The sequence below is a fragment of the Aequorivita sp. IT1183 genome (genome assembly GCF_058068265.1).
On sequence record NZ_JBYRHS010000002.1, the window covers coordinates 93,524 to 151,194 of the forward strand.

The 57,671-nt window shown below is 37.0% G+C and carries 45 protein-coding genes and 1 pseudogene (1 of these 46 cut by a window edge); 27 read left to right on the plus strand and 19 right to left on the minus strand.

Annotated elements, in window-relative coordinates:
• Positions 1-335: 335 nt before the first annotated feature.
• Together AC3RVF_RS03280 and AC3RVF_RS03285 are read right to left on the minus strand one after the other, a co-directional pair.
• Positions 336-4,049, minus strand: coding sequence for a metallophosphoesterase (locus tag AC3RVF_RS03280; protein ID WP_489692755.1), 3,714 nt, complete (start codon positions 4,047-4,049; stop codon positions 336-338).
• A 6-nt stretch (positions 4,050-4,055) separates the two neighbouring features.
• A complete protein-coding gene (locus AC3RVF_RS03285; protein ID WP_489692756.1) occupies positions 4,056-7,733 on the minus strand; it encodes a phosphoesterase in 3,678 nt (1,225 codons plus the stop codon).
• Positions 7,734-7,785: 52 nt separating this feature from the next.
• On the opposite strand from AC3RVF_RS03285, the gene AC3RVF_RS03290 reads away from it, so the two are divergent.
• Positions 7,786-8,970: a Pycsar system effector family protein gene (locus AC3RVF_RS03290; protein ID WP_489691136.1), complete on the plus strand. Its 1,185-nt coding sequence runs from the start codon at positions 7,786-7,788 to the stop codon at positions 8,968-8,970.
• 1,746 nt (positions 8,971-10,716) lie between these two features.
• Here AC3RVF_RS03290 and AC3RVF_RS03295 read toward each other — a convergent pair.
• Positions 10,717-13,056, minus strand: a complete 2,340-nt coding sequence (locus tag AC3RVF_RS03295) for a GAF domain-containing protein (protein WP_489691135.1) — start codon at positions 13,054-13,056, stop codon at positions 10,717-10,719.
• A 163-nt stretch (positions 13,057-13,219) separates the two neighbouring features.
• Between AC3RVF_RS03295 and AC3RVF_RS03300 the strand changes: the two genes are divergently transcribed.
• Positions 13,220-14,332, plus strand: a complete 1,113-nt coding sequence (locus tag AC3RVF_RS03300) for a redoxin domain-containing protein (protein WP_489691134.1) — start codon at positions 13,220-13,222, stop codon at positions 14,330-14,332.
• Positions 14,333-14,496: 164 nt separating this feature from the next.
• Here AC3RVF_RS03300 and AC3RVF_RS03305 read toward each other — a convergent pair whose 3' ends face one another.
• From AC3RVF_RS03305 to AC3RVF_RS03315, 3 genes are all read right to left on the minus strand, one after another.
• Positions 14,497-15,183: an SIMPL domain-containing protein gene (locus AC3RVF_RS03305; RefSeq protein WP_489691133.1), complete on the minus strand. Its 687-nt coding sequence runs from the start codon at positions 15,181-15,183 to the stop codon at positions 14,497-14,499.
• A 230-nt stretch (positions 15,184-15,413) separates the two neighbouring features.
• A complete protein-coding gene (locus AC3RVF_RS03310) occupies positions 15,414-16,064 on the minus strand; it encodes a rhomboid family intramembrane serine protease (RefSeq protein ID WP_489691132.1) in 651 nt (216 codons plus the stop codon).
• A gap of 125 nt (positions 16,065-16,189) precedes the next feature.
• The gene (locus AC3RVF_RS03315; RefSeq protein ID WP_489692757.1) at positions 16,190-16,546 is read right to left on the minus strand and encodes a four helix bundle protein; all 357 of its coding nucleotides are present in this window, start codon (positions 16,544-16,546) and stop codon (positions 16,190-16,192) included.
• Between the two features lie 175 nt (positions 16,547-16,721).
• On the opposite strand from AC3RVF_RS03315, the gene AC3RVF_RS03320 reads away from it, so the two are divergent.
• The 3 genes from AC3RVF_RS03320 (at position 16,722) to AC3RVF_RS03330 (ending at position 19,109) form a co-directional block, all read left to right on the plus strand.
• Positions 16,722-17,600 carry a lysophospholipid acyltransferase family protein gene (locus AC3RVF_RS03320; protein WP_489692758.1) on the plus strand — a complete coding sequence of 293 codons (879 nt, stop codon included), beginning with the start codon at positions 16,722-16,724 and terminating at the stop codon, positions 17,598-17,600.
• A 401-nt stretch (positions 17,601-18,001) separates the two neighbouring features.
• A complete protein-coding gene (locus AC3RVF_RS03325) occupies positions 18,002-18,562 on the plus strand; it encodes a YIP1 family protein (RefSeq protein WP_489692759.1) in 561 nt (186 codons plus the stop codon).
• A gap of 79 nt (positions 18,563-18,641) precedes the next feature.
• A complete protein-coding gene (locus AC3RVF_RS03330; protein ID WP_489692760.1) occupies positions 18,642-19,109 on the plus strand; it encodes a GNAT family N-acetyltransferase in 468 nt (155 codons plus the stop codon).
• A 126-nt stretch (positions 19,110-19,235) separates the two neighbouring features.
• Here the strand turns inward: AC3RVF_RS03330 and glmM are convergent, their stop codons facing one another.
• Complete coding sequence (glmM, locus tag AC3RVF_RS03335; RefSeq protein WP_489692761.1) at positions 19,236-20,624, minus strand: phosphoglucosamine mutase; 1,389 nt, start codon at positions 20,622-20,624, stop codon at positions 19,236-19,238.
• Positions 20,625-20,743: 119 nt separating this feature from the next.
• Positions 20,744-21,814 (minus strand): acyltransferase family protein, encoded by a 1,071-nt coding sequence (locus AC3RVF_RS03340; protein WP_489691127.1) that lies wholly within the window; start codon positions 21,812-21,814, stop codon positions 20,744-20,746.
• 39 nt (positions 21,815-21,853) lie between these two features.
• Here AC3RVF_RS03340 and AC3RVF_RS03345 point away from each other — a divergent pair, with 39 nt between their 5' ends.
• The 11 genes from AC3RVF_RS03345 to AC3RVF_RS03395 all read left to right on the plus strand — a co-directional run bounded on the left by AC3RVF_RS03345 (position 21,854) and on the right by AC3RVF_RS03395 (position 38,588).
• A complete protein-coding gene (locus AC3RVF_RS03345) occupies positions 21,854-22,438 on the plus strand; it encodes an acyl carrier protein phosphodiesterase (RefSeq protein WP_489691126.1) in 585 nt (194 codons plus the stop codon).
• Positions 22,435-24,147 (plus strand): gamma-glutamyltransferase, encoded by a 1,713-nt coding sequence (ggt, locus tag AC3RVF_RS03350; protein WP_489692762.1) that lies wholly within the window; start codon positions 22,435-22,437, stop codon positions 24,145-24,147. The genes AC3RVF_RS03345 and ggt overlap by 4 nt, the downstream gene beginning before the upstream one ends.
• A 348-nt stretch (positions 24,148-24,495) precedes the next feature.
• A complete protein-coding gene (locus tag AC3RVF_RS03355; RefSeq protein WP_489691124.1) occupies positions 24,496-25,437 on the plus strand; it encodes a hypothetical protein in 942 nt (313 codons plus the stop codon).
• Between the two features lie 93 nt (positions 25,438-25,530).
• Entirely contained in the window at positions 25,531-28,392 is a 2,862-nt protein-coding gene (uvrA, locus tag AC3RVF_RS03360) for an excinuclease ABC subunit UvrA (protein ID WP_489692763.1), read from the plus strand.
• Positions 28,393-28,470: 78 nt separating this feature from the next.
• A complete protein-coding gene (locus tag AC3RVF_RS03365) occupies positions 28,471-29,160 on the plus strand; it encodes an LOG family protein (protein ID WP_489691122.1) in 690 nt (229 codons plus the stop codon).
• A gap of 39 nt (positions 29,161-29,199) precedes the next feature.
• Complete coding sequence (locus tag AC3RVF_RS03370) at positions 29,200-32,013, plus strand: gluzincin family metallopeptidase (protein ID WP_489692764.1); 2,814 nt, start codon at positions 29,200-29,202, stop codon at positions 32,011-32,013.
• Between the two features lie 85 nt (positions 32,014-32,098).
• Positions 32,099-32,323 carry a hypothetical protein gene (locus AC3RVF_RS03375; RefSeq protein ID WP_489691120.1) on the plus strand — a complete coding sequence of 75 codons (225 nt, stop codon included), beginning with the start codon at positions 32,099-32,101 and terminating at the stop codon, positions 32,321-32,323.
• Between the two features lie 99 nt (positions 32,324-32,422).
• The gene (locus AC3RVF_RS03380) at positions 32,423-34,837 is read left to right on the plus strand and encodes an alpha-ketoacid dehydrogenase subunit alpha/beta (protein WP_489692765.1); all 2,415 of its coding nucleotides are present in this window, start codon (positions 32,423-32,425) and stop codon (positions 34,835-34,837) included.
• Between the two features lie 378 nt (positions 34,838-35,215).
• A complete protein-coding gene (asnB, locus tag AC3RVF_RS03385) occupies positions 35,216-36,883 on the plus strand; it encodes an asparagine synthase B (RefSeq protein ID WP_489691118.1) in 1,668 nt (555 codons plus the stop codon).
• A gap of 100 nt (positions 36,884-36,983) precedes the next feature.
• Positions 36,984-37,448, plus strand: a complete 465-nt coding sequence (locus AC3RVF_RS03390) for a GNAT family N-acetyltransferase (protein WP_489692766.1) — start codon at positions 36,984-36,986, stop codon at positions 37,446-37,448.
• 204 nt (positions 37,449-37,652) lie between these two features.
• Positions 37,653-38,588, plus strand: coding sequence for a sterol desaturase family protein (locus tag AC3RVF_RS03395; RefSeq protein ID WP_489692767.1), 936 nt, complete (start codon positions 37,653-37,655; stop codon positions 38,586-38,588).
• 118 nt (positions 38,589-38,706) lie between these two features.
• Here AC3RVF_RS03395 and AC3RVF_RS03400 read toward each other — a convergent pair whose 3' ends face one another.
• On the minus strand, positions 38,707-39,072 hold the full coding sequence (locus tag AC3RVF_RS03400; RefSeq protein WP_489692768.1) for a hypothetical protein: 366 nt from the start codon (positions 39,070-39,072) through the stop codon (positions 38,707-38,709).
• A 411-nt stretch (positions 39,073-39,483) separates the two neighbouring features.
• Between AC3RVF_RS03400 and AC3RVF_RS03405 the strand changes: the two genes are divergently transcribed.
• Positions 39,484-39,873, plus strand: a complete 390-nt coding sequence (locus AC3RVF_RS03405) for a hypothetical protein (RefSeq protein ID WP_489691114.1) — start codon at positions 39,484-39,486, stop codon at positions 39,871-39,873.
• 32 nt (positions 39,874-39,905) lie between these two features.
• Here the strand turns inward: AC3RVF_RS03405 and AC3RVF_RS03410 are convergent.
• From AC3RVF_RS03410 to AC3RVF_RS03425, 4 genes and pseudogenes are all read right to left on the minus strand, one after another.
• Positions 39,906-40,100: pseudogene (locus AC3RVF_RS03410) on the minus strand (enoyl-CoA hydratase-related protein); the annotation flags it as partial.
• The gene (locus AC3RVF_RS03415; RefSeq protein ID WP_489692966.1) at positions 40,072-40,326 is read right to left on the minus strand and encodes a hypothetical protein; all 255 of its coding nucleotides are present in this window, start codon (positions 40,324-40,326) and stop codon (positions 40,072-40,074) included. The gene AC3RVF_RS03415 and the pseudogene AC3RVF_RS03410, both read right to left, overlap by 29 nt.
• A gap of 412 nt (positions 40,327-40,738) precedes the next feature.
• Entirely contained in the window at positions 40,739-42,145 is a 1,407-nt protein-coding gene (locus AC3RVF_RS03420) for a leucine-rich repeat domain-containing protein (RefSeq protein WP_489691113.1), read from the minus strand.
• Positions 42,146-42,205: 60 nt separating this feature from the next.
• The gene (locus AC3RVF_RS03425; RefSeq protein WP_489691112.1) at positions 42,206-43,045 is read right to left on the minus strand and encodes a 1,4-dihydroxy-2-naphthoyl-CoA synthase; all 840 of its coding nucleotides are present in this window, start codon (positions 43,043-43,045) and stop codon (positions 42,206-42,208) included.
• 132 nt (positions 43,046-43,177) lie between these two features.
• On the opposite strand from AC3RVF_RS03425, the gene AC3RVF_RS03430 reads away from it, so the two are divergent.
• The 4 genes from AC3RVF_RS03430 (at position 43,178) to AC3RVF_RS03445 (ending at position 45,912) form a co-directional block, all read left to right on the plus strand.
• The gene (locus tag AC3RVF_RS03430) at positions 43,178-44,296 is read left to right on the plus strand and encodes a C1 family peptidase (protein ID WP_489691111.1); all 1,119 of its coding nucleotides are present in this window, start codon (positions 43,178-43,180) and stop codon (positions 44,294-44,296) included.
• A gap of 53 nt (positions 44,297-44,349) precedes the next feature.
• A complete protein-coding gene (locus tag AC3RVF_RS03435; RefSeq protein WP_489691110.1) occupies positions 44,350-44,832 on the plus strand; it encodes a hypothetical protein in 483 nt (160 codons plus the stop codon).
• Positions 44,833-44,996: 164 nt separating this feature from the next.
• Positions 44,997-45,230, plus strand: coding sequence for a thioredoxin family protein (locus tag AC3RVF_RS03440; protein WP_489691109.1), 234 nt, complete (start codon positions 44,997-44,999; stop codon positions 45,228-45,230).
• A gap of 58 nt (positions 45,231-45,288) precedes the next feature.
• A complete protein-coding gene (locus tag AC3RVF_RS03445; protein ID WP_489691108.1) occupies positions 45,289-45,912 on the plus strand; it encodes a MarR family winged helix-turn-helix transcriptional regulator in 624 nt (207 codons plus the stop codon).
• A gap of 6 nt (positions 45,913-45,918) precedes the next feature.
• On the opposite strand, the gene AC3RVF_RS03450 is transcribed toward AC3RVF_RS03445, so the two are convergent.
• Complete coding sequence (locus AC3RVF_RS03450) at positions 45,919-46,776, minus strand: CvfB family protein (RefSeq protein ID WP_489691107.1); 858 nt, start codon at positions 46,774-46,776, stop codon at positions 45,919-45,921.
• Positions 46,777-46,860: 84 nt separating this feature from the next.
• On the opposite strand from AC3RVF_RS03450, the gene AC3RVF_RS03455 reads away from it, so the two are divergent.
• Positions 46,861-47,286, plus strand: a complete 426-nt coding sequence (locus tag AC3RVF_RS03455) for a hypothetical protein (protein WP_489692769.1) — start codon at positions 46,861-46,863, stop codon at positions 47,284-47,286.
• On the opposite strand, the gene menD is transcribed toward AC3RVF_RS03455, so the two are convergent.
• From menD to AC3RVF_RS03470, 3 genes are read right to left on the minus strand one after another with little or no spacing between them, the layout of a single operon-like run.
• Complete coding sequence (menD, locus tag AC3RVF_RS03460; protein WP_489692770.1) at positions 47,260-48,924, minus strand: 2-succinyl-5-enolpyruvyl-6-hydroxy-3-cyclohexene-1-carboxylic-acid synthase; 1,665 nt, start codon at positions 48,922-48,924, stop codon at positions 47,260-47,262. The two genes, AC3RVF_RS03455 and menD, sit on opposite strands and share 27 nt — an antisense overlap.
• 31 nt (positions 48,925-48,955) lie before the next feature.
• A complete protein-coding gene (locus tag AC3RVF_RS03465; RefSeq protein ID WP_489691104.1) occupies positions 48,956-50,023 on the minus strand; it encodes an isochorismate synthase in 1,068 nt (355 codons plus the stop codon).
• Positions 50,023-50,448, minus strand: a complete 426-nt coding sequence (locus tag AC3RVF_RS03470) for a PaaI family thioesterase (protein WP_489691103.1) — start codon at positions 50,446-50,448, stop codon at positions 50,023-50,025. The genes AC3RVF_RS03465 and AC3RVF_RS03470 overlap by 1 nt, the downstream gene beginning before the upstream one ends.
• Before the next feature lie 45 nt (positions 50,449-50,493).
• Between AC3RVF_RS03470 and AC3RVF_RS03475 the strand changes: the two genes are divergently transcribed.
• Positions 50,494-51,141, plus strand: a complete 648-nt coding sequence (locus tag AC3RVF_RS03475) for an alpha/beta hydrolase (RefSeq protein ID WP_489691102.1) — start codon at positions 50,494-50,496, stop codon at positions 51,139-51,141.
• Between the two features lie 87 nt (positions 51,142-51,228).
• On the plus strand, positions 51,229-51,942 hold the full coding sequence (locus tag AC3RVF_RS03480) for a leucine-rich repeat domain-containing protein (protein ID WP_489691101.1): 714 nt from the start codon (positions 51,229-51,231) through the stop codon (positions 51,940-51,942).
• Between the two features lie 131 nt (positions 51,943-52,073).
• Here the strand turns inward: AC3RVF_RS03480 and AC3RVF_RS03485 are convergent, their stop codons facing one another.
• Positions 52,074-52,928, minus strand: a complete 855-nt coding sequence (locus AC3RVF_RS03485; protein ID WP_489691100.1) for a bile acid:sodium symporter family protein — start codon at positions 52,926-52,928, stop codon at positions 52,074-52,076.
• A gap of 188 nt (positions 52,929-53,116) precedes the next feature.
• Between AC3RVF_RS03485 and AC3RVF_RS03490 the strand changes: the two genes are divergently transcribed.
• Positions 53,117-53,773 carry an EndoU domain-containing protein gene (locus AC3RVF_RS03490; protein ID WP_489691099.1) on the plus strand — a complete coding sequence of 219 codons (657 nt, stop codon included), beginning with the start codon at positions 53,117-53,119 and terminating at the stop codon, positions 53,771-53,773.
• 84 nt (positions 53,774-53,857) lie between these two features.
• Here AC3RVF_RS03490 and dnaK read toward each other — a convergent pair whose 3' ends face one another.
• Complete coding sequence (dnaK, locus tag AC3RVF_RS03495; protein ID WP_489691098.1) at positions 53,858-55,768, minus strand: molecular chaperone DnaK; 1,911 nt, start codon at positions 55,766-55,768, stop codon at positions 53,858-53,860.
• A 158-nt stretch (positions 55,769-55,926) separates the two neighbouring features.
• Between dnaK and AC3RVF_RS03500 the strand changes: the two genes are divergently transcribed.
• Together AC3RVF_RS03500 and AC3RVF_RS03505 are read left to right on the plus strand one after the other, a co-directional pair.
• Positions 55,927-57,390: an alkaline phosphatase family protein gene (locus AC3RVF_RS03500; protein ID WP_489691097.1), complete on the plus strand. Its 1,464-nt coding sequence runs from the start codon at positions 55,927-55,929 to the stop codon at positions 57,388-57,390.
• Between the two features lie 109 nt (positions 57,391-57,499).
• Positions 57,500-57,671, plus strand: partial view of an MFS transporter gene (locus AC3RVF_RS03505; RefSeq protein ID WP_489691096.1) — the 5' portion only. It continues 1,094 nt past the right edge of the window; only the first 172 of its 1,266 coding nucleotides appear in the window; the start codon lies at positions 57,500-57,502; its stop codon lies beyond the right edge, outside the window.

Below are 57,671 nucleotides of genomic sequence, written 5' to 3' on the forward strand. Positions count from 1 at the left end.
CGGTAGTGAGTCTGGAGATGTGAGATTTGAGACGTAAGACGTAAGACGTAGGACGGTAAGACTTAGGACGTAGGACAATTGGGAACCACGAAATCGAAATCGAAGACGTTCTGCTACTCCCCTCCCGAAGTAAATTCGGGACAGGCTCTTTGAAGGGGGGTTGGGGGGATGTTTTTGCTAGTCGGTAGTGAGTCTGGAGATGTGAGATTTGAGACGTAAGACGTAAGACGTAGGACGGTAAGACTTAGGACGTAGGACAATTGGGAACCACGAAATCGAAATCGAAGACGTTCTGCTACTCCCCCCTTTGAAGGGGGGTTGGGGGGGATGTTCTGCTAGAAATCAAATCCCAACCCAAACGTCAGCCGCGATCCTTCTTTCGAATTAAAGAGACTTAAATTTGCATTTAGGCCACCGGAGCCGTTGATCCAGAATCCTCCACCGCGGGAGTTGTGCCATTTTAGAGAAGTATCTTCTCTTAGCCATACCCTTCCTAAATCTGCGCCACCATAAATACCTAGTTGAAAAGGAATGAGTCCGATTTTAAATTTTGGGAGGCTATAGCGAATATCGGCGCTACCCACTAAGAACGATTTTCCTGTAAAACGTTGTTCTCTATAGCCACGTAAACCATTATCGCCCCCTAAATTAGCGGCTTGATAAAATTGATATCTATCACCAATATTGAATTGATATTTTAGGTTGGTTTTAAGTACTAAAGTTCTAGCTTTTATTAAAGTGTTGTAAAATCCGAGGCGCGTTTTTATAAAACCGAATAGGTCGTCCATATCTTCCAAATTATCGGTAACCCCAACATTTAAGTCGAATACCATCCCCAGTGTTGGGTTTAGTGGATTATCGAAACTGCGGTAGTTATAGATACCTTCTAGAGTTGCGAAGTAGCTAGTTTCTCCTTTATTTTGAAGATCGACGGTAGAAATATAATTGGTTGGGGAATTGTTTACTTCAAAAGCATCGAAAGTAGCTTGCAATTTGTAAAAACTACCAAAAATACTGTTGCGAAGCAGGCCTAAATTTCCGGTAATATGCTGTACTTCTATCCTATTGAATTCATAACCGTTTTCAGCTTGTAGATTAGCAGTCTCATTTCCGAAGCCGAAAAAATTCATTGTATAATTCGGACTTGTAAAACTCCCACCAAAACTTAGGTTTAGATCGTCTTTTATATTGGCGTATTCTCCTGAATAAGAAATTTCATAACTGTTGATATCTGTAAAGTACGCAGCATTTAGAATGTGTTGCTGCGAAAATGGATTGCGTTGAAAATTATCTACTCTATAAACGTATTGCAGCGCAGCCCGAAAACCATCATCTGGATTAAAACCAATTGCGGAAATAAGACCTTGGGAGCGTTCGATTTGTTTTCTGTAATCGTAAGTATTTAAATTGTATACATCTGTAAGGCGTAGACTGCCGCCATTTTTTGTTTCTACAATACTGGGTGCACTTTGATAATCGTAAACCTTTACCCTCCTACCCTCGTTAATAGCGAAAGTATCTTCATCATGACCCCCGACGATACGCAAGTAAATTAGATTGTCCTCATCGCCCGATACCGTAAAGTTATCTTTACCGCCTAGGCCATAAACCCAAAGTTCTTTGGTGTCTTTTCGTGAATATGTTCGATCTATTAAGGTATCAGATTTTACACCGTTTATGGTAGTAAAACTTCGGACGTTTGTTTTACCGCCTGGCAGTCTGGTTATTTCGAATAAATCGTCATAATCAGTACCCACGATAGTTTGTAAAGTGGAAAGATAGGTGAAGTATTGATCTGCAATATTGACCAAGTTTTCTTTCCTTTTCTTTAGTTTCTCCTTAATATCTTTTAATGATTCGTTTTGAACTTCTGTTGGGATTCTGCTGAAGGCTTTTTCAATAACCGCATCTGTAATACTGTCTTGAATTTGCTTTGCCAAATATTTCCATTGTCCGCGGCCAGAATTTTCTAACAACGCCCTATCCAGAATAACCCCTTCTTTATTAAACCATTCTAAATTGGTTAGATTTTCACCGTAAACGTGTGTTTCTAAGCTACCGCTAAAAAGGGAGCGGGTGATTTCAAAAATATTTCCTTCGAAACTAGAAAAGGCATTATCTCGATTATTAGGAATTGGAACGTACACATTTTTTTTATAGGTGTTGTAATATTCTGCCCATCGCCAGTGTTCCGGTTCGCGATCCCAATCGCCAATAAGCATATCAAAAAGGCGGGATTTTATATAATTTTCTTCATCTACAAAAACATCACCCGTTTTACGAAGTTTGATTAATATATCGTCTGTTGTTTCTACGTCGTCGGGGTATTTAAACAAGCCTTCACCCTCACTTCTTTCTGAAGGGTCTATGGAAATTAAATACAGATCGTTACCGAAATTTTCGTTGTAATCTCCTAGTCGCTTTTGTTTTGGGACGTAATACAATTCGGGGGTGGTATAAAAAACATCAATAGCCTGTGCCATATCTGGAATAGACATAATTGCATAGGGATGGGATGCGGTGTAGAAATTTGCATTCTGACCTTTTACTGTGGGGACATTTATTTTTTCTTCTTCAGAATCTTCGGTAGTATTCTTTTCGAAAACCAGTTTCCTAGAAATTTTTAGCGCCTTTTTACCCATGGTACGCATTCGGTAACGGTTACCGCTATTATCTACTAATAAAAGGGAGTTGTAATCTGCTGTTTTATTTTCTTGAAGTACCCGCAAACCTCCGTACAAGGTGTCTAAGGATGCCACTTGTGCCGTAACGGGTTGCGAATATGCGTCCTTATATTTTGCGCCCCAAACTGTTTTAAAAAATAGAGCTTCGTTGATGCTGTCTTGTTTGAAGATGGGAACGGTATATTGCTGTGGAAATATTTCGGGATATTTTGAAATATCCTTCTTTTTAGGAGCTGGAATTACTTCTTTTTGAAAAAGTAATTTCGGTTTATTGTTTTCACCATCTACGAAGTAGCGCACCCAGGAGGAACCATCTTCAAAAACATCTAAAACAGCGAATCCTTGTGCTCCCGTACTAAAAAATCCATCTTGACCCGTGGCGGCATAAGACTCTTTTGAACCCGCGCCCGAAACTATCTGCCGCAGCCCGTCTTTTTCGATATATTGTAAATTATGGTCGTGACCGGATACAAACACCAATTGCTTGTTATCTTTTACAAGCTCTTTTAGGCGGTCCATTAAATTATTATAAAGCTCATTATACCTATCCTGAACCGAAACACCTCCTTGCGAACGCACTTGCACTATAAGTGACGATAATATGGGCATTGGTATTTTTTTCTGAAATGGATAGAGGTGCTTTTCCAGCGCAAAATAGCCACCGTGGTTTCCATTAGTAAACATGGGGTGGTGCATAGCAAAAACTACTGTTTTGTTTTGGTTCTTTTCTAGTTCGAGTTGAAGTTCTAAGAAGAATTTTTCGCGGGTTTTTATATCGCAGTTTTTGTTGATGGTTGGATTTTTATTCCAGTCTTCTAGGAACCACTGTGTATCTATTGCAATTAATTGAATATGCTCGGAAACAGCTATGCTTTCTAGCGGACAGCCATTGCTGGGTCTAAATGCATCTTGCTCGGGAAATAATGATTCTACATAATTCTCTTCTCGCGCTAAGCCCACTACCCCATTGTTATACCATTCATGATTACCTGGAATAAAAATGGTTTTTCCGTTATAGTCATTGACTGCTTTATATTGGGCATCGATGGCGTTTTCAGATTCTTTTCGGCGTGGATGCCCATCTGGATCCATTCCTGCGGGGTAGATGTTATCGCCAAGATAAATGGTGTAGTTACCTTGGGTTTTTTCAGTTTTAAGATATTCTTTGAAAGTGGCAAGGGCATCGCTCATCCCTCCCATTGGAGACAGGCCTGCGTCGCCAACTAGGTAAAAAGTTTTTTCTATTTTTTTATCTGAAGGGTACAGCGCTTCCGTAGCTACCTTTTTAAACTGTGGCGCATAGGTAGCACAGGATGAAATGAGGAAAACAGCGAAAAATATGAAATAGAACTTCTTTAAAACCATAGGTAGTTACATTGAAAACGCTAAACCAAAAGTGAAGCGCATCCCTTCGTCGCCTGTAAAAACATTAAACGTACCGCTTAATAAATCGGCAGTGTTTACCCAAAAACCACCACCGTAGGAGCTGTGTAATACATCTGAAGTATCATTAGGAACCCATACTCTTCCCACATCGTAACCACCAAATACACCAATCTGTATTGGCAACAAAACAGTTTTAAATTTGTTGAAGCTATATCTAATATCTGCGCCAGCAACTGCGGCACTTTTTCCAGTAAAGCGTTCATCGCGATAGGCACGAAGTCCTGTATCTCCACCTAATTGTGCACCTTGATAGAACTCGAAGTTATTACCAACATTAAATTGCCCACGGAAGTCGGTTTTTAAAACTAACTTTCTATTATGGCTTAAAGCACTGTAGAATACAAGTCTAGGTTTTACATAACCAAACACATTATCGCTCTCGTCTATATTTTGTGTTCCACCCGCCACAAGGCTAAAATCCATTCCTCGGGTTGGGTTTACTTTATTGTCGTAGCTTTCATATTGGTAAGTACCTTCAGCAGTAACAAAATATTTAGTTTCGTCTAGTTCTGTTGGGCTTGGAATTACTTGGGAAATATATCTATCTGAAGTACCTTCTACTTCTATGCCTTGAAAAATGGCTTTAAGCTGAAACATACTGCCGTAAGGGGAATCCTTTTTTATACCGATTGAACCACCGTAACCACCAATGCGTACACGGTTGTATTCTAAACCAAGATCTGATTCATAATCTGGGTTTATAGTTTCGTTGCCGAAGCCAAAGTAGTTTTCAGAGAAATTAGGGTTTTTAAAATGACCACCCAATAGGAAATTCCAACTGCCGAAGATGTTTGCAAATTCACCTTGGTAATTCAGTTCAAAACTATTGGTTGAAGAATAATACCCTAAACCGATGCTGTGTTGTTGTGAAAATGGATTTCTTTTAAAACCATACTGCGTTAGAACATAAGATGGCCCTATTTTAAAACCGTCGTCTGGATTGAACCCTATAGTTGGGAGAAAAAGATTTACAGTTTTGATTTCTTTTTTGTAATCGTAGGTATTGAAGTCATAATTATCGGTAAACCGAATGCTCGCGCCGCCTTTTTCTTCAACTGTATTCTTTTTGCTTTTTTGATCGTAAACCTTCACTTTTAGACCGTTAGCTATTTTATAGGTATCGTTATTTTGCCCTCCGATTAGGCGAATAAAAATAGGTTTGTTTCCTTTGCCTTTTACTTCGAACACATCGTCATCGTCTAGGCCATACACCCAAATTTGTTTAGTTTCTTTTGCATCATAAGTGCGATCCATCATTAAATAACCCTTTTCTCCATTTTTTATGCGGTAGGTTTTAATATTGGTTTTCCCTTCTGGTAAGCGGGTAATTTCGAAGTAATCGTCTTTATCTGTTCCGGTGACGGTCTGCAGTTTGGCGAGATGCTCGTAATATTCTTCGGCAATTTTTACAATATTATCGCGTCTTCCTTTTAGTTTCTTCATTATTTGAGAAGCAGTCTCATCTTGAACTTCAATTGGAAGATCTTTGAAAGCACTTTCTATTACTTCATCGGTTATATTTTTTTGAATAAATTGCGCTTCCTCAAGCCAAGTTTCTTCACCAACACGTTGTATTAAAGCGTGATCTAGTTTTATACCAGCTAAGTTAAGCCCCTTGGTATGTTTTACTTCTTCGTCATAAACTTGAAATTGATGGGCTGTGTTAAATAAAGTTCGTGCAATATCTAAAAGTGCTCCGTCAAAGTTGGAATAAACTTGGTCGCGGTCTCTTGGGATAGGATCGTAGGTTCTTGAACCGTCGTCGTTTTTATGTTCTGTAAAACGCCATTGGTCTGCATGACGGTCCCAGTCGCCCACCAACATATCGAAAACTCTTGCGCGTACAAAAGCTTTCTCATTGAGTGTGTATTTTTCGTCTTCTCTAAGTTTTTCAAGCAGGCCGTCTGAGCTTTCCATATCGTCTGGAAAATCAAAAACTTCTCCTGTGAAGGTTTCATCGGGGCGTTCTACGATCATATAAAGTTCATCACCATATTCTTCATTAAAACTACCTAGTGCCATTTGTTTTGGCACATAATACAGCTTAGGATTTGTGTGAAGAATACCTGCCGCCTCTGCTAATTTAGGTATCGTAAAGGCGCCATAAGGGTGTGCAGCGGTATAGAAATCTAGGATTAATTCTTCTGGGATGGTATTTAAAAAATCGTTTTCTATTTCCTTGTCCTTAATAATTACGGTTTGAAGAAATTGCACGGCACTCTTTTTTAATGCACGCATATTATAAGTTCGTCCATCTTTATCTTCTAACCTAAGTGAGCGTGTTTGATGCCCACCACCGGCGCGCATTACTTTCAAACCGCCGTATAGCGTGTCTAAAAGCACTGTTTTAGCGGTAACTTCGGTACCGTAAATATCTCTATAATGATCTCCCCAAAGGGATTTATAAAAGCCAGATTTGTTGATTAGTTCTTCAGTATAAACTTGTGATTTATAGGTTTCTGGAAAATTTTGGGTAAGCGTTGCATAGTCGTAACCACCTAAAGCGGGATATATTTCTTTTTGAAACATCATTTTATAGGTGCCATCATCTTCAGCTTTAAAAAACTGAACTTGGGAAGCGCCTGCTTTTGTTACATCTAATTTTGCAAAGCCTTGATGGCCATAAGCAAATTGCCCGAATTGCCCAAGGGAAGCAGCCGTAGCGCCAGAGCCAGAACCTGCCACAATTTGTTTTACGGAGCCGTCTTCAATATACTGCATAGATTCATCTTGACCAGAAACGAAAACCAAGCGATCAATATCTTTGGTAAGCACTTTTAGCCTGCCCATTAAATCTTTAATGGCTTCATTATAGCGGTCTTGTTTAGAGATTGCGCCTAATGTTTTTACTGGCTTAATAAAGGTGCTGAAAAAATCTTTGTGTATTAGTGGGTATTTACCGCCGTGTTCGCCGTAGGTAAGTAGTGGATGGTACATTGCAAAAACAATGGTTTTGGTGGCGTTTTTCTTTAGTTCGCCTTCAATTTCTAAAAAGAGTTTTGCGCGGGTTTTAATTTCGCATTTATCGTTCATTTTTGGGTTATCATCCCAATCTTCCAAAAACCACTGTGTATCCAAGGCAATTAAATGCACATCGTTATTTATATCAATACTCTCCAGTGGGCAGCCATTATTGGGTTGCAATACATCGGCATCTTTAAACTTCGATTTAAGAAAATCTTCTTCAAGCTCTAAGCCGTCAACGCCACCTTTCCAATCTCGATTTCCCGGAAGTACCACTACTTTGCCCTTGAAATCTTTAAGGGCATCAATTTGCTGTTGCATTGTTTTTTCGGCCTGTTTGGCTGCCTTTTCATCTTTGGATGGCATACCGGAAGGGTAGAAACTATTTCCTAAAAATAGCACGTAGCTATCTTTTGAATTGTTGTCTGATATATATTTCTGAAGAGATTTTACGGATTTTGAAAGTTCGTCGCCTTTATTTCCAGCATTTCCTATGAGGTAGAAGGTTTTATCTACATTTGCTGTAGCAATACTTTTGGGGGAAGTATTGTCAGCATTTCTATATAGTGGTTGGTAGGTTGCACAAGCCGAGAGGAGTAGGCCAGCGATAAAAGTTATAATGATGTTAATTTTATTCATATCTATTTATGTGGATTGAATTTTTATTACTTTGGATACCTAAATAACTAATATGAGCAATATAGTTGAAGCTACTGATAATTTTATCTTTCAATTGTTTAAAGATAAGCTTCCGAATACTTTCGTTTATCACAATTATACTCATTCAAAACGTGTTTATAAAAGTATAAACGAAATTATTGAAAATTCACAATTTGATGTTAAAGATGCTACCATACTGCGATTGGCGGCTTTGCTCCATGATACAGGCTATATAGTTAAGCGTGAAAACCACGAGGAGGAGGGTGTGCAAATAGCAACTGATTTTTTAAAAGAACAGGGTGTAGAAGCCGATATAATTGAGGGCGTAACCAAGTGTATACGAGCCACAAAATTTAAGAATACTGTACCAGATACTGCGCTAGAAAAAGCAATTCGCGATGCAGATAGTTCACATTTTGGGAAAGACTATTTTACCGAAGCTAGTGAGTTTTTGAGACAAGAATTTCTATTTCAGAAAGTACATAATTACACTTCCAAAGAATGGCAGGATGAAAATATAAAGGTTCTTGTTGAAGACCACCAATTTTATACAGATTATGCTTTAAAAAAGTGGCAACCAGTAAAGGAAGAAAATCTCGCTAAACTTTTAAAATCGCGTAAGAAAAGAAAAGAAAAAGTGCAGAGTGAGCGCGTAAAAGCAAAGTTAAAAGCGCAGTATAAAAATGACAGCCCAGATCGTGGTATTCAAACTTTTTATAGAACAGCCTTGCGGAACCACATGAAACTTAGTGATATTGCCGATACAAAGGCAAACATTATGCTCTCTGTAAATGCAATTATTATTTCGTTAGTACTTTCCAACCTAATCTCTAAGCTAGATAATAACAACTATTTAATAATTCCGACAGCAATTTTTATTCTTTTTAGTGCAATCACAATGATTTTGGCAGTTATTGCTACCCGTCCAAATGTTACCAGAGGTGAATTTACCAGAGAAGATGTAGCTAATCAAGCTGTAAATTTAACGTTCTTCGGAAATTTCCATAAAATGGAACTTAATGAGTATGAGTGGGCAATTGAAGAGCTTTTAAAAGATAGAGATTACGTTTATAAGTCGCTTACAAAGGATTTGTATTTTCTTGGACAAGTACTAGATAGAAAATATAGAATCTTGCGATTAACCTATACCATATTTGTGGCGGGCACTATTATTTCGTTAATTTCTTTCGCAGTTTTCTTTTATCTGGAGATGTGATTTTAGTCTTGAGATGTGAGATATTAGAGGTAGGACGTAGGACGTAGGACGTAAGACGTAAGACGTAAGACGTAAGAAAATTATAAAAATTGAGTTGATCAGAAGTGAAATTCTGACGGCTCAATTTTTTTTTGGGATTCGGGATTGATAAAATGGAATCACGAGCCACGACGATTGGAGATTTTAGATTGAAGGGAACCACGATCCTCCTACGCTGAAATAGCTTTGGAGGACGAAGGGAACCACGAACCACGACTGAAGGGAATCACGACTTGATGGTAACTTCAATTTGAAGTTCGGAACGTATTTTAGCTAGCGAAGCGGAGCTAAAATTTGTATCGAGAAAACCATTTGGGAAAACGAAGACGTACTGCTACCCCCCCCTTTGAAGGGGGGTCGGGGGGGGATGTTGTTGGTGGGAAACGAAATTGAAATCGAAAACCATATGTACATAATTAAATACGTCGCTACTCCCCTTTGGGGTTGGGATTTATTCTATATACTGCTATACGAGGGGGTTCGACTGCGCTCACCCTGACATTGGAAATGTGCTCAGGTCGGGCTGCTCACCCTGACAGTAGTACTGCGCTTAGCCTGACATTTATCTTAATACAACATTCGGGTAAAGAAGGGGGTTCGACTGCCCTTCGTCTACGCTCAGGACGGGCTGCTCACCCTGACATTGGAACTGTGCTCAGGACAGGCTGCTCACCCTGAGATATTGCTGGGATTCGGGATTGATAAAATGGAATCACGAGCCACGACGATTGGAGATTTTAGATTGAAGGGAACCACGATCCTCCTACGCTGAAATAGCTTTGGAGGACGAAGGGAACCACGACTGAAGGGAATCACGACTTGATGGTAACTTCAATTTGAAGTTCGGAACGTATTTTAGCTAGCGAAGCGGAGCTAAAATTTGTATCGAGAGAACCATTTGGGAAAACGAAAAGCTAATATCGAAGACGAATTGCTACTCCCCCCTTTGAAGGGGGGGTCGGGGGGGATGTTTTTGGTTGGGAAAGCGAAATTGAAATCGAAACTGAAAACGAGTTCGAAATCGAAAACCATATGTACATAATTAAATACGGCACTACTCCCCTTTGGGGTTGGGATTTATTCTATATACTGCTATACGAGGGGGTTCGACTGCGCTCACCCTGACATTGGAAATGTGCTCAGGACGGGCTGCTCACCCTGACATTGGAACTGTGCTTCGACTGCCCTTCGTCTACGCTCAGGACGGGCTGCTCACCCTGACATTGGAAATGTGCTCAGGACAGGCTGCTCACCCTGAGATATTGCTGGGATTCGGGATTGATAAAATGGAATCACGAGCCACGACGATTGGAGATTTTAGATTGAAGGGAACCACGATCCTCCTACGCTGAAATAGCTTTGGAGGACGAAGGGAACCACGACTGAAGGGAATCACGACTTGATGGTAACTTCAATTTGAAGTTCGGAACGTATTTTAGCTAGCGAAGCGGAGCTAAAATTTGTATCGAGAGAACCATTTGGGAAAACGAAAAGCTAATATCGAAGACGAATTGCTACTCCCCCCTTTGAAGGGGGGGTCGGGGGGGATGTTTTTGGTTGGGAAAACGAAATTGAAAACGAAATTAAAATCGAAATCGAAAACGATATGTACATAATTAAATACGTCGCTACTCCCCTTTGGGGTTGGGGACTTTAAAGCTGAGGGTAGTTGTATTTAATATTGAAAACTAGTAACGAGCGTTTTATTTAATCTTCCAGTTCCGAAATTAAATCGTCGTAGGTGTAATATTCCTTTACGGTGTCGTTGCTTTTACTATAAAGTATTTTTACACGTAAAGCCTTAAGGCCTGTTACACCTTGCAGATCTTCAAGATCTAAAAGTTCTACATCTTCCCCAAGCATATTTTGGTCCTGTAAAAAGTGAATGTATTTTAGGTATTCTTCTTCGTCTTCTTTTTGGGAATAAACGATTACAATTTTGCCTGGTTCCGTTATTCTTTCTTCGGTGCCTTTTATGTGTGCTTTGTCCACACGTTTTTTCACCACTTCATAACGTGCATTGTAAGTGCCATCTACATCAAAACGTTTTTCGTCCATACGAAAACGAAGCGATAGCGAACCATTAAACGCTAAAATCATTGAGGCAACGTCCAGTTTTATAGGCAAAGAATCTTTGAAACGGTAAAAAGTGTTTTCCATTTCGCACATTACTTGTAGCTGCCACAACTTAAGGTTTTTTAGATATATTAGGTTGAAAGTTCTCTCCTTAGTAATTGCTTCGCCAATGTACATATTGTGTTCTACCCCATCCGTTTTAAAACGTTCAAAATAATGCGGATACATTTTCTGAGCATCTTGTTGTTTTCTGTCTAAAACGGCTGCAAGCCTTTTATTGATATGCATTACAGACTCGTCGTAATCTCTGCGGAATTTATAAACGAAACCGGTGGTAGTGTCAATTAGTTTATAATATTCGTCTACCCATTCTCTATGTGTATCGTTATGTTGCCTAATATATTTAAACAGCGGAATGATTTCCGAAGAAATAAAATTCATAATCTTCCGCTCTGTATCAACTTGAAGGTTTTCCTTAATTTCTTTTGAAAAACTAACGATGCTAAATTTCATTTGCTCAAAAATGGGCAAAGAGCTTTGTTTGGCTAGCTTCTTTAAAAGCTCGTCTATATACGTTAGTTGAAGTAATAAATCTTCTTTGGTGGCTTCATTTCGCGCATCTGAAGAGCCTTTAATATCTGTTTGTCCGTATAAAGGATAAATATCTTGAAAAACAATTTCTTTAAAAATATTCGGATTTCCTTCATTTACAGCATTTAAATAACGCTTTGCTTCTTGACGGAATTTCCAGTGTACACTCGTATGAATAGAGGTACATTCATCTTGGATAATAAGCTCCAGTTCGTTCTCTAGGTTTTGCTTAGAACGCACTACGGAGTCTATTAAAAAAGGCATAATGTCGCGCAACTTATTGGCGTTAATTGTATTTAAATCGTTTGCATTGGGTGAAACCAGTTCTAAGACTCCCAAGATTTTATCGTTGAAAACAATAGACGCAAAAATGGAGCTCCTCATTCCCTGCTCCATCATTTTTTTATAAAGTATATTTTCTGGATATAATTTATGGTAACGCTCGGCATCGGTAACACAGTAGAACTCTTTTTGCTTAAAAAGTTTATAATAGGAAGCACTGCAAAGTGCATCTTTACTCAACTGAGATTTTTTGTCGTTGAGGATGAAACTCTTAATTTCTTTGAAGAGGTTACGTTCAAAAGATTCGGCTTCTTCGTTATAATTTGTAAAACCAACCATCAAATCTTTTAGGTCGAATATAGAACGAAAAATACGACTGAACTCTGTATTTTCAAATCCGCCATTTTTTTCTAGGCGAAGAAGATTCGTTTTAAAATCTGAAATAGAAACATTTAGGGTTACATCTGTAAGTGTTGCAATTACAAACCCATTAAACGTCCAGCTTTCAAGCGGAAACTTTTCTTTCCAAATAGCAATATCTTCGAAGCTTTCTAAAAGTTCGTTAATGTCTTCTTCAGTAATATCTTTAGCTTTTGAAGTTTTTTGGATATCTACAAAATCTGCATTATAAAGGAGTCTATAATTTTTCATCATTCCCCGTTCATCTGGAATGTTGTAATAATAAGACCTTCTAAAATCTACTTTTTTACCATAATATGCATTCAGAATAATGCTGCAACCCATTATATAAAACTGATCGTCATCAAAATTTGAGATGTCGAGAGAAAATTCATCACCGGCAGCTTTTATAATATTCTGATAGCGACGGGTGCTTTTAAAAGCCACCTCTTGAAATGGAATGGTTGCAAATTTTATTTCATTATCTGTTAAAATAGAAGGAAACAAAGGACCTAAAAGTATGCTTATTTGTTCTTTATATTTTGAAAGCTTCGCAAACTCAGAAATTCCTGAGGACAAAGCGGGATATTTTTTTTCGATCGAAAGTATTTCTTCAGCATAAATTCTATCGGTTGTATTTTCGGGCGAAATATCGCGATAGGCATCAAAAACGTTTTTGAAGCCTATTTTTATTTTCATCGGAAAAGGTCTCTTTTCCGCTATCGTTGGATCTTTTAACATAATGGTATAAAAGTAATGGTTAATAGGTCGGCAATATGTTAATAAATAACAAAAATACTGCTCCTTTCGCACATTGAGAGAATAAACTGCTACTTTTGCCCAAATTTTAAAATACTTTTTTATGAGACTAATTTTGGCTTCACTTTTAACTCTATCATTAATATCCTGTAACAATGACTCTGACAGCTATACGCTGGAAGGAGATGCTGTAGGATTTGCTGATGGAACGGAAATATATGTTTACACTTTAGAGAGCCGACAACCAAAGGTACTTGATACTATTACCGTTACTGCGGGTAAATTTTCTAAAACTTATCCGAAAAGCGACATTTCGACTTTGAACTTTTTGAGAATTAATGAAATTCAGGGTTCTGTATTGTTTTTTCCAGAAAATGAGGATATGAAAGCTACCATTTATAAGGATAGCATTCAGGCGTCGCGCATAATTGGAGGTAAGCAAAACGAGGCTTATAGTGCGTTTGTTGATAAGATGACTACTTTCAACAACAGAAAACAAGAAAGCATGGAGAATTTTCGCGAAGCGAGACTTGCTAACGATACTGCTACAATTGCAGCTATTCAGAGCCAAAACTTAAATATTGTTGGTGAAGAAACTGAATATAAAAAGAAATTTTTAAAAGAGAATAACAACACGCTCTTTGCAGCAATGCTTATTTCTGAAATGGTTAGCAGAAAAGAGCTTACTCCAGCTGAAGCCTCAGCATTTATTGAGAAGATGGATGAAAAGTTAACTTCGAATGTTATAGTTCAGGAATTAAACACCAATCTTGAAAGTTTGAAGAAAGCCGATGTTGGCAGCGCAGCACCTAATTTTAGTGCTCCAACACCAACGGGCGAAATGTTGTCTTTAAAAGATGCATTGGGAAAATACACAATTATCGACTTTTGGGCCTCTTGGTGTAAACCTTGTAGAATTGAAAACCCGAATGTTGTGAAAGTTTACAATAAATATCACGATAAAGGTTTGAATATTATTAGTGTTTCTCTTGACAAAGCAGAACAAAAAGACAAGTGGATACAAGCTATCAGTGATGATAAAATGGATTGGTTCCACGTTTCTAACTTACAGTTTTGGCAAGATCCAATTGCACAACAGTACAACGTACGTGCAATTCCTGCTACCTATTTGCTTGATGAAAATGGTATAATAATAGACAAAGACCTTCGCGGTGCAGCTTTGGAAGCAAAGATTGCTACTTTGTTGGGAGAGTAAGTTTAGACGAAATACGAAAGGGGAAATACGAACGACGTTAGACGTGAGACGAAAGACGAAAGACGAAAGACGAAATTAAAAAAAAGCCTCGGATTCAATATGGATCTGAGGCTTTTTTATGTAATATTTTCTTTTATTTCGTCTAAACTTTTAAACTCATTTACTTAGTTCAGAAGAAAGCTAACGTTTACAGAAGTTCTAATTTCCATTTCGCCTAGAGAGATGGTTTGTTCGCCACCGCCGGAGGAAGAATCCATCATTGCCATTTTATACATTGGGCTTGGTCCAGAGGACTGGTTAAACTCGCTTATAGAAACAGCTTTCCCAACACTTTGGTTTAGCACAGAGGCGTATTCCTTGGCTTTCATTTGTGCATTTTCTACTGCTTTTTTACGAGCTTCGCTTTTTAAAGTTTCTTCTTTTGAAGAGGAAAAGTTTACGCCGTCTATTCGGTTAATTCCTGTATCTATTAGCCCCTTCATGACAGCTTCATACTTTTTTAAATCGCGTAACTTCACTGAAAGTGATTGATTGGCAGCAAAGGTGTAGGTCTTACTATTGTAATCATAATTTTTGCTCAAGTTCATAAATTCGGTTCTCACATCTTTATCGGCAATATCCATTTTCTTTAAAAACTTTAGAACTTCGCTGATAGTCGCGTCATTTTGTTCTTTTAGCATTTTGGTGTTTTCACCAGTGTTTTCAACGCGAATGTTGATAGTAACTTCATCTGGCACAACTCGAACAATCCCTTCGCCCGTAACATCGATTGTTGGTGGTGGTAAAGTGTTTTGAGCCATAACAGCTGTGGTGGTAATTGCTAGGATTAAAAGGGTTTTTAGTGTTTTCATGTTTTTTTTTCTGTTAACTGTTATCTGTTGTGGGTTTTCGGTTGTCGGTTGTCAGTTGTGGGTTGTCAGTTCTCGGTTGTGGGTTGTGGGTTGTGGGTTGTGGGTTGTGGGTTGTGGGTTGTCAGTTCTCGGTTGTGGGTTCTCGGTTGTGGGTTGTGGGTTGTCAGTTCTCGGTTGTGGGTTTTCGGTTTTCGGTTGTGGGTTTTCAAGTCTAATAGTTCCTGTTTCGTTTACAGCTTACCTAATTTATGTAGAACGAATAAAAGAATTAACGGAATAGCCAGTAAAACAACAATCCACAGACTGGTTTCGAATAGGTAGGGTGCAAAAAGTAGTGTTAGCACATAACCGCCAACAGCACCGCCAACGTGGGCATCGTGACCAACATTCCCCAATCTTTTTTTCATTCCGTAGATGGAATACAACAAATATGCCATTCCGAAAAGCCAAGCAGGAATGGCTATTGGAATAAAGAACATATATAGCCCCATATTAGGGAAAAACAATATGGCAGAATATAATACCCCCATCACCGCACCACTTGCCCCTATTGCGCTGTAGTGATATTCATCTTTATGAAAATAGAACGAAAGTAGGTTTCCGACAATTAAACTGGCTACATAAATTATTACAAAATATGTAACTCCCACGCTCATAATTACAACAGGCGCAAAAAAGTAAAGTGTTAGCATATTGAATAGCAAATGCGAAAAGTCGGCGTGTAAAAAAGCGGAGCTAAACATTCGTATCTGCTCCCCTCGCCGAATACCAGCAATGTTGAATTTATATTTTTCGAAGAATGAAAAATCATTAAAGCCTTTAATTGAAATAATTACGTTGGCTGCAATGATGATTATGGTGGCTATGTCTATGTTTAGCATTTGAAAGTAGAGGTTAAAAGTTTGAAATACGAAATGGGAAAAACGAAATTTGAAATACGAAATACGAAATACGAAAATTGAAATGCAAAAATAGAAAATTAGAAACTATAAAATAAGGACATGGCTTATTGGTTTTGGTTCTTTCTAGCTGTTTTTATGGAAGCTACGGTGATTGCTACAAGTTCGTTGGCTTCTTTGTTTAATCTTTTTAAAGAATCTTGATTTTCATTTAAAATGTGTGTAAACATTTCTAGCCAGTACGCACTTTCATCGGCTTCTTCTTCAAGTATCTTCAATTTATTTATAAAATCGCGAGGTGATTTTCCTCTTAAGGCTGGACGATAATTGGCGCCCACAGAGCTGGAGCTTTTAATTAATTGATGAACATACGCATTGTACTCTCTTGAATTAGGGATTTTGGCGCACAGGTGCCAACAATCCAATGCAAATTTTTGGGTTCTTTGTTTTAGTTCGACACTCATAATCTAAATCTTAAGGTTACTACTTTTAAAATTATTATATTAATTTCAAAATAGTGTCTCATTCCTTTTAATTTTAAACTTCGCAGATACTATTTAAAACTTCCCATTTCGTATTTCGTATTTCAAATTTCAAATTTCAAAGAATAATTTAAGTAGTTTTGCACGAACATTTCCTATGCAAAGATTGCTTTATATACTAGCATATCCAATTCTTTGGCTGCTTTCCATCTTACCGATGCGCATTTTATATATCAAGTCGACTGCCTTGTTTTTATTAGTGTATTACGTGGTGGGTTATCGCAAAAAAGTTGTGAAAGACAACTTAGCATTAGTTTTTCCTGAAAAAACACAAAAAGAGCGAAACCGAATAGCGCGTGAATTCTTTAAACATCTCTGCGATATTATTTTTGAAACGGTGAAAGCGTTTACTATTTCGGAAAAGGAAATAAGAAAACGGTTTGTAGTTACCAATGCCGAAATACTGGATCCGTATTACAAAAACGATCGGAGTATTTTACTAATGGCTGGTCATTACGGCAACTGGGAATGGAGTGGTATTTTAAATAAGCTAATGCAGCATCAAGCGCACGCCGTGTACAAACCTTTGGGCAGCAAACAATTTGATACGATGGTGAAAAAGACGCGGGAGCACTTTGGCGCTATTATAGTAAGCAATAAAAAAATTGTGCCCGTCCTTTTTAGAAAGTGGAAAAAAGGAACCAAAACATTAACCTATATACTTTCCGATCAAACGCCAAAAATTGGTGCTTTTAAACATCGGGATACCTTTATGGGCATTGACGTACCGATGTTTACCGGCACTGAGGAATTAGCTAAAAAACTAGACTTCGCTGTAATATATCTTAAAGTTGAAAAAGTGAAGCGTGGCTACTACACCGCCACTTTTGTTCCTCTAGTGGACGAACCAAAACAACTCCCCGATTTTCAAATTACACGTATGTTTTTTGATGCCTTGGAAGAACAGATTCACGAGAAACCTGAGTATTATTTATGGTCGCATAAACGGTGGAAGCTTAGAAATCAAGCCTCCTAGAAATGTGAATGAGAGGTGAGAGGTGAGAGGTGAGAGGTGAGATTTTAGAGAACGAAATGGGAAATCGGAAATTAGAAATTAGAAAGTTGAAAAACGAAGCCGAATCAGTTCCCCCATCGGAATTTAGGGGACCTACCCTATTATTTCTTTAATCTCCTCAATAATTCTATCTGTCAAAGTATCTGCCTCTTCTTGGGTTTTTGCTTTGGGAAAATAAATTATACTTACCGTAGAAACACGATTAAAAGCTTGGGATAAGCTGTATAGGCTTTCGTTTAATTGTGGTTAATTTTGGGATATAAGAAGTTGTAGCCAATTAAATAATAGAAATTTACATTAGATTGAAACACACTAATACATAATGGCTTGATCAGTCCTTGTATACAAGTTGACAAAACAATATGAAATCATTATTACTCACTTTATTTTACACTAAGAAAGGTTTAAATCTTTTAGATGATGAATTTGAAGATGACTTGTTTAGAAAAAGTGTTTTTATCTTTTGTATTTATGGCGTAGTTAATTTCATACTAGATTTTAATGAGCAAGACAACAATGTTGGATTTTATCTAAACTTATTTTACCTTGTTATGACGGTGTTGTTATCTATTTTGATGGGAATGTTATTTTCTTACATTCTATATAAAATAGGAAAATGGATGGAAGGAAAAAGTAATTATATAGAGATATTTTCGCTTTATGCATATTCGATTCTTCCAACAGTTATTGGAGTTGTTATTGTTGGCGTTTTAAATATTACTGACTTTTTTGTTCACGATTATAACAATGCATATTCAAGGAACTTCATTCTTATTCTCGGTTGGTTTTTTTCATTAAAAATTCTTCTTCAAGGATTGCTAAAGTTTAACGACTATGGTATTAAAAAAGCTATATTAAACATATCTCCTTTTGTTATATTTAAAATAGGGGTTTTAGTATATTGCTTTTATTTAATTGGATAGAGCATATAAACTATTTTAGCTCAGTAATAATTAAATAAGTTAAACCCAGCAAAAAACCCATAAAAACTGTTATTATATTATGGACAAGAAAGTAGCTATAATAGATTTTACCAACGAGCTTAAAGACCCCATTAAGAAACTTAATTACGAATGGCTTGAAAAGTATTTTCGGTTGGAGCCGGGCGATACTAAATCGCTATCAAACCCAAAAGAGCAAATAATTGATAAAGGCGGTTTTATATTTTATGCCACACTTAATGATGAAATTGTGGGTACAGCTTCTTTATTAAAGAAAAATGATACTCTTTTTGAAATAGGAAAAATGGGGGTTACTGAAAGTGCGCAGGGCCACAAAATTGGAACAATCTTACTTGAACATTGCTTAAACGTAGCAAAAGAAAAAAAGATTAAAACCTTAATTTTATATACTAACAGCAAATTGCAGGCAGCAATTCACCTTTACAAAAAATACGGTTTTAAGGAAGTAGCCGTTGAAAAAGGTCTTTATGAAAGAGCTGATATTAAAATGGAGAAACACCTTTTTTAACCCCTTATTAAAAATTAAAAAACAAGGGTACTCAGGCTACTTCTAAATGCAATTGCGTGTTTGCAACGCTTAATCCTCCTAGGAAAAAATGCAATCACAAACACGCAACTAGATATTTAGAGAAATTTAGATTCCCGCTATTTCCTTTATTTCCCCAATAATTTTATCTGCTAAAGTATCTGCCTCTTCTTGGCTTTTTGCTTCAGTATAAATACGGATAATCGGTTCTGTGTTTGATTTTCTGAGGTGAACCCAGTTTTCTGCGAAGTCTATTTTTACGCCGTCAATGGTGTTTATATCTTCAGATGCATACTTTGCCTCCATTGCTTTTAAAATTGCATCAACGTCTAATTTTGGCGTAAGTTCAATTTTCTTTTTGCTCATAAAATAAGCGGTGTATTTTTTTCGAAGTTCGCTAACAGCGATTTTTTCTTCGGCCAAAAAACTTAAAAACAAAGCTATTCCCACTAGACTATCGCGTCCGTAATGCAACTCTGGGTATATAATACCGCCGTTTCCTTCACCACCAATTACAGCCTTCGTTTCTTTCATCTTTTCAACTACATTCACTTCGCCAACGGCACTAGCAGTGTAAGTTCCGCCATGTTTTTCGGTTAGGTCGCGCAAAGCTCGTGAAGACGACATATTGCTTACTGTGTTCCCCGGATTGTTTTGCAACACATAATCAGCCACAGCTACTAGCGTATATTCTTCGCCAAACATTTCGCCATTTTCATCTACAAAAGCGAGGCGATCTACATCTGGATCGACCACAATTCCGAAGTCGGCATTTTCTTCAACCACCATTTGCATCAAATCGCCTAAGTGTTCTTTTAAAGGCTCTGGATTGTGTGGAAATTCACCGTTTGGGGTGCAATGCAATTTTATAGTTTCAACGCCCAAAGCTTCTAAAAGCAAAGGCACTGCGATTCCGCCTGTAGAATTTACGGCGTCTACTACCACTTTGAAGTCGCAGCTTTTAATGGCTTCGGCATTTACCAATGGCAACTCTAAAATTTCATCAATATGTAAATCGATATATGCATCGTTTTTGTGAATTTCGCCTAAACTGTCCACATCTGCAAACAAAATATTTCCGGCTTCGGCAATATCGAGAATTTGTTGTCCGGCGGCAGAATTTAAAAATTCACCTTTATTATTTAGCAATTTTAGGGCGTTCCACTGTTTTGGATTGTGGCTGGCAGTAAGTATAATTCCACCGTCGGCGTGCTCCATGGTTACAGCCATTTCGACCGTTGGAGTGGTTGAAAGGTTTAAATCAATTACGGTAATCCCCATCCCAACTAAAGTATTCATTACAAGTTGCTGAATCATTTCGCCCGAAATTCTAGCATCGCGACCAACAACAACTTTGTAGTTTTCTTTTTCGCGTTGCAATTTCACCCAGCTGCCATAAGCGGCGGCGTATTTTACTGCATCAATTGGAGTTAAGTTTTCGCTTTGTGCCCCGCCAATAGTTCCGCGGATGCCCGATATAGATTTAATAAGTGTCATTTTTTGCTGTTAATGGTTAATTGTATTGGGTATTTTATATTTCTAATTTCGTATTTCACATTTCGTATTTCACATTTCGTATTTCACATTTCGTATTTCGTATTTCGTATTTCAAAATGTCATTTTCTGAATTTATTTTTCAATTTTAAAAAGTACAGTTCAAAGTATGTATACGAAATATGCGCTATTAATAGCGTGCCTGCGAAGGTAAGCAGGTACATTAAAATTATAATCAAATTTCCGTTTAGATTTTGGAGCATTTCTATTTTGAGAAACAAAAATACCACGGCGTTTAAAACAATGGCGTGGTACATATAAATACCATAAGAAATACTTCCGAAGTGATTCAACATTTTGTTATTCACCGCTACTCCCCTATTATTAAAGGCTAGCGAATGAATGAAGAAACCAAAAAGCAAACAAGTAAATAAAGATGTAAGCCAAAGTGTTTCAAAATGGAATATATCTGTCACAAATAATAGTAAAGTTGCGACGCAAATTAGCAATGGAAAGATTGCTGAACGTTTTAAAAATTCGAGCTTTTTCTTCTCTTCGAGAATTGCAATCACCCCACCTGCAAAGAGGTAATAAAACACAAATGTAAATTTGCGAAGCGCTATAAAAACATCGGACCAATAAAGGATGAAATAACCTAATAGCAAAACGCTTAAAACACGCAGAATCCATTTCGTATTCATAAAAAATAGCAAAGGTGCAATTAAGAGATAGAACTGCTCTTCGATGCCGATAGACCACAGTATTTCTAAGATTCCGCCGGGTTCGTAAACTACTGCGAAGACGTTCGGAAGAAAGAAAACATTGTAAAGAAAGGCTTCTTTCCAAGTGTAATTAATTTCAAAAGGTATGTTTAAATAGGGTAAAAGAACATTGTAAAATAGCAAGCCGAAGCCCAAAACCAGATAGTAAAGCGGAAAGATTCGCAGTATGCGCCTGATATAAAAATCTTTTATGGAAAAAGCGCAGCGGATTTTGGCGCGATAGATTAACCGAATTATCAAGAAACCGCTCAATGTAAAAAACATGTACACCGCCTCCAACCCACGGTGAAAAACGGGAAGCCCATCAAAATAAGGCAAACCCTGATTCGCAGAAAGTTGGGGTAAGTGAAAAAGCAACACTAAGGAAGCTAGAAAAAACCGTAAAGGATCTAAATTGGGTAACCTGTTCAAATTTCAGTTTTACAGTTCAAAAATACATATATTTATTGAATGAATTTTTTAGCCCACATCTATCTCTCTGGCGGGGATGAAAGCATTATAATTGGTAACTTTATAGCAGACGGCATTAAAGGCAAACGCTATGAAAAATACCCGCCGCAAATAGCAAAAGGTATATTGCTGCACCGCGCTATCGATACATTTACCGATGCCCACCCCACTGTTCATCAAAGCACCGCGCGGCTTCACAAAAATTATAGTCATTATAGCGGCGTTATAGTGGATATATTATACGATCATTTTTTAGCGAAAAACTGGAGCAAATATTCAGATCAACCATTAGATGAATATGTACAAGATTTTTATGAATTGCTTCGGAAAAACTTCACCATTCTACCCGCGCGTATTCAACGTATGATGCCTTATATGATAGCTGATAATTGGCTGCTAAGTTACGCCACCGTTGAAGGTATAGGCAAGATTTTAGCACAGATGAATGTACGCACCAAAGGAATTTCAAAAATGAATTTAGCCGTGGCAGAGCTCGAAGAATTTTATGACGAATTTGAAGCTGAATTCACTTCCTTTTTTGAAGAATTAATTGCCCATTCCAACCAAAAACTTATAGAATTATGAAACTATATATTTCTTTCTTGCTTGTACTGATGTTGGTTTCTTGCAAAGAAAAGCCACAAGCAGAAACTCAAGTAGTAGCTCCAAAAGTTGAAGTAAAAGCCGTAATTGCCGATAGTGCGATGGTTGTTTCCGCACGTGCCGAAGCCTCAAAAATTGGTTTAGAAATTTTAAAAAGTGGCGGTAATGCTTTTGATGCAATGATAGCTACACAAATGGCTTTGGCCCTTACACACCCCAACGCGGGTAATCTTGGCGGTGGCGGATTTATGGTTTATAGAACTGAATTTGGCGAAATCGGCACTTTAGATTTTCGTGAAAAAGCTCCGCTGGCGGCAACAAGAGATATGTATTTAGACAAAGACGGGAATTACTTGCCAGAAAAAAGTACCGACGGCGCCTTGGCAGTTGGCGTTCCTGGCAGCATTGCAGGTATTTTCGCGGTTCACGAAAAATTTGGCTCGCTTCCTATGGAAATACTTCTTAAACCAGTAATTGAACTTGCTAACAAAGGATACGTAATTACGGCAAAACAAAAGGCGCGTTTTGATGAATACAAAGAGCAATTTGAAAAAATAAATGGCGAATCTTCCATTTTTACTGAGGTTTACAATGCGGGGGATACTTTAAAAAACACATCGCTGGCAAATACATTAACCAGAATTGCGAAAAATGGTAGAGCCGAATTTTATGCTGGGGAAACTGGGAAAAAGATGGTTGATTTTCTGAAGAAAAAAGGCGGGATAATCACTCAAAAAGATTTAGATGCATACGAAGCTGTTTGGCGCGAGCCCCTAGTTTTTAAATATAAAGATGTGAAGCTTATATCTATGGCGCCACCGTCTAGTGGCGGAATTTGTCTTTCGCAGATTTTACAAATGATTGAACCGTTTCCAATTGCTGAATACGGGCATAATTCATTAAAATATATGCAAGTCTTGGTGGAGGCCGAAAAGCGAGCTTATGCCGATAGAAGCGAATATTTAGGCGATCCTGATTTTGTGGATATTCCGGGAGATTCGTTGCTGTCTAAAACATATCTTACAGAAAGGATGAAGAATTTTTCATTTGAAAAAGCAACTCCTTCTGAAGAAATTAAACCTGGAAAAATAACTAGCAATGAAAGTATGGAAACCACGCATTATTCCATAGTAGATAAATCTGGGAATGCAGTTTCTGTTACCACAACTCTTAATGGTTCTTATGGTTCCAAACTTTATATATCGGAGCTTGGTTTCTTTTTAAACAATGAAATGGACGACTTTAGCGCCAAGCCCGGATCGCCAAATATGTTTGGCTTAATTGGTGGTGAAGCCAACGCCATTGAGCCACAGAAAAGAATGCTAAGTTCTATGACGCCCACCATTGTTGAAAAAGACGGCAAATTATTAATGATTTTAGGTACTCCCGGCGGTTCCACGATTATAACATCTGTATTGCAAACATTTTTGAATGTTTATGAATTTGATATGAATATGCAGGAAGCTGTAAATGCGCCGCGTTTTCACCATCAATGGATGCCAGATGTAATTTTAGTTGAAGAAAATGGTTTTTCTCCAGAAATTATAACGGAACTAAAAACGAAAGGATATTCTTCCAACTCCGAAATACTGCCCCAAATTGGCGCCGTAGACGCTATTTTGATCTTACCAAATGGCAAACTTGAAGGCGGTGCGGACAGCCGAGGTGACGATACCGCCATAGGGTATTAAATATGAATTTCTTCATGTTTTACAAAAAAAAAGTGCATTACGTCGAATATAAATTAATTCGACTTTAAAAAAGACTAGTTTTGAGGCCTTAAGAAGAATTGGCTGTTTAAACTGATCCTTCTTAATTAAAAAACTAACGACTTTTATTATAACCTACTTTATAATATTGAGTCGAAATACGAATCATTTTAAACCTATAAAAAATTTTATTACAGTAAAATTTCTTCTATTACAATCTCAGCATAATTAAATGATAAGCCCCTGTCAAATAAATCTATGAGGATAAAACACTTACTCAAAAAGTGGTATTCTACTTTCGCGTTTATTATAAGTATAATTATTTGCATTGTGCTAATAATTCTACTTTACGATAAGTATGAAAATACACTAGGCTTTACCGAACAACTAAGAAGGATGACTTCTATTTTTATAGGAATCAGTGGGTTTTTAGCGGCAATATTGATGGTTTTTTTAGCAACTTCTGCAATGACTCAAAAAAATAGAAAAGCTAAACTAACCGAGAAAATAAGCAAGACTACCCAAAAGATGCACAATTTCCGGTCGATTGCCGAGATTTTGGTGAATTCAAATCTTTGGCTTCCTGGGCTGAAGGATTATATGGAAAAGGAGTTTACTAATCTTTCCTATTTTGATGTGAAAGAATTTTACAACGGAAAATCAAAACTAGCAATAGACTTTCTAGAAGAAACGTCACGTTTTAGCAAAACTGAAAATCTTTATTTGGAAGCAAAAGCGCTTTTAATGACCAAGCCCAAAGACATCCAAGTTCGGGAAACAATAGAATACCCCGTTTTTTACGAGAGCGACATAGTTCAAAAATGGGTTAAACACAAATGCGGTTCGGGATTGTGGTATGCCTTTGGGTATAAATTTGGTGATTACAGGGAATTACTCAATTTAAAAGCAGTAACGGATCGCCATCAAGAAAAAATACTTACGCTGGCAAATACAATTGATAACGACGTTTTTGAAAAATCATCGTTTAACGAAGTATTCTTTGCTAAACTATGGGAATATTTAACCAAGGAGGTAGTGCCAACGCTTTTCCATTTTCAGAGAGAATTAACCCGAAAAACGCCTCAATTAATCTATTATTTGTACACTGTTTTTGTGCTGTTAATTATATTCGGAGTGCTCTTTCCGATGACTTATTTAATGCTAAATTTCTCCGTTTTCTTTATAATCTTAGGTTACTCTATTGTTCTGAGTACCATATTTTTTATTTCTATAACCTTTCATATTTTCCTCTCAAAAGAAGTGAATTCCTAGGTTTATAAGCGAACAATAATTTGAGCAAAAATTAACATCCGTCAAAGCGCATGCGTTCTTTAATTTCGGTTCAATTGAGTACCTTTGCGAGCTATGTCGAAAAATGAGGATTTTATAGAAGTTTTGGGCGCGCGCGTCCACAACTTAAAGAACATTGACGTTCGTATTCCGAGAGAAAAATTAGTAGTAATTACAGGGCTTTCCGGCAGCGGAAAATCCTCTTTGGCGTTTGATACTATTTACGCTGAAGGGCAACGCCGTTATATTGAAACGTTCTCTGCATATGCCAGACAGTTTTTGGGAAGTTTGGAACGTCCCGATGTAGATATAATTGAAGGCCTCTCCCCCGTTATTGCCATTGAGCAGAAAACTACGAGTAAAAGTCCGCGCTCTACAGTTGGTACCATTACCGAAATTTACGATTTTCTTCGCCTTTTTTATGCCCGAGCCAGCGATGCATACAGTTATAACACAGGCCAAAAAATGGTGAGTTATAACGATGAGCAGATAAAGCAACTTATTTTAGAAGAATACGCAGAGAAAAAAGTTAGCATACTTGCGCCAGTAATTCGTTCCAGAAAAGGTCATTATCGTGAGCTTTTTGAACAAATTGCCAAACAAGGTTTTTTGAAAGTACGCGTGGATGGCGAAGTGCGAGATATTGTAAAAAGCATGAAAACCGATCGTTACAAAACTCACGATATAGAGATTGTTATTGATCGCTTAAAAATTCCTTCGCCCACTTTAGCCATGGCTGCCGAGGGTGAAGTAATTGATAACCATAAAAGACTTTCTGAAACCATAAATACAGCAATGTATCACGGTGAAGATATTTTGATGGTTTTGGATAATGATACAAATGAAGCGCGTTATTTTAGTCGTTCGCTGATGTGCCCGAGTTCGGGAATTTCATATCCAAATCCTGAGCCGAATAATTTTTCTTTTAACTCTCCAAAAGGAATGTGCCCGCATTGCAAAGGACTGGGGAAATTGTACGAGGTAAATTTGAATAAATTAGTGCCTAACCCAAAACTTTCTATTAAGCAAGGCGCTTTGGCAGCACATGGGCCTCAGAAAAATAATTGGGTATTTAAGCAACTTGAATTAATTGCAGAGCGTTTCAATTTTAAATTGAGCGACCCGTTCGAAAAAATTCCGCAGGAAGCAAAAGATGTTATCTTTTTCGGCGGAAATGAAAAATTCGATATTGAATCGAAAGCACTTGGAATTACTCGAAGCTATAAAATAGATTTTGAAGGTGTTGCTACCTTTATCCAAAATACTTTCGACGCCAGCGAAACCACTTCATTAAAACGATGGGCGAAGGAATATATGGATAAAATTCCGTGTCCGGAGTGTAACGGAACACGACTTCGCAAAGAATCGCTTTTCTTTAAAGTGAATGGAAAAAACATAGCCGAGCTCGCCCATATGGACGTAGTGGAACTGGCTGAATGGTTTAAAAATCTTGAAAAACACCTTGGTGAAACTCAACTAAAAATTGCTTCAGAAATCATAAAAGAAGTGCGTTCAAGACTTCAGTTTTTGGTAGATGTGGGATTAACTTATTTGGCTTTGGACCGCAGTTCGAAGTCACTTTCTGGTGGTGAAGCGCAACGAATTCGTTTAGCCACACAAATTGGTTCGCAGTTGGTGGGCGTGCTTTACATATTAGACGAGCCCAGTATTGGTTTGCATCAACGCGATAATGAGCGGTTGATTAATTCACTTAAGCAATTACGAGAAATAGGCAATTCGGTAATTGTTGTGGAGCACGACAAAGATATGATTGAGAGCGCCGATTATGTGATAGACATTGGCCCAGCTGCTGGAAGGCATGGAGGCGAAATTGTTTCTGAAGGCACGCCAGACGAAATAAAAAAGCACCACACGCTTACTGCAGACTACTTAAATGGAACGAAAACTATAGAAATTCCGAAGGTACGCAGAAAAGGAAACGGCAAAACTTTGACGTTAAAAGGTGCTACAGGGAATAATTTAAAGAACGTAACGGTAAAATTTCCGTTGGGAAAAATGATAGGCGTTACAGGCGTTTCAGGCAGCGGAAAATCGACGCTCATCAACGAAACCCTTTATCCTATTATGAATGCACATTTTTTCAATGGGGTGAAAAAACCGATGCCCTATAAAAAGATTCTAGGGCTTGATAACTTAGACAAAGTAATAGACATTAACCAATCGCCAATTGGAAGAACGCCACGAAGCAATCCAGCGACTTATACGGGCGTTTTTTCGGAAGTTCGAAATCTATTCGCTAAAACTTCCGAATCTTTGATTAGAGGTTATAAGCCGGGCAGATTTAGTTTTAACGTAGCTGGCGGACGTTGTGAAACATGCAAAGGTGCTGGTTTACGTGTTATTGAAATGAATTTTCTACCCGATGTTTATGTGGAGTGCGAAACCTGCCAGGGCAAACGTTTTAACCGCGAAACTTTAGAAATTCGATATAAAGGAAAATCGATTTACGATGTTTTGGCAATGACCATTAACGAGGCTTCAGAATTTTTCGAAAATATTCCGAAGATACACAGAAAAGTAAAAACAATAAAAGACGTGGGCTTAGGTTATATAACCCTTGGCCAGCAGTCAACAACACTTTCGGGTGGGGAAGCACAGCGTATAAAACTGGCAACAGAACTTTCCAAGCGCGATACTGGGAATACGTTTTATATTTTGGATGAACCCACTACGGGACTTCACTTTGAAGACATTCGTGTGTTGATGATTGTGCTGAATAAATTAGTAGAAAAAGGAAATACTGTTTTAATAATTGAACATAACCTAGACGTAATTAAAACGGTAGATTATATAATAGATATTGGTCCCGAAGGCGGAAGACAAGGTGGGAAAGTTATGGCACTGGGAACGCCCGAAGAAGTGGCTGAAGACAAAAAAAGCTATACAGCAAAATTCCTTAAAAAAGAATTACTTTAGCGACTATCGATATTCAAAATTCAAGGTTTAGTATTTAGAAACCTTGAATTTTATATTTTTAACATTGAATTAAACGGAATGAGAGACGAACAAATACCGAAAAACTGGAATCAAGTAAAAACGAACGACTCGTGGGCGATTTTTAAAATCATGGGAGAGTTTGTGAATGGTTACGAAAAAATGAGCCGCATTGGCCCGTGTGTTTCCATATTTGGTTCTGCCCGAACTAAACCCGATAATCCTCATTATAAACTTGCTGAAAATATTGCTAAAAAAATTACCGAAAACGGTTATGGTGTTATTACTGGCGGTGGCCCCGGAATTATGGAAGCGGGAAACAAAGGCGCACATTTGGCTGGTGGAACTTCGGTAGGATTGAATATTACATTACCTTTTGAGCAGCACGACAATCCTTATATTGACAGTGATAAAAGCATTGATTTTGATTACTTTTTTGTGCGCAAAGTAATGTTTGTAAAATACTCCCAAGGATTTGTTGTAATGCCCGGCGGCTTTGGTACCTTGGACGAATTCTTTGAAGCGTTAACGCTTATTCAAACACATAAAATTGATAAGTTTCCAATTATATTAGTGGGCACCGCATTTTGGGGTGGTTTATTCGAATGGATAAAAACTACACTAGTGGAAGCCAATAACAACGTTAGCCCCGAAGATTTAGACTTGGTTCATTTAGTAGATACTGAAGATGAAGTACTTAAAATCTTGAATGATTTCTATAATGAATACAATCTAAGCCCGAACTTTTAATTTTTTCGGTCTCACCAATTTTTAAATTCATACAAATTTTTGTTAGCTAAAAGAATCATATTTCTATTTCTATTTTGTTTGGTAATTCAAGCGAAGGCGCAGCATATTATAAATATTGACGCCACGCTGAACCCTGGGCAAAAGACGCTTTCAATTAAACAACAACTTACCTATAAAAACACTTCTACAGATACGTTAAAAGTGCTTTATTTATTTGATTGGGCTAATAGTTTTTCTTCTAAAACGAGTCCGTTAGGGAAGCGTTTTGGTGAAAACTATGACAGTTCTTTTCAATTTGAAAAAGAAGAAGATCGCGGGAGAACAACTATTGAAAAAATTTACAACAATTCTTCAATTCCAATACAATGGCAGCGCGGAGATGAAGTAGATATTCTGAAGGTTATTCCTGAAAAAATAATTTACCCGGGCGATAGTTACACTTTCAATTTAGACTATGTAGTAAAAGTTCCCGACAGTAAGTTTACACGCTTTGGGGTGGATAAACAAGCTAATTTTAAATTGCGAGATTGGTATATTTCGCCAGCAGTTTATAACGGCGAATGGCAAATTTATAGCAATAAGAACACCTTCGATCTTTATTTATCTCCTTCGGAGTTTTCAATTTCGCTTCATATTCCAAAGAATTATTCTGTAACCTCAGATTTAGATTTGGTTTCGGAAGATATTTCAGAAAACAAAAAGAATATCTCTCTTGAAGGTAGCTACAGGATTAGCACTGTTCTCTACCTAGACAAAAATCCAAACTTCGAAACTATTGAAACCGATAAGTTATCGATAGTAACAAACTTGCAAAGTGGCAAGATAAATCCACCGGTGCAGGCGTTGTTGATTGATAGAATCGCACATTTTTTAGATGAAAAACTCGGCCCCTATCCGTTTAAAAAAATGGTTATCAGCGACACAGACTACAGAACAAATCCTGTTTATGGTCTTAACCAATTGCCCAGTTTTATAAGTCCGTATCCCGATGGTTTTGAATATGATATGGAGCAGTTAAAAACCATCACTCGGCATTATATTCAAAACACCCTCATTTTAGATTCGCGTAAAGATTATTGGTTGCAAGATGCGCTTCAGATTTATTTGATGATGGAATATGTAGACACCTATTATCCGAAAATGAAGATAATAGGCAATCTTAGTGATTGGTGGATTATACGTTGGGCGCACGCGGCAGAATTAGAATTTAACGATCAATATTCGATGCTTTATTTAAATATGGCGCGCAGCAATATTCACCAAGCTTTAACTACTCCGAAAGATTCGTTGTTGAAATTTAATATGAATATTGCCAACGGCTATTACGGCGGAAGTGGTTTGCGTTATTTGAATGATTACATAGGCGATTATATTATAAATGAGAGTATTAAAGAGTTTTACTTAACAAATAAATTGAAACCCGTAAAAACTTCAGATTTTGAAGAATTACTCACGAGCAAAACAGATCTCCCAATCAATTGGTTTTTTGAAGATTTTGCCGATACTCGAACTACCATTGATTTCAAAATAAAAAGAGTTGAAAAGCAAGGGGATTCATTGAAGGTTTTTATAAAGAACAATAGAAAAAGTGAATTGCCTATTTCGCTTTACGGTTTAAACGATGATGAAATTGTCTATAAAACGTGGACAAAGCCCATGGATAGTATAACATCTATTACCATCCCTGCGGAAAACATTAAAAAACTTGCTTTAAATTACGAAGGAAGAATTCCAGAATACAATCTTAGAAATAACTATAAAGCTGTAGAAGGATTATTCAATAAACCTGTCCAGTTTCGTCTTTTCCAAGATGTGGAAGACCCTAAGTTCACTCAGTTTTTCTTTATGCCCATCTTTGAATATAACCTTTATGATGGGGTTTCGGCTGGACTGCGACTTTACAACAAAACGGTGCTGCCAAAGGCAGTGCATTATAGCGTGGAGCCACAGTTTGGGTTTCGCTCTAAAACACTCGTTGGGAGGGCTTCTGTAAGTTATTTGCAGGCTATGGATCAAGGAGAATTATACGCTATGCGTTATGGGTTTTCTGGGAATTATTACTCCTACGACCGTGGATTATTTTATAAAAAATTTACGCCATACATCACATTTGCCTTCCGAAATAAGGATTTAAGAGATAATGAAAAGCAATTCATAAACCTGAGAAACGTAAATGTTTACAGAGACGAAAATCCTAATGATCCCGATCAAGAGCCAAACTACAGTGTTTTCAATATGCAGTATGTTTACTCTAATCCGAATCTAATTAATTATTTTAGAGGGGTTGTAGATTATGAAATTTCTTCGAAATTCAGCAAGCTATCTGTAGATTTTGAATACCGAAAACTCTTTTTAAGCAACCGTCAATTAAATCTTCGTTTTTTCGCGGGGGTATTTCTTTTTAACGATACGAGAGAAAATGAGGATTTCTTCAGTTTTGCACTGGATCGTCCAAACGATTATCTTTTCGATTATAATTATTATGGCCGAAGCGAAAATTCAGGCCTTTTTAGCCAACAACTCATAATTGCCGAAGGTGGCTTTAAATCGCAGTTAAAACCTGCATTTGCAAACAGTTGGATGGCTACCGTAAATGCAAGCACCAATATTTGGAAATGGATTTATGCCTATAGCGATGTGGGATTAGTAGCGAATAAAGAGCGTGGCATAAATGCTGTTTTTGACAGTGGTATTAGGCTGAGTTTGGTTGCAGATTATTTTGAATTGTATTTTCCAATCTATTCAGATTTAGGTTTTGAACCAAACCTGCCACATTATGATGAAAAGGTAAGATTTATCGTTACTTTAAGCCCGAAGACTTTATTGGGGCTTTTTACGCGAAGATGGTACTAGGGTTGAAATTCCAAATAACAAACGCCAAATAACAAACGCCAAATAACAAATTCCAAATAACAAATAGCAAATTTCAAAAACCATAATGCAAATACTAAATAACTGGCGAATCATCTTATTACTTTGTCTTACGCTTGGCTTGGCTCCTTTCTTTCCCGAACCACATATTTGGGGGAAAGTGAAATGGATTACAGGTGGTGCCGAGGGAATGCAAGCGGCAGATTGGTTTGATGTTTTGCTTCACGGTTTTCCATTTATTTTATTGCTTAGGTTGCTGATTGTGAAGCTCCTTCCCTCAAAAACGAAATAAAACGATAAAAAGGCTTACCTTTTAAAATTCACAGTACTCAATTTAGCATTGCGAAACACCCTCAATTTTGCTATTTTTGTATTCCTAAAAATAAATTTCATGCAGACAGACCCAAAGACAAACGGCGAGATTTCCTTTAACGATTTTAAAGAAACAGTTTTAAAAGATTATAAAATTGCTGTTACCAGCCGTGAATGTAGTCTACTAGGGCGTCGCGAGGTGCTAACAGGGAAAGCGAAGTTTGGAATTTTTGGCGACGGGAAAGAAGTGCCACAACTGGCTTGGGCAAAAGCATTCCAAAATGGCGACTGGCGCAGCGGATACTACCGCGACCAGACTTTTATGATGGCAATTGGCAAATTGACTATCGAGCAGTTTTTTGCAGGATTATATGCGCATACTGATATAAAAGCAGACCCGATGAGTGCCGGAAGGCAAATGGGTGGTCACTTTGCAACCCACAGCTTAAATGAAGACGGTAGCTGGAAAAACCTTACACAACAAAAAAATAGCAGTGCTGATATTTCACCAACAGCTGGGCAAATGCCTCGTTTATTGGGCTTGGCACAAGCTTCAAAAATATTTAGAAACGTAAGCGGAATTGAAAACAAAACCAATTTTTCTATCAACGGTAACGAAGTTGCTTGGGGAACTATTGGAAATGCAAGTACCAGCGAAGGCTTATTTTGGGAAACCATAAATGCAGCCGGCGTACTACAAGTACCAATGGTTATGAGCGTTTGGGATGATGAATATGGAATTTCCGTTCACGCAAAGTACCAAACTACTAAAGAAAATATTTCTGAAATCTTAAAAGGTTTCCAACGTAACGAGGAAGAAGACGGTTATGAAATCATCCGTGTAAAAGGTTGGGATTATTCAGACCTTGTTGATGTTTATAACCGTGCATCAAAAATTGCACGCGAAGAACACGTTCCCGTTTTAATTCACGTTCAACAATTAACGCAGCCACAAGGCCATAGTACTAGCGGCTCTCACGAACGTTACAAAAGCAAAGAACGATTAGCGTGGGAAACAGAATACGATTGCAACGTAAAGATGCGCGAGTGGATTCTTGAGAGTGAAATTGCTACTGACGAAGCTTTAGTTGAAATAGAAAAAGAGATAAAGAAAAAAGTTCGCGACGGTAAAAAAGCTGCTTGGGAAGCATTTGTTGCGCCACAAAAGAAGGAACAGCAAGAAGCGATTGTTTTTCTTAGCAATTTAGCCGAAAGCAGCGCTAACAAAAGTTTCATTGAAAAAATAAAAAACGAATTGGCTTCCGAAAAAGAGCCTTATCGTAGAGATATTCTCACCGCTACCAGAAAAGCGTTGCGATATGTTGTAAGTGAAGATTCTTCTGAAAAGAAACAACTTCAGGATTGGATTACGAATTATTACGAATTAATTCAACCTAAATACGGCGCACACCTTTATTCTGAAGCCACGGAGAATGCTAGAACAATTAAGGAAGTACTTCCCTCCTACGCTGATGATGCAGAAGATGTAGACGGACGTGTAGTTTTAAGAGATAATTTTGACGCCATGTTTACCAAACATACAGACGTCTTAATTTTTGGGGAAGACAGCGGCGAGATTGGCGACGTAAATCAAGGTTTGGAAGGAATGCAGGAAAAATACGGCAAATTACGAGTTGCCGATGTTGGAATTCGCGAAGCGACTATTCTTGGACAAGGAATTGGGATGGCTATGCGTGGCCTCCGCCCTATTGCCGAAATTCAATATCTTGATTATATATTGTATTGTCTTCAAATAATGAGTGATGATTTGGCGACCGTTCGTTACAGAAGCAACGGCACGCAAAAAGCACCGTTGATTGTTCGTACACGCGGCCATAGGCTAGAAGGAATCTGGCATAGTGGTTCGCAAATGGGCGGATTAATTCATTTGCTTCGTGGAATGTATATTTTGGTTCCAAGAGATATGACTAAAGCTGCAGGTTTTTACAATACTTTATTGGAGACCGATGAACCAGCACTAGTTATAGAATGCTTAAACGGCTACCGCTTGAAGGAAAAAATGCCAAATAACTTAGGCGAATTCAGAACACCAATTGGAGTTGTGGAAACTATTAAAGAAGGAAAAGACATTACGTTAGTTTCCTACGGAAGTACTTTAAGAATCGTTGAGGATGCAGCAAAAGAGCTTCAGCAAGCAGGTATTGATGCGGAAATAATAGATGTACAAAGCTTACTACCGTTAGACATTAATCACGATATGGTAAAGAGTGTTGCTAAAACCAACAGGCTTCTCGTTATAGACGAAGATGTGCCCGGTGGTGCATCTGCCTATATTTTAAACCATATTGTAGAAACACAAGGCGGTTATAGACACCTAGACAGCAAACCACAAACACTTTCAGCTAAAGATCATCGTCCGCCGTATGGCACCGACGGCGATTATTTCACGAAACCTTCAATAGAAGATGTTTACGAAAAGGTTTATGACATTATGCACGAGGCAAATCCAAGTGGTTTTCCAAAGCTGCGCTAAATCAATTTTCGCAATTTATTAAAAAGAATTATGTCGGTTTAAAATATTTATTCTACTTTCGTAATTCACAATTAAAGAAAACAAACAAGTCTATGTTACATTTAAGCTTAAATATTAATAATAATAATAACGAGCTCCCGTAACTAAAACTTGTCGCGATATACAGCCCGTCAGGTTTTTTCCTGACGGGCTTTTTTTTTGAATTCCCGCGAAGGCAGGAATCTCCAAAGCCAGTTTTTGGATTAGACAGAGATTAAGATGAAACATCAAATAAAATTATTACTAACTAAGTTCCTATAATTAGCAGGAGCCTAAAACAAGGAGGCCGCTTAACGGGTTGGGAATCTCGATTGAGATTCCCGCTTTCGCGGGAATAATATGTGTGGAATTGTATGTGCATTTAAACTTAAAGAGTCTGCTGAGGCATTGAGACCTCAAGTATTATCGATGGCAAAATGTATCCGCCATCGCGGACCAGATTGGAGTGGAATTTTTAGTAACGACAAAGCCATTATGGCTCATGAGCGACTAGCAATTGTAGATCCTACTTCAGGGAAGCAACCGCTTTTAAGCAGTGATAAAAATCTTGTATTAGCCGCAAATGGCGAAATTTATAACCATTCGGAACTTCGGAAGCAATTCAAAAATTATGACTTTCAAACTAAAAGTGATTGCGAAGTTATTCTTCCGTTGTACAAAGAAAAAGGTGCTTCATTCTTAGATGAAATGAACGGTATCTTCGGCTTTGCGCTTTACGATGTTGAAAACGACAACTATTTTATAGCGCGCGACCATATGGGAATAATACCTTTATATATGGGTTGGGACCAAAACGGAACCTTTTATATAGCTTCAGAATTAAAAGCTTTAGAAGGTGTATGCACCAAGATTGAACTCTTCCCTCCTGGCCATTATTTAGATAGCCGCGAAGGCGAATTGAAACGTTGGTACACTCGCGATTGGATGGATTATGAAAACGTAAAGGACAACGCAACAGAAATTGCTGAACTTCGTAAAGCATTAGAAGCCGCTGTACACCGCCAATTAATGAGTGATGTGCCGTACGGAGTTTTACTTTCTGGAGGATTAGATTCTTCGATAACCTCTGCAATTGCTCAAAAATACGCTGAAAAACGAATAGAGAGCGAAGACACCGAAGGAGCTTGGTGGCCCAAACTTCACAGTTTTGCTATCGGCCTTGAGGGAAGCCCAGATTTGGAAGCCGCTCGGAAAGTTGCAGATCATTTAAAAACCGTTCATCACGAAATAAAATTTACTATCCAGGAAGGATTAGATGCCATCCGCGATGTAGTTTATCATTTAGAAACATACGATATTACAACCATTCGGGCCAGTACACCAATGTATTTAATGGCTCGCGCAATTAAGGCAATGGGTATAAAAATGGTTCTTAGCGGTGAAGGTTCTGATGAAATTTTTGGTGGCTATCTATATTTTCACAAAGCGCCCAATGCCGAGGAACTTCATAAAGAAACCGTTCGCAAACTAGACAAACTGCATATGTATGACTGTCTGCGCGCAAACAAATCGCTTGCTAGTTGGGGCATTGAAGGTCGCGTTCCTTTTTTAGATAAAGAATTTATGGATGTTGCGATGCGAATTAACCCACAAGACAAAATGATAAATGGTGAACGCATGGAAAAATGGGTGCTCAGAAAAGCTTTTGAAGATATGCTGCCAGAAAGCGTGGCGTGGCGACAAAAAGAACAATTTAGCGACGGCGTGGGTTACAGTTGGATTGACTCTTTAAAGGAAATGGTAAATGAAAAAGTAACCGACGATCAGTTTGCAAATGCGAAATATAAGTTTCCATTACAAACTCCAAGTAGCAAAGAAGAATTCTATTACCGAAGCATTTTTGCGGAACATTTCCCAAGCGATACTGCAGCGCTCTGTGTACCCTCAGTACCCTCTGTGGCTTGCAGTAGCCCGATAGCATTGGAATGGGATGCGAGTTTTAAGAATATGAATGACCCAAGCGGACGGGCGGTTAAGAATGTACATTCGGATGCTTATTTGAAGTAGTTGTGAGTGGTGAGTGTATTTGGAAATTGCTAAATTAGCTGCACATTCCTTTTAACTAGTCTTTTAAATTTGTTTTCAATTTAACCAAACAACATACTACGTGAAATTTATTACGCGGACGGAGCTTTCAGTAACTGATAAAAAAGAAATTTTCAATTTGTGGAATAATGAATATCCAGAAAAATTGAATTATCAATCGCTTGCGGAATTTGAAAATTATCTTGGAAATTTAATTGAACAATCACATATTTTAATGCTAAATGAAAATCAAACAATTAAAGGTTGGTATTTTGATTTTATGCGTGAAAATGAAAAGTGGTTTGCTATAATTTTAGATTCAAAACTTCAGGGTAAAGGCTACGGAACAATTATTCTTAACCTTGCAAAGGAAAAGGAAACTGAATTAAATGGTTGGGTAATTGATCATAACAATGACAAAAAGAAGGACGGAAAATTTTATAATTCGCCTCTAAGTTTTTATTTAAAAAACGGTTTTGAAATATTAACTGAAGACAGATTAGAAATTGAAAAAATATCTGCTGTAAAAATTAGATGGACAAAATAATAGCTGGCATCATATACGCACACTACCCTAAAAGATAATTTATAAAAACGAGGATACTTGTAATCTATTTTAAAACTTACTTTATTGTAATTAAATGATTAACGATTAAAATTATCCCATTCAAGCACAACAAAGAGTGTTATAAATCATATCTTGCGGAAATTAGCACCATCTACAACCTACTTTACTTAAAATTTACAATAAATGGATTTCACTAACCCGCTAGTTTACGGGGTTCCTTGTTTTTTAGGATTAATAGCCTTAGAGCTTTCTTACAGCAAAACTCTTGACGACAAGCAACTATACAAATGGAAGGATTTTATATCAAGTCTATCGCTTGGTATTGGGTCTGCAGTGCTAGGTGCACTTATAAAAACGGTTTCCATCATCCTGGTTTTTAATTTTGCATACGACCTTTTTAACCCGCTAGTTGATGGGGTACGCACAAATATTATGGGCTATGAATCTTTCGGCTATGCTTGGTATTTATGGATAATCTGTATGCTTTTAGACGATTATACCTATTACTGGTTTCATAGGCAAAACCATATGGTGCGATTTTTATGGGCGGCACATATTGTGCATCATTCTTCAGATAATTTCAATTTAGGAACTGCGGTTCGCAATGGTTGGTTTACTATTTTATACAAACCATTCTTTTATGTTTGGATAGTTATGATTGGTTTTCCTCCAGAAATGCTCGTTGTTTGTTTGGGAATTGAGGCGTTATGGCAGTTTCAATTGCATACTAAGTATATAAAAAAGTTAGGCTTTTTTGAAACTTTTATGAACACACATACAATGCATCAAGTGCATCACGCACGGAATCTTGAATATATGGACAAAAACCACGGAGGTTTTTTAAATGTTTTTGATAGAGTTTTTGGTACTTGGAAAGAACTAGACGATTCTATTGACATTGAATACGGGGTTTCCACGCCTCCTAACTCTTACAACCTCTACGTTATATTAACCCACGAATACAAGAATATTTGGGAAGATATGAAGAAGTCTAAAAAATGGAGCGACAAGTTTATGTATGCTTTTGGGTCTCCGGGTTGGAGCCACGACGGAAGCACACTAACTATAAAGCAAATGCGAAGGAAGCTGAGAGAGGAAGGGGTTGCAGTTGATAGTTAGTTGTCAGTGGTCAGTGGTCAGTGGTCAGTGGTCAAAACTAAAATTAATAGAATCTACATTTAATAGAAACGCCGGAAGATAATCTTCCGGCGTTTCTGTTTGATTAGATAATTAATTATTATTCAACCGTATAATATAGGTTGCCATCACTATCCATTAGCAGGGTAAGTGTTTGAAGTATACAAAAATCTACATCTGAAAAATCTACGGAGTTACCTTCATCATCGGTAATTCGAATATCGTAGTCGCATAACGTTTCATCATCAATTGGGATGGAAACATTTACCATCGTGTCAGTTTCAAATCTATCATAGGGAATAATGTCGTCGCCCCAGTTATTTTGATTTGTGTCTGTAATGTATACTCCATAAAGGCTAAGTCCTGTATGGTTCACAACGTCGAATCTCAGCTCATAATTTTGTGCGGTCAAAGAAGCAGTAAAAAACACCGCAACAAAGAGAAATAAAATGGTTATTTTTTTCATAATATATGTTTTGATTGTTGGCTACTCTATATGCTTTTCGCCTATCGCGTTAGTTGAAATATTTATTAAATGTAATAAAAAAAAATAGTTGAAATGGTTTTTATAAATATTGAATTTGTGATAACCAGCAGATTAGCATCAAAGTCTAATATTTATTAATTGTAAAATTGAAAAAATGTGCCACTGTAAAATATAAGCTAAACTATAGAACTTAAGACCCCACGCCCCCCAGACGTGTACGCCAACATCGCACTGATAATTCAATAATCGAAATAGAAAGTTAAATTATTTTATAAATAAATATTCAAACAATTTTTAATTTTACTTAAAAATAATCTTAATATATTGCAAAATGTGTAATTCACGACCGAAAAATTTTCTATATTTAAACAACCACAAATCTACTTCGCTATGAGCATGTTTCACTATTATAATTTTCCACATTGTGAGGTATTTGTTTTCGACCAATTTCTGATAACACAAATAAGAGAAGGTGTTACAGTTAAACCCGAACACAATTATGAGTTGCGACAAATTATCGATTTGCATTTTTTAAATAAAGATTTAGTATATCTCTCCAACCGCCATTTTTCGTACGCAGTAGATCCATTAACTTACTTGGGAACCTCCAAAATTCACAACTTATTAGCTATTGCCATCGTTACTAAAAATGAAATTGCAAAATCGAATGCGCTGCTAGAAAGTATTTTTTACAAAAAAAAGTTCGCCACCTTTCCAACCCTTAGTGAAGCTATGGGTTGGGTGCACGAAATATTAAATGAAGAAAAGCAATTAAAGTGAAGCGAATAATTTCAGAATATTGAAAACAAAACTTAAGGTAACCACTGCTTATTAAAATTAGGCTTGCGTTTTTCAAGAAAAGCATCGCGGCCTTCTTTGGCTTCTTCCGTCATATAAGCAAGACGTGTGGCTTCCCCTGCAAAGACCTGTTGGCCCACCATTCCATCGTCAGTAAGATTCATTGCAAACTTCAGCATTTTAATGGAGGTAGGACTTTTCAGTATAATGGTCATGATAAACATTAATCACCGCATTGGCCAACCCTTTTTTGCAGTTACCATTCGTAAAGAAATCCTTCACCTTCCGGAATTTCTCGGTGTCGTTTTCCAGCTTTTGGCTTTCCTCCTCCATTTTATATTGAAGAAATTCAGTGATGTTAAAACCACCTTTAAGTTCCCCAAGTTTCATGATAAGCTTGGTGCTTTTATCATCGGACGGAGTTAACGTATCCAATTTGTAATTCTTCACCCCTTCCGTTATTCTCTGAAAAATGGACGGCTTGTTTTGTGCAGCAGTTTCATTTTGGGAAAAAACTCCCGCAATGCAACACAGGCAGGCAATCCGAAAAAGTTGAAGAAGTTTAATATGGCAGTTATTTTAGTATCGTGAATTTAGAAAAAACAGAATTCAATGCGGTTAAACATCAAATTCAGAAAGCCCATTCCTATATTAAAAAACTGTTTTATGTAGATTTAAATCCAATTTTATGTAATCTTCCATATCTTGAATAAACCAACAAAATTCCTTCGGCATGAGTATCTTTAATTAATATAATTTTGACGAGTCAGAGGTATTCATCTTTGCTCGCACTTAAAGAAAATTGTTAGGTAATAAACTCAATTGGGAATAAAAGGTGTTGTTGCGTCTAATTTTTAATTATACGTTTAATATAATGTTTATCCGCCTGCTCAATATCAACTATATAAATACCTGAATTAAAATTTGTTAAATCAACTGGAGTATTTCCGTCAATTTCTTTTGAAAATAACTCAGTGCCAACGACTGAAAAGATTTTAATCTTTACATTACCAACGGTGACTCCTTTAATATAAAATTTTTCTTTTACGGGAATTGGATAAAGAAGTATTGAAGGTTCTGGTGAAAAGGAAGAGATAGCCAAAATACATTCTTCAGAGTAATTTGCAATTGGGTCTTTAAACCAATTGGACTGTGAATTAGCATAATTTACATCGTCTACTTCAATACATAGTAAGTCGGGGTTATCGGTAAGATTAAAATATTCGAGAAAGGTATTATTTCCGCTCTTAGCGTTCATCGTTTGCAAATCGTTTAGTCTTCCATCAATATATCTAAGGTATGGTAGTTGGGAAAAATCCAATACTTCAAAGTTATTGTCTACAACACTTATCCAATCCATCAGCGGATTATTCTGAAAGTTAAGAGAAACAAGCTGGTTACTATCTGCCAACAATGTATTTAACAGAGGATTTTGGCTTGTATCTAAAGTTGAGATGTTATTATGATTTACATCGATAAAAGTAAGCGATGGATTTAGTGAAACGTCAATTGAGGTCAGGCCACTGGAAAAAATAGACAAACCCTCCAGATTAACATTTTGGCTTAAGTCAAAGTTTCTGATAGGTGTGTACGCACAATATAAATTTTTTAAATTTATATTGTGCGAGGTATCCAAATTATTAAGAGGGTTTCCAGAACACCAAATACTTTCCAAGTTTATATTTGCTGAGAGGTCTAAGGAAGTTAGATTATTTCCGGGACAATCCAATTGTCTGAGCGCTATGTTTTGGCTAATATCTAAAACCCCTAAATTATTTCCTGTGAGATCAATATATTTTAGATTTGGATTATGAGATAAATCAACAGTGGAAATAGAATTATTAAATACTCTAAAATTTTCAAGGTTGAGACTATTGGAAACATCAATCTCGGTAAGGTTAGTGCGGAAACACCAAAGTGTTACAAGCTCAATATTCTGCGATAAATCTATTGTGCTTAATGGATTATCACTACAATATAAAAACTCCAAATTTGTAAAACTTTGAATGCCCTGTAAGGAAGAAATATTTCTATCATTAACAATTAATCCTATAACCGATTCCGCTTCAGAAACTTGTATTTGCCCATCATTATTTAAGTCCGCAGGAATATCACCTTGATGATCTCCATCAAGATCCACACAATTTGAATTTAAGAGCGCATTTCTAAAGTTTGAGTTTGGAATATTTACTATTTGGGCAAAACCTAAAGACGAAAATAAAATAAATGCTATAATAGTTATTGGTTTATTCATATTTGAAATTTAATTTCCAAGATTACAATTATACAAAAAACATAATTCCGATAACGAATATTATGGTAACCACTGCTTATTAAAATTAGGCTTGCGTTTTTCGAGAAAAGCATCGCGGCCTTCTTTGGCTTCTTCCGTCATATAAGCAAGACGTGTGGCTTCTCCTGCAAAAACTTGTTGGCCCACCATTCCATCGTCAGTAAGATTCATTGCAAACTTCAGCATTTTAATGGAGGTTGGACTTTTAGCAAGAATTTCCTGAGCCCATTCATATGCGGTATTTTCCAATTCGGCATGAGGAACAACGGCGTTTACCATCCCCATATCAAAAGCTTCTTTTGCACTGTAATTTCTTCCGAGGAAAAATATTTCACGAGCCCGCTTCTGCCCTACCATTTTTGCTAGATACGCACTTCCATAACCACCGTCGAAACTAGTTACATCGGCATCAGTTTGTTTAAAGATTGCGTGTTCCTCGCTTGCTAAAGTTAAATCGCAAACTACGTGTAAACTATGTCCGCCACCCACAGCCCAGCCCGGAACAACACAGATTACGGCTTTCGGCATAAAACGAATCAATCGCTGTACATCGAGAATATTTAAACGATGGTACCCATCTTCACCCACATAGCCTTGGTGGCCACGCGCTTTTTGGTCGCCGCCGCTGCAAAAACTATACACACCATCTTTAGAAGAAGGTCCTTCAGCAGAAAGCAATACCACGCCAATAGAAGTATCTTCCTGTGCATCGTGAAAAGCATCGAGCAATTCGGCAGTGGTTTTTGGGCGAAATGCATTTCGTACATCGGGCCTGTTGAAAGCAATACGCGCCACGCCTTCAGATTTTTTATAGGTGATATCGGTATATTCTTTTACAGTTTTCCAGTTGGGTGAACTCATAATTGTTATTTTAGCGTAAATATATGAAATCAAAATTTTAAATAAGGCAATGACTCCTCGAGCGCAGTCGAGAGGTCATTATAATTTGTAAATTAAAAAAGGTCTCGACTGCGCTCGACCAGACAAAAACCGATGAAACATTTTATTCTTTTCTTTATATTTCTTTTCACTTTAACTATTAGTGCTCAAGAAGCTTACAAATTCACAACTGTTACAGACCTTGAAACGACGGCTGTAATAAGTCAAGGAACTACGGGAACTTGTTGGAGTTTTAGTAGCACATCATTTTTGGAAAGTGAAATTATTCGCCTTACGGGAAAGAAAATTGATTTAAGTGAAATGTACCAAGTGCGCAACACTTACCCGCTGAAAGCCGAAAATTTTATTATGCGTCAGGGAAAAGCGCAGTTCAGTGAGGGCGGATTGGCGCACGATGTGATGAATTCCGTAGAAAAATACGGTCTAGTTCCGAACGAAGCATTTAGCGGAATGTTTGCCGGAGAAACAAAATACAACCACGCCGAGATGGTTGCCGTTTTGGAAGCGATGCTAAAAACATATGTGGATAATCCAGGAAAGAAATTGAGTGCTAAGTGGAAACCAGCTATTGCAGCGGTTCTAGACACTTATATTGGTGAAAACATTCAGAATTTTACGTTTGAAGGGAAACAATACACTCCCCAAACCTTTTTGGCAATGACCAAAATTCAGCCAAAAGAATATATAAATATTAGCAGTTTTACGCAGGCTCCTTTCTATTCAAAATTTATATTAAACATTCCGGATAACTGGAGCAATGGTAGTTTTTACAATGTGCCACTAGACGAAATGATGGCGACAATTGATAATGCTTTGGAAAAAGGTTTTACGATTGAGTTAGATTGCGATGTAAGTGAGCGCAGTTTTTCGTCTAAAGATGGTGTTGCCATTATTCCTGAAAATGATGTGAATAATGTAAAAGCATTGCAAGGAATCTATCCAGAAAAGAAAGTTACTCAAGAATATCGTCAAGAGGAATTTGAGAATTACAATACTACAGACGATCATTTAATGCACATTACTGGATTGCTTCGCGATCAGAACGGTACAAAATATTACAAAGTAAAAAACAGTTGGGGCACGGACGAAACGCGGGTTGCCAATGGTGGTTATGTATATTTTAGTGAAGCTTATATGCGTTTAAAAGCAATAAGTATTACCGTGCACGAAGATGCAATTCCTGAAAGCACCGCTAAAAAATTAAGCTTATAGATCAAGCCGAAATTGAACTTAAAGTTGGCTCAAATTTTGATATCTTTGTTGCAATGAAAAAGCTATTGTTTCTTCTTTTAATACTTCCACTGATTGCTTCGGGGCAATTGGATTTTGAGAGCAATAAATACAAATTAGACTTTGTAAAATTGCCAGAAATTGAAAGTTTGATAAGCACTTCATCGTTATCGAATTCAGATTTTTCAAAAAAAATCACGAATACGCTTCCTTCATTTAAAATGAATAAAAGTAATTATCGCGCACCTGTGAGCATGTATGATGCCATGGCTACAAGCGAAAGTTATGTAAAATCTGATCTTAAAATATCTTTAAATCCGAGAGAATACGGAGTTTACGGAGGTAACAGCAGTTACAGTGCCGATGGCTCAACGTCTGTAAAGAACATTTCATATAAAGAGTCGCGAGGGTATTTAAGACCAGAACTTATGCCCTATTCTTACGGTTTTTACCAACGTCCATCTAGGCGTAGTGGTTTTTATGTAGGTTATGGAGCTTATGGCCCGTATTCACAATAGTTTTATATCATCTTCCCTATTACAATCTTCTTTTTTTTGAAGGTGCTTTCTTGCTACCTTAATGAGCTTATTATAAAATAAAACAATCTTTATTTTATATTGTTAGGATTCCTTACTATATTTGTTGAGGCAATATTGCTTTCAAACTTAAATCTTTCATAATTATGAAAAAGTCTATTTTTTATCACGCTGGTTGTCCGGTTTGTTTAAATGCCGAGCACGAAATTCTAGAACTTATGGATCCGGCAACTGTTGAAGTTGTGCATTTGGGTGAAGAAAAATCTAAAATCAAAGAAGCTGAAAACGCTGGGGTAAAATCTGTTCCGGCCTTAGTTACACCCACTGGCAATGTGCTTCATATAAATTATGGAGCTTCTATGGCTGATGTAAAAGGGTGAAAAATCGATTAGGATTACTAACTTTGCCTGTTAGACTAAACTCCTAACAGGCTTTATTATGGAAAAAAGTGTTTTCGATACCTCCTTTCAACAAGAAAGTGTAAGTAATAAAATAGTGGTGGGTCTTGAACGGATTTCGGAAGTTTTCCGAACCCTCCTTTGGGCAGAAGCCAAAAAATGTGGCGTAAGCCCTATACAGATTCAAATTCTTATTTTTATCGCTTATCATAAAAGCGCACTTTGCACGGTAAGCCATTTGGCAAAGGAATTTGACCTTACAAAACCAACTATCAGCGATGCGGTGAAATCTTTGGATCAGAAAAAACTTATCTTAAAAGATTATTCAAGTTCGGATAGCCGAAGTTTTCTCATTATACTTTCAGAAAAAGGAAAAGAATTGGTTTCAGTAACCAAAAACTACGCAAACCCTTTAAAAAAACAGTTTGATACTTTTGATGATGCACAACTACAAACTGTTTATGAAGCCATCGTAAAACTTATCTATAATCTCAATAAATCGGGGATTATCAGTGTACAACGCACTTGTTTTGCTTGTAAATTCCACAGTAAAAAAGATGGTAGAGATTATTGCGAATATCTTCAAAAGCCTTTAGAACCTGAAGCTATACGCGTAGACTGTTCAGAATTTGAGGAAAAATCTAATAAAATTTCAGCTTTGTGACAGCGCTTAACTTTCTGTAGTATCTTTTGACTTTTCCTTTAATTCTATTCCGTCTTCTTTTATCGTAATCTGCTTGTCTTTGTAGAGTGTTCCGATTGCTTTTTTGAAACTCTTTTTGCTCATCCCCATCATGTTTTTAATAGTATCTGGGTCAGATTTATCGTGAAGCGGTAAAAAGCCACCAGCGGCCTCCAATTCTTCGCGAATAAAGTTTGCATTTGGCTCTATACTTTTATAACCAACTTTTTGAAGTACAAGATCTATTTTATTGTCGGGACGAATATTTTTAACAAAGGCCTTCATGCGGTCTCCGGTGCGGATGTCTTCAAAAATATCTTCAATATAAATTAGACCTTTATGAACACCATTCACAATTACGTTTGCTCCTTTTTCGGTGAGGTGAGTAACTAAAATATTTACTTCCTCATAAGCTTCAACGGTTAAAGTTTCGTTTTGAAGAAAATGGTTTGTTTTACTTGAGCCAACCAAACGATTGGTTTTATCATCTATATATAGGTGAACAATGTACCAGTTCCCTTTTTTCATTGGGCGTGCTTGTTCTTTAAATGGAACAAACAATTGCTTTTCCAATCCCCAATCCATAAAAGCACCGTATTCGGTAACGTCGCTGCAATGCAGATACCCAAAACTGTTTAACAACAGAAAAGGCTCGAGCGTTGTAGCTATTGGCCTTTCTTCGTTATCGAGATATATAAAGACTGAAATATTGTCGCCAATTTCATATTCTTCTGGCTTGTATCTATGTGGTAAAAGCACCACATTTTCTTCTTCATCGCCCAAATATAATCCTGGTTCGGTTTCCCTAAGGATTTCTAAAGTATTGTATTCACCCAGTTTTATCATAATTGCAAAGGTACTCTATTATTGTAAAAAAAAATATTAATACGTATACACAAATAAAACAAATGATGTAAATTCACTTTTATAATGGAACAAAAAACACCACATAATCTTCCTTCAGAATTCCAGTTAACAAAAACACTGGAAACAGATATTGGCGAGGTATATTTTTATGATAATATAGCTGTGTTTCAGGCTAATGAAGGGATTGTAATGTCTCGTAAATCTGCAAATTCGGTTATAATAAAATGTCTTCGGCATTTAGAGGGTGAAAAGTGGGTTATAATTTCTAATCGAATTAACTCATATTCGGTTAAACCCATGGATTACAAAGCACTAAATAAAATACCTACCCTTAGATCTATAGGTGTTGTTTATTATTCCGAAATAGTTCGTTCGAATGCTGTACTAGAATCTAAATTCTGCAAAATTCCCTTTTATTCCTTTCACGATCTAACTGATAGTCTTAGATGGGCGAAAGCATATTTAAGAAATGAAGCTGAAATAATCTAGAAGTACTTTATCATTTACCGATGAAGGTGTGAAAATTTCTAACAAAGCTGGGCCTTCATTTTTACTGAAAAAAGCATTCAACTTTACTGGCAAATCTTCTTTATTATCAATAGTTTCATAATTGAAATTGTACATTTCTGAAAGCTGTTTAGCGCTTAAATTATGCTTTGTTTCAAAAAAAGTGTCGAAAATTTCAGTGTCTTTTTCACCGGGAAGAATTCTAAAAATACCGCCTCCTTTATTATTAATGACAATTATTTTGAAATTTTGCGGAATGTAATTATTCCAAAGGGCGTTGCTATCATAGAAAAAGCTGAGATCGCCAGTTATAAAAACAGTGGGCAGTTTTGAAACCAATGCAGCCCCAACAGCTGTACTCGTACTGCCATCGATGCCACTAGTACCGCGATTGCAAAATACTTGGGCAGTGGCGGGAATATTAAAAAGTTGCGCGTAACGAATGGTGGCACTATTGCTTAACTGCAATTGAATATGTTGTGGAAGCTTGTGGAATATTTCGCAAAAAACCATAAAATCTGAATACGGTATTTCATGTTCGAAGGCGCCGTGACGTTGCAATCTGTGTTGTTTTACTGTCAACCAATTGCTTTGATACTCGCTTTGCAATTCAATTGTTTTCGGAAGAAATTCAACAAAGAAATTATTTATAGTTGTTTTAAAATGATGTTCAAGTACAAAATAAGTGTCGTACGCTTTTTTCGCATCAACGTGCCAATGTGCTTTCGGCGGAAAACTGCGCAGAAAAGCTTTTATTCTTTTTGAAATTACCATCCCACCAAAAGTGAGTAAAACGTCTGGTTGAAGCTTTTTGAAATCTTCTTCCGTCAACGGACTTATTAGCTGATCTATAGCAGAAATAAAATTCTCATCATGAAGATTAGAGGTGGTTTCTGTTAAAACCAAAACACTTTCGTCTCTCGCAAGTTGGTCAATAAAGCGTTGTTCCACGCTGTTTGGTGCTAAAACACCAACCAAAATTACTTTCTTTTTGCTGCTATTCCACTGTTCAATAAAGGGCGTTAAATCTTCTTCCAAAGCGCAATTGGCTATTCGTGGTTCTACATTTTGCGGCCAGATTAATTGCTCTTCAATAGTGTTATATAAAGGTTCAGAAAAAGGAATATTGATATGTACTGGTCCGTTTAATTCAATTGCAGTGTTTAGCGCAATGTTTATTTCGGTTTCATTTTTTATCTGAAAATCTTCACCTTCAATACAATTGGCACTGTAAAGAATATGGTTTTCAAAAACATTTTGCTGACGGATAGTTTGTCCATCGCCAATATCAATTCTATCTGCAGGTCTGTCTGCGGCGATAACCACCAAAGGAATATCGCTGTAAAAAGCTTCTGCCACCGCGGGATAATAATTTAGCAAGGCAGAACCAGAAGTACAAACAACAGCCACAGGTTTTTTTAATTGTTGCGCCATTCCCAATGCAAAAAATGCGGCGCAGCGTTCATCAACGACACTAAAGCATTTAAATTTTGGATTATTGCCGAAACCGGTAGTTAAGGGTGCATTGCGCGATCCTGGAGATATTACTATATGGTCAACTCCTTTATCCAAACATAATTGAACAAGGGTTTGTGAGAGAATTTTATTTGAGAATTTCATGCCGTGTAAAGGTACAAAGACGCCGAAAATATTATAGCATTGGCGCCAATACTTGTAGCATAGTTTGCATTTTATTTTCCGTTTCCTGCCACTCTTCCAATGGTTGCGAGGCAATAGTTATGCCGCCACCCACATAGATGCGTGCCGTATTGTTTTCAATCTGCATACAACGCAAGTTTACCATTAATGATGCTACTGCACCGTTTTGTTCAATTGGACCCAGAAAACCGGTGTAAAACGCACGATCGTAGCCTTCGTTTTCTAATATAAATTCTTTTGCAACTTTTTGAGGACAACCACAAATTGCCGGGGTTGGATGCAGCACAGTAGCGATTTTGGTCAGCGTAGTTTTGCCGTTATTTAAAACACCCGATATATCAGTTCTCAAGTGAAGCAAAGATCCGGCTCTATGCGTGTGTGGATTTGAAACCTTTAATATTGAAGTTACCCGTTGCAAACTAGTAGTTATGGCATCTGTTACCAATTGTTGCTCATTCAGTTCCTTTGGGCCCCAAACTACATGGGCTTGGTTTGTAAAGGGCTGCGTACCCGCCAAAGCCATTGTTTTAAACGAATGATTATCCACCTGAAGCAGTGTTTCGGGAGTAGCGCCACACCACATTCCAGTTTGTGGATGATACCAAATATATCTAAAAGCCGTTGGGTAGGCAGAAAACAAATGATTTAGCAACGCGCCAAATGAAAAATTACTTAAGTCGAATTCTTTGGAACGCGAAAGAACAATTTTCTTTGCCTTTCTCTTTTTTATTGTATCAATAATTTTATTTACTAATTCCAGATATTCATCTTGTTCCGAATCATTTTTAGCTACAGAAACGGGATCTAATTCAGCTTCAGTTTTAATTAATACACTCTCAATTTTTTCCGAATCTTTCTCCGGAATAAAACATGCAGAAGCTTTATAATTAAAAGGTGCTAATACAAATCCGTTTGTTGTTAAGTCTTCAATTAGAAAAAGCTCATCAGTTTTTTGCAGCAATGCAGTAACTTTATTTTGTTCCGGCAGTGCGTAAAGCACAAAGGGTAATTCTTTTTCTAAATGTTCTGAAATTTTTTGGGTAAAGAGCTGAAGATCCATTATTTTTTTTGGGGTAAAGTGAGAGTGGTTAGTTTAACGAGAGACACCAAAGCACCGTCTTCATTGGTTATTTTTATTTGCCAGAGTTGTGTGGTTCTTCCTTTGTGGAGAATGCTGGCGTGTGCGTAAACATAACCATCGCGAATACTTTTAACGTGATTGGCGGCAATTTCAATACCGCGGATAATTATGTCTTTCGAATTAAGAAAAACAAAAGCTCCTGCACTGCCCACACTTTCCGCCAGAGCTACAGATGCGCCACCGTGCAACACGCCATCAGGTTGATGAACTCTTGGGGTTACGGGCATTCTAGCTACAAGGAAATCATCACCTACTTCGGTGAATTCTATATTGAGCGTTTCCATTAGGGTATTTGGACACATTTTGTTGCAAGCGGCCAAAATTTCTTGGTTGGTGTACTTCATTGTATTGGTTTACATTTGTAAAAATACAAAATTGAAACTAACAAAATGAGTATCCAAAAAGAGGTTTCCTACACAAGTGCTAATAGTTACCACACAATCAATGAATTAACCAATAAAACCAAAAATGTTTGGATGGTTTTTCACGGAATGGGTTATTTAAGCAAATATTTCATCAATTATTTTTCTGAATTGGATTCTGAAGAAAACTACATTATTGCGCCACAAGCACCTTCAAAATATTATCAGGACAAAGGCTTTAAACACGTTGGCGCCTCTTGGCTTACCCGTGAAAATACGATTACCGAGACTGAAAATATACTAAATTATGTAGATGCCGTGTTTGAAAAAGAACTCTCGGGCTTAATTCCAAATCTTATTGTTTTAGGATATTCCCAAGGCGTCTCAATTGCTACGCGATGGGTGGCGCGACGAAAACTTCAGTGCAATATATTGGTGCTTCACTCTGGCGGTATTCCAAATGAATTGCAACCCAAAGATTTTGAATTTTTGAAAGAAAATGCGCAGGTAATTTACCTCTACGGTAATAAAGATCAATATATTACCGAAGCTCGAAAAACCGAAGAGCATTTAAAAGGTAGTATGCTATTTCAGAACCGGTTAACAATTGAGGTATTTGAAGGCATTCACGAAGTAAACAAACCATTCCTACTAAAGATTTCTAAAGAAATTTAACTCATTTGTGTCGTTCATCGAATAAATTTGTGTTTAAACTTTGTTTTTCGTTCTTTTACACCGCTCTCAAACATAAAAACACCTACTATGAAAACGAAAACACTAACCTGCCTCTGCCTCTTTGTTGCATCTTTAGCGATGGCACAAGTGAGCAAGCAAGAAAAACAAGTTCTTTTAGATCTTTATTCTTCAACTAACGGACAAAAGTGGAACACTAAATGGGACGTTAATACAGCTGTAGATACATGGCACGGAGTTACTGTAGAAAATAATACAGTAACTAGTATTGACCTTCACTTTAATAATTTGAGCGGTACGCTTCCTGCTTCTTTAGGGCAACTTAAAAATTTAAAAACACTGGAATTGTCTTTCAATCCTATTGAAGGCAGTCTTCCAACTGAATTAGGAAATCTTAGCAATTTAGAAGTTTTGGCAATGAATGCAACTTCGCTTAGCGGAAATATTCCAGAATCTATAGGAAATCTATCTCAGTTAAAGCAATTGCATTTAAGTAGTAACCAACTAAGTGGTACTGTGCCAGAGAGTGTAAGTAACCTTAAGCATATTGAAATTTTTAATGTGTTTGATAACGATTTATCGGGCGAATTACCTAAAGGTTTGGCAAATTGCCCACACCTAAAAGAACTAGTAGTTGCTGAAAACGAATTTACAAATCCGAATGATTTTTCTGTAATCATTCTTTCAAATACTGGATCAAAATTAAATTTAATGAACTCACCATTACAGACAGGATCTACTGAAGCTATTATAGCTGTGGAGCGGGATGAAAATGCAGATTAACTCAATACCTCAAAATTCCCTCACTTCCAAGCGGCCTTAATTGGCCGCTTTTTTTTGCTTAATATTGAATTAAATCATAAATATTATAACTTTCTGTAAAGACAAAATACTGAAGCTGCAATGGAAAAAACTTATTTAACCTTCCTATTAAAAGAATAAATCAGCACCCCGCCAGTTACAAACATTAATAAACTATACACTGCTGGTACAATTGCAAAGGAAGCATTATGAAGCAAGACCACTGCAATTGTAATTGCTAGGGTACCGTTTTGAATTCCCGATTCTATAGATATTGAGCGTGCGGCCTCTTTGCTCAACCCGAACAATTTTGCCGAAAAATAACCCAATACCATGGTAACAACATTCAACACCAATGCAGCAATGCCTGCCTGCTCAAAATAAGAAACAAAGTTAGCTCGCTCTTTTATGACCAAGCCAACAATAATCAGCGCCAATACAGCGCCTGAAGCAATACGCACCGGCTTTGCCATTCTATCAGCAAAATCTGGTCGGTACCTACGCACTAACATTCCAATAATAATAGGTATAACTACTATTACAAAAATTTGGACAATCGTTGAAAGTACATTCAGTTCCACCACTTGACCAACGCCCAAAAAATATTCTAAGGCAAAGTTTACAATAAATGGAATTGTTAAAATGGTTATCAAGCTACTAAAGGCGGTAAGCGTGACCGAAAGCGCCAAATCTGCTTTTGCCAAATGCGAAATTAAATTAGAAGTTGGCCCACCTGGACAAGCTGCCAAAATCATAACCCCAATTGCTATTTCGGGCTGCATTGGAAAAACCCACGTAATCCCCAAACCAATGAGCGGCAGAAGAATCAATTGATTGGTCAAACCAATAAAAATAGCTTTTGGATAGCGGAATATTCTTTTAAAATCTGTGCCTTGCAAGGTGAGCCCCATGCCCAACATAATAACGATTAATGATCCCGCAAGGATTATAGTAGAGAGATTATCCATATTTTATTATTTGGAAGAAAGATAATAAAATTGCATTAGGATTTTAAATGGGAGCTTTTTGAGTACTTATTTTTCATAACAATTTTTACCTATATTTATATTTCCTCCCCGCTCTGACGCCTTGAAGATTCCTCGAAGATTTCTTTGGAGATTTATTGATAGAAAATTTTAAAAACAAATAAAGAAAATTGAATCATAATTATTACATACATAAAAATACACATATCAACAACAAGCAAGGTTTAAAAGATGGTGTTAGAATAGAAAAAATTCCATCTATGTATTTAATAAAATACAAGGAAGCAGAAGGACCATTCGAAGATTTAGAAACCCTTAAAAAAAATTCTAAAATCTATCGCAATTTATTATTAACTAATCCCAGAAGAGCTCAACAAATTTGTTTTGAAAGTAATATAAGCTTAATCAAGGATTTTGTATTTACAAATGAAGATTTTTCTACCGATAAGAACTTTATCGAAATAATTGAGCATTGCACTAAAGGAAAAATTAAGAATGGAAAAATCACAGGCATTCATTATTATAATCCTGAAAAAATGAAAATTTTAAATATTACAAAAGAGAATCTCTTAAATGGAATATGGGAAGCTGAAATTGAATTTTATAATTTAAAAACTAAGAAATGGATAAGAAAAGACAAACCCACTACATTTTTTCCAATACATTGGAGTATACATGATTTATTTCACGAATGTTTTTATGCAGTCAATAACAAACAAAAAAAAGAAGATAGTAATAATATATTTGTATCGAAAACTAAAACTGGAATTGATGTTGAAATAATTTGTAGTAATTCCGTATTGAAATCTATTTACCCAATTTTATAATTTTGAAAAAAAAATAAAAACACTGAATTAAAAAAACCGCAACCAATTAAGGTTGCGGTTTTGAATTTAGCTATTTAAAGAAACTTACTTCACCTCTTCAAAATCTACATCTTCAACATCGCTGTTTTCAGCGTTGTCTGTTCCCTTCTCTGCTCCTGCTTCAGCATCACCGGTTGGTGCGCCTTGGCCATCTGCTTGGGCTTTGTACATTTCTTCAGAAGCTACTTTCCAAGCTTCGTTTATTTTATCTAAAGCTGGCTGAATAGTAGCTACGTCTTTAGCTTCGTATGCTTTTTTCAATTCTTCCAAAGCATCTTCGATTGGTTTCTTTTTATCGTCAGATAATTTTTCACCAAATTCTTTCAGTTGCTTTTCAGTCTGGAAGATCATTCCATCAGCTTCGTTTAATTTATCTACTTTTTCTTTAGCAGCTTTATCGCTTTCAGCATTTGCTTCTGCATCTGCTTTCATCTTTTTGATTTCATCTTCTGTTAATCCTGAAGAAGCTTCAATACGGATGTCTTGCGTTTTGTTAGTAGCCTTATCTGTAGCGCTTACTTTAATGATACCGTTGGCATCAATATCGAACGTTACTTCAATCTGTGGCGTACCACGTTGTGCTGGTGGAATACCGTCTAGGTGAAAACGACCAATTGTCTTGTTGTCGTTTGCCATTGGGCGTTCCCCTTGCAATACGTGAATCTCAACACTTGGCTGATTATCTGCTGCAGTAGAGAATACTTGACTTTTCTTAGTAGGAATAGTTGTGTTGGCCTCAATTAATTTGGTCATTACACTACCCATTGTTTCAATACCAAGAGAAAGTGGCGTTACATCTAAAAGAAGTACATCTTTTACATCTCCAGTTAATACCCCACCTTGAATTGCAGCACCTACGGCAACTACTTCATCTGGGTTTACCCCTTTGTGTGGTTTTTTTCCGAAGAATTTCTCAACAGCTTCTTGAACTGCAGGAATACGAGTAGAACCACCTACAAGAATTACTTCGTCTATATCACTTTTGCTTAATCCAGCAGCTTTCATTGCTGTTTCGCAAGGCTTCATTGTTCTTTTTACAAGATCTTCAATCAATTGCTCAAACTTAGCACGTGTTAACGTTTTAACCAAGTGTTTTGGTCCGCTAGCCGTAGCTGTAACGTAAGGCAAGTTAATTTCAGTTTGTGCAGCAGAAGAAAGCTCAATTTTTGCTTTTTCAGCAGCTTCTTTCAAACGTTGCAATGCCATTGGGTCTTTACGAAGATCGAAATCTTCTTCAGCTTTAAAGTCGTCTGCCAACCAGTTTATAATCTTCTGATCCACATCATCACCACCTAAGTGAGTATCACCATCTGTAGCAAGTACTTCAAAAACGCCATCACCTAATTCAAGGATACTAACATCGTGTGTACCACCACCAAAATCGAATACTACAACTTTTTGGTCGGTTCCTTTTTTGTCAAGACCGTATGCAAGCGCTGCTGCAGTTGGTTCGTTAATGATTCGTTCTACTTTAAGACCAGCAATTTCACCAGCTTCTTTAGTTGCGTGACGCTGACTGTCGTTAAAGTATGCAGGAACAGTAATAACCGCACGGGTTACTGGCTGACCTAAATAATCTTCCGCAGTTTTCTTCATTTTCTGAAGAATCATTGCACTTAATTCCTGAGGAGTGTACATACGTCCGTCAATGTCTACACGGGCGGTATCGTTATCACCTTTTACAACTTTAAAAGCTGCGCGTTCTGCTTCGTTTTTAGACTCAGAATATTTGTTCCCCATAAATCTCTTAATAGAGCTAATGGTTTTTGTAGGGTTAGTAACAGCCTGACGTTTTGCAGGATCTCCTACTTTAATTTCGCCGCCTTCCACAAATGCAATTACGGAAGGAGTTGTTCTTTTTCCTTCGGCATTAGGAATAACCGTTGGCTCGCTACCTTCCATCACGGCAACACAAGAGTTGGTTGTACCTAAGTCGATTCCAATTATTTTACTCATAATAATTTTGTTTGATGTTTATAATTTATTGTTGTATTCTTAATTTCTCTTTCTACAAGTCAATGATTGTGCCAGCGGAAAGATTATGACATGATGGCAGAATGTAATTTGAAAGATTTTATTAGTAGTTTTACCCCTGTCTCAATAAACACTTTTTTTTGAAAAAATTCCTGAATAGAACGAATCCCGTAGTTGTTGGAATAGCAAGCGGTCTCTATCCCTTTCTTTATAATTATTTTTCTAATTTCACTATGGTCGATTCCCGTGGTCAGCTATTCTTCTTTATAGCTTTCTTTCTATTGATTCCTGTGTTAATCAATATTTTATTGAAAGTTTTTTCAGGAAAAATAACATTCGTTGCCAAAAACTATACGCTGTTATTAACCATTTCAAACTTAGTAGGATTTGCCTGCTTAGTAACTTACAGCATTATAGGACCGAAGAAGAAAATAATTCTCTTGGTTATGATTCTTACCATCGGACTTGCCTTTTTATTAAAGAAGCATTTAAAAAAAGCAGTTTTAATAGAATTGTTACTAGCCTTAATTGTGGCAGTTCAATTGGCTTTTTATGTTGGCAATAATTTAAATTTTTCTACAGCGTGGAAACAACTTCCCGATAAAATTTCAGAAGCTACTTTCAACAAAAAACCAAACGTTTATATTATCCAACCCGACGGATACGCCAACGCTAGTACGCTGAAAAAGCCACCGTATACTTTTGATAATAGTGCTTTTGAAAGTTTTTTAACTGAAAACAATTTTAAAATTTATCCCAATTTCCGAAGTAATTATTCTAATACAGTTACTTCAAATAGTTCTATGTTTGCTATGAAACATCACTACTACAAAAAACCAAAACCCAGCTCGAAGGAAGCACACGGATTGCGAAAAAGCATTGCTGGAAAAAACGCTGCGGTAGCTCTCTTCAATAAAAACGGGTATAAAACATCGTTACTAATTGAGTCGCCCTATCTTATTGTTAACAGGCCAGAATTGGAATATGATTATTGTTCTATTTCGTATAAAGAGCTTTCCTTTTTATCGCGTGGGTTTGATATGAACGTGAATGTTTTAGATGAAATGGAAAAGGCGCTGGAAGAAAACAAAAATCAGGCTAATTTTTATTTTGTGGAAAAGATATTGCCAGGCCACATCTCAGTGTCAAAACTCCAATCAAAAGGCAAGGATGAAGAAAGAGAGAGTTATTTAGACAATGTTGAAAAATCTAACCTTTGGCTGCGCGAAATAACTTCTTTAATAACCAAAAAAGATCCTTCGGCATTAATAGTTATTGTTGCAGATCACGGAGGTTATGTAGGTTTCAATTATACGGGAGAACTTCACCGAAAAATTGAAGATACAACGCTTATAAATTCAATTTTTGCCGCTAAGCTCGCTATAAGATGGCCCAACAACGAAATTCCTGAGTTTGACACTAAATTGAAATCGAACGTTAACCTCTTCCGGGTTTTATTTTCTTACCTCACAGATAATGAGGCATATCTTAACCACTTAGAAAATGATGAAAGTTTTATAATAGTTGAGGAAGACACGCCTTTTGGAGTGTATAAAGTAATTGATAAAGACGGAAACTTTGTTTTTAATAAGCTTCCTTTTTAACTACTATTTACAGCACAATACAATTAAAGGAGTATACAGTTTTCTGTGGTAGTAACAGTTTTTAAAAATCATTACTTTTACCATACGCAGAATTTCAAAAAACACTTAATTGAATAATAAAGAGGCTTCCCGTCAGCATATATCATATATTGTTTTGCTCATTCTTGCTGGCGAAGCAGTTTTTATTTTACCCTTTGTATTGGCTCGTGTTTTTCGCGCCACGGTACTCGAAGTTTTTCAAATAGACAATACTGAATTAGGACTATGCTTTTCGGTTTATG

Bases quoted from the DNA above. Each gene is read 5' to 3' on its own strand.
- AC3RVF_RS03280 (WP_489692755.1), bottom strand. From the start codon at position 4,049: ATGGTTTTAAAGAAGTTCTATTTCATATTTTTCGCTGTTTTCCTCATT.
- AC3RVF_RS03285 (WP_489692756.1), bottom strand. From the start codon at position 7,733: ATGAATAAAATTAACATCATTATAACTTTTATCGCTGGCCTACTCCTC.
- AC3RVF_RS03290 (WP_489691136.1), top strand. From the start codon at position 7,786: ATGAGCAATATAGTTGAAGCTACTGATAATTTTATCTTTCAATTGTTT.
- AC3RVF_RS03295 (WP_489691135.1), bottom strand. From the start codon at position 13,056: ATGAAAATAAAAATAGGCTTCAAAAACGTTTTTGATGCCTATCGCGAT.
- AC3RVF_RS03300 (WP_489691134.1), top strand. From the start codon at position 13,220: ATGAGACTAATTTTGGCTTCACTTTTAACTCTATCATTAATATCCTGT.
- AC3RVF_RS03305 (WP_489691133.1), bottom strand. From the start codon at position 15,183: ATGAAAACACTAAAAACCCTTTTAATCCTAGCAATTACCACCACAGCT.
- AC3RVF_RS03310 (WP_489691132.1), bottom strand. From the start codon at position 16,064: ATGCTAAACATAGACATAGCCACCATAATCATCATTGCAGCCAACGTA.
- AC3RVF_RS03315 (WP_489692757.1), bottom strand. From the start codon at position 16,546: ATGAGTGTCGAACTAAAACAAAGAACCCAAAAATTTGCATTGGATTGT.
- AC3RVF_RS03320 (WP_489692758.1), top strand. From the start codon at position 16,722: ATGCAAAGATTGCTTTATATACTAGCATATCCAATTCTTTGGCTGCTT.
- AC3RVF_RS03325 (WP_489692759.1), top strand. From the start codon at position 18,002: ATGAAATCATTATTACTCACTTTATTTTACACTAAGAAAGGTTTAAAT.
- AC3RVF_RS03330 (WP_489692760.1), top strand. From the start codon at position 18,642: ATGGACAAGAAAGTAGCTATAATAGATTTTACCAACGAGCTTAAAGAC.
- glmM (WP_489692761.1), bottom strand. From the start codon at position 20,624: ATGACACTTATTAAATCTATATCGGGCATCCGCGGAACTATTGGCGGG.
- AC3RVF_RS03345 (WP_489691126.1), top strand. From the start codon at position 21,854: ATGAATTTTTTAGCCCACATCTATCTCTCTGGCGGGGATGAAAGCATT.
- ggt (WP_489692762.1), top strand. From the start codon at position 22,435: ATGAAACTATATATTTCTTTCTTGCTTGTACTGATGTTGGTTTCTTGC.
- uvrA (WP_489692763.1), top strand. From the start codon at position 25,531: ATGTCGAAAAATGAGGATTTTATAGAAGTTTTGGGCGCGCGCGTCCAC.
- AC3RVF_RS03365 (WP_489691122.1), top strand. From the start codon at position 28,471: ATGAGAGACGAACAAATACCGAAAAACTGGAATCAAGTAAAAACGAAC.
- AC3RVF_RS03375 (WP_489691120.1), top strand. From the start codon at position 32,099: ATGCAAATACTAAATAACTGGCGAATCATCTTATTACTTTGTCTTACG.
- AC3RVF_RS03380 (WP_489692765.1), top strand. From the start codon at position 32,423: ATGCAGACAGACCCAAAGACAAACGGCGAGATTTCCTTTAACGATTTT.
- asnB (WP_489691118.1), top strand. From the start codon at position 35,216: ATGTGTGGAATTGTATGTGCATTTAAACTTAAAGAGTCTGCTGAGGCA.
- AC3RVF_RS03395 (WP_489692767.1), top strand. From the start codon at position 37,653: ATGGATTTCACTAACCCGCTAGTTTACGGGGTTCCTTGTTTTTTAGGA.
- AC3RVF_RS03400 (WP_489692768.1), bottom strand. From the start codon at position 39,072: ATGAAAAAAATAACCATTTTATTTCTCTTTGTTGCGGTGTTTTTTACT.
- AC3RVF_RS03405 (WP_489691114.1), top strand. From the start codon at position 39,484: ATGAGCATGTTTCACTATTATAATTTTCCACATTGTGAGGTATTTGTT.
- AC3RVF_RS03420 (WP_489691113.1), bottom strand. From the start codon at position 42,145: ATGAATAAACCAATAACTATTATAGCATTTATTTTATTTTCGTCTTTA.
- AC3RVF_RS03425 (WP_489691112.1), bottom strand. From the start codon at position 43,045: ATGAGTTCACCCAACTGGAAAACTGTAAAAGAATATACCGATATCACC.
- AC3RVF_RS03430 (WP_489691111.1), top strand. From the start codon at position 43,178: ATGAAACATTTTATTCTTTTCTTTATATTTCTTTTCACTTTAACTATT.
- AC3RVF_RS03435 (WP_489691110.1), top strand. From the start codon at position 44,350: ATGAAAAAGCTATTGTTTCTTCTTTTAATACTTCCACTGATTGCTTCG.
- AC3RVF_RS03440 (WP_489691109.1), top strand. From the start codon at position 44,997: ATGAAAAAGTCTATTTTTTATCACGCTGGTTGTCCGGTTTGTTTAAAT.
- AC3RVF_RS03445 (WP_489691108.1), top strand. From the start codon at position 45,289: ATGGAAAAAAGTGTTTTCGATACCTCCTTTCAACAAGAAAGTGTAAGT.
- AC3RVF_RS03450 (WP_489691107.1), bottom strand. From the start codon at position 46,776: ATGATAAAACTGGGTGAATACAATACTTTAGAAATCCTTAGGGAAACC.
- AC3RVF_RS03455 (WP_489692769.1), top strand. From the start codon at position 46,861: ATGGAACAAAAAACACCACATAATCTTCCTTCAGAATTCCAGTTAACA.
- menD (WP_489692770.1), bottom strand. From the start codon at position 48,924: ATGAAATTCTCAAATAAAATTCTCTCACAAACCCTTGTTCAATTATGT.
- AC3RVF_RS03465 (WP_489691104.1), bottom strand. From the start codon at position 50,023: ATGGATCTTCAGCTCTTTACCCAAAAAATTTCAGAACATTTAGAAAAA.
- AC3RVF_RS03470 (WP_489691103.1), bottom strand. From the start codon at position 50,448: ATGAAGTACACCAACCAAGAAATTTTGGCCGCTTGCAACAAAATGTGT.
- AC3RVF_RS03475 (WP_489691102.1), top strand. From the start codon at position 50,494: ATGAGTATCCAAAAAGAGGTTTCCTACACAAGTGCTAATAGTTACCAC.
- AC3RVF_RS03480 (WP_489691101.1), top strand. From the start codon at position 51,229: ATGAAAACGAAAACACTAACCTGCCTCTGCCTCTTTGTTGCATCTTTA.
- AC3RVF_RS03485 (WP_489691100.1), bottom strand. From the start codon at position 52,928: ATGGATAATCTCTCTACTATAATCCTTGCGGGATCATTAATCGTTATT.
- dnaK (WP_489691098.1), bottom strand. From the start codon at position 55,768: ATGAGTAAAATAATTGGAATCGACTTAGGTACAACCAACTCTTGTGTT.